Origin of the sequence: Rhodococcus sp. A14, from assembly GCF_011603105.1 — a bacterium.
Lineage (GTDB): Bacteria > Actinomycetota > Actinomycetes > Mycobacteriales > Mycobacteriaceae > Rhodococcus_F > Rhodococcus_F opacus.
Genome location: NZ_JAAOQS010000054.1, coordinates 1 through 56389 on the forward strand (window position 1 = coordinate 1; position 56389 = coordinate 56389).

At 68.2% G+C, this 56389-nt stretch carries 56 protein-coding genes and 1 pseudogene (1 of these 57 cut by a window edge); 25 read left to right on the top strand and 32 right to left on the bottom strand.

The window, feature by feature from the left end; translation table 11 throughout:
- The 8 genes from G9373_RS25230 to iolC all read right to left on the bottom strand — a co-directional run.
- Positions 1 to 280, bottom strand: a 280-nt coding sequence (locus G9373_RS25230) for an aldehyde dehydrogenase family protein (protein ID WP_167117307.1), incomplete at its 3' end; no start/stop codon positions are given.
- An 11-nt stretch (positions 281 to 291) separates the two neighbouring features.
- Complete coding sequence (locus tag G9373_RS25235) at positions 292 to 1164, bottom strand: sugar phosphate isomerase/epimerase family protein (RefSeq protein WP_054247724.1); 873 nt, start codon at positions 1162 to 1164, stop codon at positions 292 to 294.
- Positions 1165 to 1169: 5 nt separating this feature from the next.
- The gene (locus G9373_RS25240) at positions 1170 to 2237 is read right to left on the bottom strand and encodes a Gfo/Idh/MocA family oxidoreductase (protein WP_054247723.1); all 1068 of its coding nucleotides are present in this window, start codon (positions 2235 to 2237) and stop codon (positions 1170 to 1172) included.
- Between the two features lie 26 nt (positions 2238 to 2263).
- The gene (locus G9373_RS25245) at positions 2264 to 3169 is read right to left on the bottom strand and encodes a sugar phosphate isomerase/epimerase (RefSeq protein WP_054247722.1); all 906 of its coding nucleotides are present in this window, start codon (positions 3167 to 3169) and stop codon (positions 2264 to 2266) included.
- A gap of 33 nt (positions 3170 to 3202) precedes the next feature.
- Complete coding sequence (gene iolD / locus G9373_RS25250; protein WP_167117310.1) at positions 3203 to 5161, bottom strand: 3D-(3,5/4)-trihydroxycyclohexane-1,2-dione acylhydrolase (decyclizing); 1959 nt, start codon at positions 5159 to 5161, stop codon at positions 3203 to 3205.
- The gene (iolB, locus tag G9373_RS25255; RefSeq protein ID WP_005562839.1) at positions 5158 to 6054 is read right to left on the bottom strand and encodes a 5-deoxy-glucuronate isomerase; all 897 of its coding nucleotides are present in this window, start codon (positions 6052 to 6054) and stop codon (positions 5158 to 5160) included. The genes iolD and iolB overlap by 4 nt, the downstream gene beginning before the upstream one ends.
- Positions 6055 to 6075: 21 nt before the next feature.
- A complete protein-coding gene (locus G9373_RS25260; RefSeq protein WP_005562841.1) occupies positions 6076 to 6975 on the bottom strand; it encodes a hypothetical protein in 900 nt (299 codons plus the stop codon).
- Complete coding sequence (gene iolC / locus G9373_RS25265; protein WP_005562843.1) at positions 6968 to 7957, bottom strand: 5-dehydro-2-deoxygluconokinase; 990 nt, start codon at positions 7955 to 7957, stop codon at positions 6968 to 6970. The genes G9373_RS25260 and iolC overlap by 8 nt, the downstream gene beginning before the upstream one ends.
- 202 nt (positions 7958 to 8159) lie before the next feature.
- Between iolC and G9373_RS25270 the strand changes: the two genes are divergently transcribed.
- From G9373_RS25270 to G9373_RS25290, 5 genes are all read left to right on the top strand, one after another.
- Positions 8160 to 8897: a GntR family transcriptional regulator gene (locus G9373_RS25270; RefSeq protein WP_005261331.1), complete on the top strand. Its 738-nt coding sequence runs from the start codon at positions 8160 to 8162 to the stop codon at positions 8895 to 8897.
- A gap of 31 nt (positions 8898 to 8928) precedes the next feature.
- Entirely contained in the window at positions 8929 to 10290 is a 1362-nt protein-coding gene (locus G9373_RS25275) for an MFS transporter (protein ID WP_167117340.1), read from the top strand.
- Between the two features lie 188 nt (positions 10291 to 10478).
- Positions 10479 to 11477, top strand: coding sequence for a substrate-binding domain-containing protein (locus G9373_RS25280; RefSeq protein ID WP_005261329.1), 999 nt, complete (start codon positions 10479 to 10481; stop codon positions 11475 to 11477).
- Between the two features lie 145 nt (positions 11478 to 11622).
- Positions 11623 to 12681, top strand: coding sequence for an ABC transporter permease (locus G9373_RS25285; protein WP_005261328.1), 1059 nt, complete (start codon positions 11623 to 11625; stop codon positions 12679 to 12681).
- A gap of 4 nt (positions 12682 to 12685) precedes the next feature.
- Entirely contained in the window at positions 12686 to 13501 is an 816-nt protein-coding gene (locus G9373_RS25290; RefSeq protein ID WP_005261327.1) for an ATP-binding cassette domain-containing protein, read from the top strand.
- Positions 13502 to 13560: 59 nt separating this feature from the next.
- On the opposite strand, the gene G9373_RS25295 is transcribed toward G9373_RS25290, so the two are convergent.
- Both G9373_RS25295 and G9373_RS25300 read right to left on the bottom strand, forming a co-directional pair.
- Positions 13561 to 14961, bottom strand: coding sequence for an MFS transporter (locus tag G9373_RS25295; protein ID WP_005562847.1), 1401 nt, complete (start codon positions 14959 to 14961; stop codon positions 13561 to 13563).
- Between the two features lie 122 nt (positions 14962 to 15083).
- Complete coding sequence (locus tag G9373_RS25300; RefSeq protein WP_005562849.1) at positions 15084 to 15761, bottom strand: TetR family transcriptional regulator; 678 nt, start codon at positions 15759 to 15761, stop codon at positions 15084 to 15086.
- A gap of 110 nt (positions 15762 to 15871) precedes the next feature.
- Here G9373_RS25300 and G9373_RS25305 point away from each other — a divergent pair, with 110 nt between their 5' ends.
- Positions 15872 to 16786: a shikimate dehydrogenase gene (locus G9373_RS25305; RefSeq protein WP_005562852.1), complete on the top strand. Its 915-nt coding sequence runs from the start codon at positions 15872 to 15874 to the stop codon at positions 16784 to 16786.
- A gap of 92 nt (positions 16787 to 16878) precedes the next feature.
- Complete coding sequence (locus tag G9373_RS25310; protein WP_054247726.1) at positions 16879 to 17370, top strand: metallophosphoesterase; 492 nt, start codon at positions 16879 to 16881, stop codon at positions 17368 to 17370.
- Positions 17371 to 17479: 109 nt separating this feature from the next.
- On the opposite strand, the gene G9373_RS25315 is transcribed toward G9373_RS25310, so the two are convergent.
- From G9373_RS25315 to pcaH, 6 genes are read right to left on the bottom strand one after another with little or no spacing between them, the layout of a single operon-like run.
- Entirely contained in the window at positions 17480 to 18691 is a 1212-nt protein-coding gene (locus G9373_RS25315) for an acetyl-CoA C-acetyltransferase (RefSeq protein WP_054247720.1), read from the bottom strand.
- A gap of 36 nt (positions 18692 to 18727) precedes the next feature.
- Positions 18728 to 19525 carry an IclR family transcriptional regulator gene (locus G9373_RS25320; protein WP_005261320.1) on the bottom strand — a complete coding sequence of 266 codons (798 nt, stop codon included), beginning with the start codon at positions 19523 to 19525 and terminating at the stop codon, positions 18728 to 18730.
- Complete coding sequence (gene pcaD, locus G9373_RS25325; protein ID WP_005261319.1) at positions 19522 to 20724, bottom strand: 3-oxoadipate enol-lactonase; 1203 nt, start codon at positions 20722 to 20724, stop codon at positions 19522 to 19524. The genes G9373_RS25320 and pcaD overlap by 4 nt, the downstream gene beginning before the upstream one ends.
- Positions 20721 to 22073: a 3-carboxy-cis,cis-muconate cycloisomerase gene (pcaB, locus tag G9373_RS25330; RefSeq protein ID WP_054247719.1), complete on the bottom strand. Its 1353-nt coding sequence runs from the start codon at positions 22071 to 22073 to the stop codon at positions 20721 to 20723. Before pcaB ends, pcaD begins: the two co-directional genes overlap by 4 nt.
- 28 nt (positions 22074 to 22101) lie before the next feature.
- Complete coding sequence (gene pcaG / locus G9373_RS25335) at positions 22102 to 22743, bottom strand: protocatechuate 3,4-dioxygenase subunit alpha (RefSeq protein ID WP_005261317.1); 642 nt, start codon at positions 22741 to 22743, stop codon at positions 22102 to 22104.
- Positions 22743 to 23456: a protocatechuate 3,4-dioxygenase subunit beta gene (gene pcaH, locus G9373_RS25340; RefSeq protein ID WP_005570064.1), complete on the bottom strand. Its 714-nt coding sequence runs from the start codon at positions 23454 to 23456 to the stop codon at positions 22743 to 22745. Before pcaH ends, pcaG begins: the two co-directional genes overlap by 1 nt.
- Positions 23457 to 23608: 152 nt before the next feature.
- On the opposite strand from pcaH, the gene G9373_RS25345 reads away from it, so the two are divergent.
- Positions 23609 to 24358: a CoA transferase subunit A gene (locus G9373_RS25345; protein ID WP_005248111.1), complete on the top strand. Its 750-nt coding sequence runs from the start codon at positions 23609 to 23611 to the stop codon at positions 24356 to 24358.
- Positions 24355 to 24996 (top strand): 3-oxoacid CoA-transferase subunit B, encoded by a 642-nt coding sequence (locus G9373_RS25350; protein WP_005570063.1) that lies wholly within the window; start codon positions 24355 to 24357, stop codon positions 24994 to 24996. Before G9373_RS25345 ends, G9373_RS25350 begins: the two co-directional genes overlap by 4 nt.
- A 10-nt stretch (positions 24997 to 25006) precedes the next feature.
- Here the strand turns inward: G9373_RS25350 and G9373_RS25355 are convergent.
- Positions 25007 to 25123, bottom strand: a pseudogene (locus G9373_RS25355) (formate dehydrogenase accessory sulfurtransferase FdhD); the annotation flags it as partial.
- A 193-nt stretch (positions 25124 to 25316) separates the two neighbouring features.
- Here G9373_RS25355 and G9373_RS25360 point away from each other — a divergent pair.
- Genes G9373_RS25360 through G9373_RS25370 form a run of 3 tightly spaced genes read left to right on the top strand, consistent with a single transcriptional unit; the run spans position 25317 to position 29105 of the window.
- On the top strand, positions 25317 to 25943 hold the full coding sequence (locus G9373_RS25360) for a GNAT family N-acetyltransferase (RefSeq protein WP_043791586.1): 627 nt from the start codon (positions 25317 to 25319) through the stop codon (positions 25941 to 25943).
- A 57-nt stretch (positions 25944 to 26000) separates the two neighbouring features.
- Positions 26001 to 27008: an iron-siderophore ABC transporter substrate-binding protein gene (locus G9373_RS25365; protein WP_167117313.1), complete on the top strand. Its 1008-nt coding sequence runs from the start codon at positions 26001 to 26003 to the stop codon at positions 27006 to 27008.
- Positions 27009 to 27056: 48 nt separating this feature from the next.
- Positions 27057 to 29105 (top strand): prolyl oligopeptidase family serine peptidase, encoded by a 2049-nt coding sequence (locus G9373_RS25370; RefSeq protein ID WP_167117316.1) that lies wholly within the window; start codon positions 27057 to 27059, stop codon positions 29103 to 29105.
- Positions 29106 to 29135: 30 nt separating this feature from the next.
- Here G9373_RS25370 and G9373_RS25375 read toward each other — a convergent pair whose 3' ends face one another.
- From G9373_RS25375 to G9373_RS25385, 3 genes are all read right to left on the bottom strand, one after another.
- A complete protein-coding gene (locus G9373_RS25375; RefSeq protein ID WP_005567603.1) occupies positions 29136 to 29396 on the bottom strand; it encodes a WhiB family transcriptional regulator in 261 nt (86 codons plus the stop codon).
- A gap of 63 nt (positions 29397 to 29459) precedes the next feature.
- Positions 29460 to 30011, bottom strand: a complete 552-nt coding sequence (locus G9373_RS25380; RefSeq protein WP_005567601.1) for an HNH endonuclease — start codon at positions 30009 to 30011, stop codon at positions 29460 to 29462.
- A 63-nt stretch (positions 30012 to 30074) separates the two neighbouring features.
- Complete coding sequence (locus G9373_RS25385; protein WP_155756001.1) at positions 30075 to 30215, bottom strand: hypothetical protein; 141 nt, start codon at positions 30213 to 30215, stop codon at positions 30075 to 30077.
- Between the two features lie 214 nt (positions 30216 to 30429).
- On the opposite strand from G9373_RS25385, the gene mihF reads away from it, so the two are divergent.
- Both mihF and G9373_RS25395 read left to right on the top strand, forming a co-directional pair.
- Complete coding sequence (gene mihF, locus G9373_RS25390) at positions 30430 to 30741, top strand: integration host factor, actinobacterial type (protein ID WP_005248100.1); 312 nt, start codon at positions 30430 to 30432, stop codon at positions 30739 to 30741.
- Positions 30742 to 30894: 153 nt separating this feature from the next.
- Positions 30895 to 31356: an SRPBCC family protein gene (locus G9373_RS25395; RefSeq protein WP_167117320.1), complete on the top strand. Its 462-nt coding sequence runs from the start codon at positions 30895 to 30897 to the stop codon at positions 31354 to 31356.
- 112 nt (positions 31357 to 31468) lie between these two features.
- On the opposite strand, the gene G9373_RS25400 is transcribed toward G9373_RS25395, so the two are convergent.
- From G9373_RS25400 to G9373_RS25415, 4 genes are read right to left on the bottom strand one after another with little or no spacing between them, the layout of a single operon-like run.
- Entirely contained in the window at positions 31469 to 32746 is a 1278-nt protein-coding gene (locus tag G9373_RS25400) for a D-amino acid dehydrogenase (RefSeq protein WP_167117323.1), read from the bottom strand.
- On the bottom strand, positions 32743 to 33153 hold the full coding sequence (locus tag G9373_RS25405) for a RidA family protein (RefSeq protein WP_167117326.1): 411 nt from the start codon (positions 33151 to 33153) through the stop codon (positions 32743 to 32745). Before G9373_RS25405 ends, G9373_RS25400 begins: the two co-directional genes overlap by 4 nt.
- On the bottom strand, positions 33146 to 33295 hold the full coding sequence (locus tag G9373_RS25410; protein ID WP_005567593.1) for a hypothetical protein: 150 nt from the start codon (positions 33293 to 33295) through the stop codon (positions 33146 to 33148). Before G9373_RS25410 ends, G9373_RS25405 begins: the two co-directional genes overlap by 8 nt.
- Positions 33292 to 34716 carry a sodium:solute symporter family protein gene (locus G9373_RS25415; protein ID WP_167117329.1) on the bottom strand — a complete coding sequence of 475 codons (1425 nt, stop codon included), beginning with the start codon at positions 34714 to 34716 and terminating at the stop codon, positions 33292 to 33294. Before G9373_RS25415 ends, G9373_RS25410 begins: the two co-directional genes overlap by 4 nt.
- Before the next feature lie 141 nt (positions 34717 to 34857).
- Here G9373_RS25415 and G9373_RS25420 point away from each other — a divergent pair, with 141 nt between their 5' ends.
- From G9373_RS25420 to proB, 11 genes are all read left to right on the top strand, one after another.
- Positions 34858 to 36018, top strand: a complete 1161-nt coding sequence (locus G9373_RS25420; RefSeq protein ID WP_206032608.1) for a sugar diacid recognition domain-containing protein — start codon at positions 34858 to 34860, stop codon at positions 36016 to 36018.
- A 138-nt stretch (positions 36019 to 36156) separates the two neighbouring features.
- A complete protein-coding gene (locus G9373_RS46670; RefSeq protein WP_231137662.1) occupies positions 36157 to 36309 on the top strand; it encodes a hypothetical protein in 153 nt (50 codons plus the stop codon).
- A 55-nt stretch (positions 36310 to 36364) separates the two neighbouring features.
- Positions 36365 to 39073, top strand: a complete 2709-nt coding sequence (locus G9373_RS25430; RefSeq protein ID WP_120660651.1) for a valine--tRNA ligase — start codon at positions 36365 to 36367, stop codon at positions 39071 to 39073.
- The gene (locus G9373_RS25435) at positions 39070 to 40497 is read left to right on the top strand and encodes a folylpolyglutamate synthase/dihydrofolate synthase family protein (protein WP_005261300.1); all 1428 of its coding nucleotides are present in this window, start codon (positions 39070 to 39072) and stop codon (positions 40495 to 40497) included. The genes G9373_RS25430 and G9373_RS25435 overlap by 4 nt, the downstream gene beginning before the upstream one ends.
- Positions 40494 to 40904 (top strand): DUF4233 domain-containing protein, encoded by a 411-nt coding sequence (locus G9373_RS25440; RefSeq protein ID WP_005248087.1) that lies wholly within the window; start codon positions 40494 to 40496, stop codon positions 40902 to 40904. Before G9373_RS25435 ends, G9373_RS25440 begins: the two co-directional genes overlap by 4 nt.
- A gap of 18 nt (positions 40905 to 40922) precedes the next feature.
- A complete protein-coding gene (gene ndk, locus G9373_RS25445; protein WP_005248085.1) occupies positions 40923 to 41342 on the top strand; it encodes a nucleoside-diphosphate kinase in 420 nt (139 codons plus the stop codon).
- Between the two features lie 457 nt (positions 41343 to 41799).
- Positions 41800 to 45195: a translation initiation factor IF-2 N-terminal domain-containing protein gene (locus G9373_RS25450; RefSeq protein WP_167117332.1), complete on the top strand. Its 3396-nt coding sequence runs from the start codon at positions 41800 to 41802 to the stop codon at positions 45193 to 45195.
- 206 nt (positions 45196 to 45401) lie between these two features.
- Positions 45402 to 45713, top strand: a complete 312-nt coding sequence (rplU, locus tag G9373_RS25455; protein WP_005248081.1) for a 50S ribosomal protein L21 — start codon at positions 45402 to 45404, stop codon at positions 45711 to 45713.
- Between the two features lie 42 nt (positions 45714 to 45755).
- The gene (gene rpmA / locus G9373_RS25460) at positions 45756 to 46019 is read left to right on the top strand and encodes a 50S ribosomal protein L27 (RefSeq protein ID WP_005248077.1); all 264 of its coding nucleotides are present in this window, start codon (positions 45756 to 45758) and stop codon (positions 46017 to 46019) included.
- A gap of 143 nt (positions 46020 to 46162) precedes the next feature.
- Entirely contained in the window at positions 46163 to 47623 is a 1461-nt protein-coding gene (gene obgE, locus G9373_RS25465; protein ID WP_005572497.1) for a GTPase ObgE, read from the top strand.
- Positions 47620 to 48720, top strand: coding sequence for a glutamate 5-kinase (gene proB / locus G9373_RS25470; protein ID WP_133984479.1), 1101 nt, complete (start codon positions 47620 to 47622; stop codon positions 48718 to 48720). Before obgE ends, proB begins: the two co-directional genes overlap by 4 nt.
- A 3-nt stretch (positions 48721 to 48723) precedes the next feature.
- On the opposite strand, the gene G9373_RS25475 is transcribed toward proB, so the two are convergent.
- From G9373_RS25475 to G9373_RS25510, 8 genes are all read right to left on the bottom strand, one after another.
- The gene (locus tag G9373_RS25475; protein WP_167117334.1) at positions 48724 to 49551 is read right to left on the bottom strand and encodes an NAD-dependent protein deacetylase; all 828 of its coding nucleotides are present in this window, start codon (positions 49549 to 49551) and stop codon (positions 48724 to 48726) included.
- Between the two features lie 21 nt (positions 49552 to 49572).
- Positions 49573 to 50508 (bottom strand): D-isomer specific 2-hydroxyacid dehydrogenase family protein, encoded by a 936-nt coding sequence (locus tag G9373_RS25480; protein ID WP_005575166.1) that lies wholly within the window; start codon positions 50506 to 50508, stop codon positions 49573 to 49575.
- A 10-nt stretch (positions 50509 to 50518) separates the two neighbouring features.
- Positions 50519 to 50917 carry an ectoine synthase gene (locus G9373_RS25485; RefSeq protein WP_005261294.1) on the bottom strand — a complete coding sequence of 133 codons (399 nt, stop codon included), beginning with the start codon at positions 50915 to 50917 and terminating at the stop codon, positions 50519 to 50521.
- Positions 50918 to 50936: 19 nt separating this feature from the next.
- Positions 50937 to 52199 carry a diaminobutyrate--2-oxoglutarate transaminase gene (ectB, locus tag G9373_RS25490; protein ID WP_005575164.1) on the bottom strand — a complete coding sequence of 421 codons (1263 nt, stop codon included), beginning with the start codon at positions 52197 to 52199 and terminating at the stop codon, positions 50937 to 50939.
- A gap of 27 nt (positions 52200 to 52226) precedes the next feature.
- Positions 52227 to 52739 carry a diaminobutyrate acetyltransferase gene (gene ectA / locus G9373_RS25495; protein WP_005575162.1) on the bottom strand — a complete coding sequence of 171 codons (513 nt, stop codon included), beginning with the start codon at positions 52737 to 52739 and terminating at the stop codon, positions 52227 to 52229.
- A 151-nt stretch (positions 52740 to 52890) separates the two neighbouring features.
- Positions 52891 to 54990 carry a RecQ family ATP-dependent DNA helicase gene (locus G9373_RS25500; RefSeq protein ID WP_005575160.1) on the bottom strand — a complete coding sequence of 700 codons (2100 nt, stop codon included), beginning with the start codon at positions 54988 to 54990 and terminating at the stop codon, positions 52891 to 52893.
- 56 nt (positions 54991 to 55046) lie between these two features.
- Complete coding sequence (locus G9373_RS25505; protein WP_065491744.1) at positions 55047 to 55913, bottom strand: ribokinase; 867 nt, start codon at positions 55911 to 55913, stop codon at positions 55047 to 55049.
- Positions 55914 to 55922: 9 nt separating this feature from the next.
- On the bottom strand, positions 55923 to 56389 hold the final stretch of the coding sequence (locus G9373_RS25510) for an MFS transporter (protein WP_005561353.1). 1003 nt of this gene lie beyond the right edge of the window; the window shows 467 of its 1470 coding nt (coding positions 1004–1470); its start codon lies beyond the right edge, outside the window; it ends in the stop codon at positions 55923 to 55925.

Below are 56389 nucleotides of genomic sequence, written 5' to 3' on the forward strand. Positions count from 1 at the left end.
CGGTGATGATCTCGGCCAACTCGCCTTTGCGGGCGTTGAGCAGTTCCCGGAAGTTGAAGATCACCTGGGTGCGCTTGGCGAGGGAGGTGTCGCGCCAGGCGGGGAACGCGGCGGCGGCGGCGTCGATGACGGCGCGGGCGTCCTCGACGCCGGCGAGGGCGACCTGACCGGTGACGGCACCGGTCGCCGGGTTGGTGACCGGGGCGGTGTTGCCGCTGGTACCGGCGAAACCCTTGCCGTCGGACCAGTGTGGGATTTCGCGAGTGATGTTGGTGCTCATGTGTTGTCCTTTCACCGCGTGCGCGCGATGTAATCCTTCATGGTCTTCAGTTGGTAGCGGGAGACGTCGTGAGCGTTCTCGTCTTCGGCGAAAACGCTGGACACCATCACGGTGTCGGGTTTGTCGTAGAAGCCGAGTTCGCCGAGCCCGCCGAAGAATTCGTCCCAGTCGAGGTCGCCGTCACCGATCTTGAGGTGCTGGTGCACACGCACCGGGTTGCCGGGCGGGTTGGTGATGTACCGCAGTCCGTGGGAGCGGTGGTGATCCATCGTGTCCGCGACGTGGACGAGCCGCAGCATGTCGCCGGCCGCCCGCATGATCTCGAGCATGCCGGCGCCCATGTGGTACGAGTGGCACGCGACGTACACCAGTCCGAAGTTCTTCGAGTTGATGCCGCGGATCATCCGGATGGCGTCCAGACCGTTCTCCACGAAATCGTCGGGGTGCGGGTCGATGCGTACGTCGATGCCTTCACGCTCGATGATGGGGACGAGTTCCTCCATCGACCGGTAGAAGGCGCGCTCCGACTCCTCCGCCTTCTCCGGGCGACCGCTGAACTCGGTGTTCATCACGTTCACACCGAGGTCGACGGAGATCTGAATGGCGCGCTTCCAGTACCGCACCGCCGCCTCGCGGGCGTCCTCGTCCGGGCCGGACCACCGCAGGACCGGCAACACGGAGGCGATTCCGACGCCCGCGTCGCTGCAGGACTTGCGGAACTGCCGGACCAGCTCGTCGTCGGCCTTCGGGTGGTTGAAGAACGGAATCATGTCGCGATGCGGGGTGAGCTGCAGGTGTTCGAAGCCGAGTTCGGCAACCACGGCCGGCAGTTCGAGGAGCGAGTAGTCGTGGTGGAACGGGGTGGGATCGAGTGCAATCTTCATCGTGATCAGGCTCCCGGAATGGAGGAACGGTCGACCATGTCGACGGCCACGCGCTCGCCGGTCTCGAGCGACTGCACGCCGGCGGCGCACACGGCGGCGGCGGCATAGCCGTCCCACGCGCCGGGTCCGTCGACGTAGCTGCCGGTCTCCGCGCCCGTGCGGGCGGCGTTCACCCAGCGCTGGATCTCGACGTCGTAGGCCTGGCCGAAGCGTTCCTTGAACGACGGGGTGATCTCCCCGCCCCACGCTCCGGCGCCCGAGCGGCCGTCGCCCGCGCCGGTGCCGTACTTGCGGACGAGCCCGACATCGAGCCCGATGAACGCCGAACCCTTCTCGGCGACGATCTCGGTGCGAACCTCGTAGGCGACACCGGTGGTCACGAAGACCTCGACGTCCACGTGGCGACCGGACTCGGTGGTGAAGAACGCGATCTGAGGATCCTGAAGTCCTTCGGGCGCACCGGGGTTCGCGGCGGGCCGGAGGATCTGTACCGAGGTGATCTCCTCGTCGAACAGGAATCGGGTGACGTCCACCTCGTGGACCAGCGAGTCCTTGACGATCATCGAGCTGTCGAAGCTCGGCGGCACGGCGGGGTTGCGGTGCACGCAGTGGGCGAGGAGCACCTGCCCGAACACGCCGTCGTCGATGAGCGACTTCAGCTGCTCGTACTCGTGGTCGAAACGTCGCATGAAGCCGACCTGGATCAGCTTCTTACCGAGCTCGGCTTCGCGCTTGACGATCTCGAGGGACGTGGCGACGTCGGTGGTCAGCGGCTTCTCGCACATCACCGGCTTGCCGTGCTCGAGGCAGGCGAGGAGCTGCTTCTCGTGCGTCGGGCCGGGGGTGGCCAGGACGACGGCGTCGACACCCGGGTCGGCGATCGCGTCGAGCGGGTCGCCGATCACCCGGCAGCCGGGGATCCCGGCCGCGATCTGCTCGGCCTTCTCGATGAAGTAATCGTTGACGACGGCGACCGTGGCGCCCTTGATGCGTTCGGTGATGCGTGCGACGTGGTCGGCGCCCATCATTCCGACACCCAGGACGGCGATGCGCAGGTCGTTGCTTCCGGACATAGCTGACTAGCTCCTGACGTGATCGGTTAGACGAACTTGACGGACGGGATCCCGCAGGACCCCAGGTACTTACGGGTGCGCTGGGCGATCGGCAACGGAACGTCCACGGCGCAGGGGTAGAGATCCTGCTCGACGATCGCGAACACGTCGATGTCGAGCTTCTCGATCGCGGCGAGCAGCGGCGGCAGGTCGGGAATGCCGAGCGGCGGCTCGATCATCGCGCCGAGCTTGACGGCCTCGCCGAAAGGCAGGTCCTCGGCCTCGACCTTGGCGCGGACCTCGGGATCGACCTGCTTGAGGTGCAGGTAGCCGATCCGCTCGGGGGCGCGCTCGATGATCGCGAGGTTGTCGCCGCCGCAGTAGCTGATGTGGCCGGTGTCGAGGCACAGGTTCACGTACTCGCTGTCGGTGCCGTCGAGGAAGCGGTACACATTCTCCTCGGTGTCGACGTGGCTGTCCGCGTGCGGGTGGTACTGCGCCTTCACTCCGTACTGCTCGAACATCTTCTTGCCCAGCTCGTTCATGCCGCCGGTCTTCTTCTTCCACTGCTCCGCGGTGAGATTGCGGTCCTCGAGCACCTCGCCGCTGCTCGGGTCGCGCCACATCTCCGGGATCACGACCACATGCTTGCCGCCGACGGCGGCGGTCAGCTTCGCGACGTCCTCGATCTGGGTCCACACGGCATCCCAGGAGCCGTCCTGGTGGAGGTGCTCGAACACGGTGCCGGCCGACAGCTTCAGATTGTGGGCCGCGAGTTCGTCACGGAGTTGCTGCGGGTCGGTGGGCAGGTAGCCGTACGGCCCCAGCTCGATCCACTCGTAACCGGATGCGGAGACCTCGTCGAGGAACCGACCGTACGGGGTCTGCTGGGGGTCTTCGGGGAACCAGACGCCCCAGGAGTCGGGGGCGGATCCGACGCGAATGACGCTCATCGGAATTCCTTTCGAGAAAGTGTGTCGGAGGGGTCAGTTGCCGGACGGGCGAAGGAACGGACGCTGGATCTTCTTCCACTGCGCGTACGTCTCGTAGGCGGCCCGGGTGGAGTCGAGCGTGCTGGTCGCGCTGACCGGCACGTCCCACCAGGATTCGCTGTCCGGGGCCGCGATGCGGGGGTCCGTCTCGACGTGGATGACGGTGGTGTTGTCGCTGGCCTTCGCCAGCTTGACCGCGTCGGCGAACTCGGAGGCCGTGTTCGCGCGGATCACGTCGGCGCCGAGGCTGGCGGCGTTGGCCGCCAGATCGACGGGCAGGATGTCGCCGTCGAGCCGGCCGGAGTCGCCGCGGTAGCGGTAGTCGGTGCCGAACCGCTGAGAGCCCAGCGACTCCGACAGCGACCCGATGGACGCGAACCCGTGATTCTGCACGAGGACCACGATGACCTTCACGTTCTCCTGCACGGCCGTGACGAGTTCGGTGGCCATCATCAGGTACGAGCCGTCACCGACCATGATGAACACGTCGCGGTCGGGGCAGGCCATCTTGGCGCCGATGCCGCCGGCAATCTCGTAGCCCATGCACGAGAAGCCGTACTCGACGTGGTAGCCCTTGGGGTCGCGGGTACGCCACAGCTTGTGCAGGTCGCCGGGCATGGAGCCGGCGGCGCACACGACGACGTCCCGCGGATCCGACAGCGTGTTGGCGAGACCGATGACCTGGTTCTGGTTCAAGCCGAGCGAGTCGTCGTCGATCTTGTAGACCGCGTCGACCGTGGACTCCCAGTGGTCCGCGAGTTCGGTTGTACGCGAGCGGTACTCGCCGGAAACCTGGTAGTCGCGCAGTGCCACGGCGAGTGCCTCGAGCGCCTCGCGGGCGTCTGCGACGACGCTGACGCCGCCTTGCTTCACCGAGTCGATCGACGCGACGTTGATGTTGACGAACCGCACGTCGGGGTTGTTGAACGCGGTCCGCGACGCCGTGGTGAAGTCGCTGTAGCGGGTGCCGATGCCGATGATCACATCGGCCTCGGTGGCGAGCGCGTTGGCCGCCGTGGTGCCGGTCGAGCCGATCGCGCCGACCGACTGCGGGTGGTCGTAGGGCAGTGAACCCTTGCCGGCCTGACTCTGACCGACCGGAATTCCGGTCGCCTCGGCGAACGAGGCCAGTGTCTCGGTGGCGCCCGAGTAGATCAGGCCACCGCCCGCGACGATCAGCGGCTTCTTCGCCGTCCGGATCACGTCCGCGGCCCGCTCGATCACCGACTTCTCGGGGAGCGGCCGGGCCAGGTGCCACGTGCGCTCCGCGAACAGCGACTCCGGCCAGTCGAAAGCCTCCGCCTGCACGTCCTGCGGAATGGCGACGGTGGCCGCACCCGTCTCGACGGGGTCGGTCAGCACGCGCATCGCGCAGAGCAGCGCCGAAGGCAACTGCTCCGGCCGCCACACCCGGTCGAAGTAGCGCGACAGCGGTTTGAACGCGTCGTTGACGGTGACGTCGCCGCTCGAGGGCAGTTCGAGTTCCTGCAGCACCGGTGCGCTCGCGCGGGTGGCGAACGTGTCGGCGGGCAGGAGCAGGACGGGCAGCCGGTTGATGGTGGCGAGCGCCGCGCCGGTCAGCATGTTGGTCGAGCCGGGGCCGACGCTGGCCGACACCGCCCACGTCTGCAGGCGATCCTTCTGGCGTGCGTACGCGACCGCGCTGTGCACCATCGCCTGCTCGTTACGCCCGAGGACGTACGGCAGTTCGGATTCGGTCCCGGCTTCGACCGCGTCGATCTCGGCCTGCAGCAGTGCCTGACCGAGTCCGGCGACGTTGCCGTGGCCGAAGATGCCGAAGCATCCGGCGAAGAACTTGGTGCGTTCGCCGTCCCGCTCGACGTACTGGTTGGCGAGGAATCGGATGGTTGCCTGAGCCACCGTGAGGTGGACGGTGCCCTCGGCGTTGGGGTTCTTGCTCGCCGACATCGGCGCGGTGGACACCACGGTCATGCTCCTTCGGACGGTGCGTGGAGGGGGAGGCGGGGATCGACGGTCTGGTGTTCCCAGCTGCCGCGCAGCCAGGTGTGGGCCGGGTCGTCGCAGATGTTCCAGGCGCGGTCTTCGCCGGGCCCGGCCATGACGTTCAGGTAGTACATGTGATGTCCGGGGGCGGCGATCGACGGTCCGTGATAGCCGTGCGGCACGAGCACCACATCACCGGAGCGCACCTCCTCGAGCACCTCGATGGGCCGCTCGGGAGTGCCGTACACGCGATGGTAGCCGAATCCGGTTCCGCCGAAATCCACTGCGGTGGAATTTGCTTCGGCGATTTCGAAGTAGTAGATCTCCTCGAGCTGCGACTCGACGTCGCGGTTCTCGTCGTGCTTGTGGCTCGGGTACGACGACCAGTTGCCGCCGGGAGTGACGACCTCGCACGCGATGATCGAATCGGCCTCGAAGCGATCGGCGGTGCCGAAGTTGTGCACCTGGCGGCTGCAGTTGCCCGCGCCGCGCAGTTCGACGGAGATGTCGGCTGCCGGGACGTACCGGAACGGGAACTTCTGCCGCGCGCGGGCCCCGCACAGGGCGAATCGTCCACCGGTCGCGCTCGTCACCGTGTAGGCCGAATCCCGGCCCACGTAGGCGAAGTCGCTCGGTCCGTCGAACACGGATCGCCGCCCGGTGAGGGCGAACTCGGTGCCCTCGCTCGACACCGCCGCGGACCCGGCCAGTGGCACGACGATGATCTCGTCGTCACCGGACGCGAGTTCGGCCGAGCCACCGGGGGCCAGGGTGAGCACCCGCAGACTCGATTCGGTCCAGCCCGCCGATTCGGGGGTGACCTCGAGGTCGAACGGCCCGGTGGCCGCGGAACCGATCGGCACGTAGTACTTGCTGTTCATCGTGGGCCTCTCCGGTGTGCGTCAGTGAACGAGGGATACGGCGGTGTCGACCGCGGCGGCGACGTCCTCGTCCCGCGGGTACAGCAGGGTGCGTCCGACGATCAGGCCGCGGACCGACGGCAGCGCGAGGGCCTTGGCCCAGCTCGCGAACGTTTCCTCGGGGGCTGTCTGCGGGTCTCCGCCGAGCAGTAGCGTCGGAAGCGTCGTCGCGTCCATGACGCGTTCCATCTCGTCGACCACCGGAAGCTTCATCCAGGTGTACGCGGACGTGGAGCCCAGGCCCTGGCTGATATGGATCGACTTGATCACGGCGTCGGCGCCGAGATCGTTCTTGACCTTGCCGTCGACCCGTCGCGACAGGAACGGTTCCACCATGGCCATCAGTCCGGCCTCGGCGAGCGAATCGACCGCCTGGGCGCACGCGGTGAGGGTGGAGAGCGTTCCGGGATCGTTGAGATCGATGCGGCACAGCATCTTTCCGCCGTTCATGCCTGCCTTCGCGGTGCCGGCCGCGGTGTAGCCGGTCATCCGGTCGTCGAGTTCGAAACTGGCGCCGGCCAGGCCGCCGCGGTTCATCGACGAGATGACCACCTTGTCGTCGAGCGCGCCGAGCAGCACCAGATCGTCGAGGATGTCGGCGGTGGCGAGCACACCGTCCACGCCGGGGTTGCGCAGGGCGGTGCGGAGGCGGTCGAGGAGGTCGGTGCGACTGTTCATCGCGGTCGGACGGTCGCCGACCGAGAGCGCGCCGCGGGCGGGATGGTCGGCGGCGACGATCATGAGCCGGCCGTTACCGCGCATCGTGGGCCGGGTGATCCGGGTCGCCCAGGCGCGGTCTATGGCGCCCGGGTCGTTCGCGCGTACGTCGGTGACGTCGGCATACGACGTGCAGGCTGCGCGGTGAGCGAGAGTTTCAGACATTGACAGCCTCCGAAGTGGTGGAATCGGCGAGCGCCCGGACCTCGTCGGCCGTCGGCATCGCGGTGGAGCATTCGAGGCGGGAGGCGACGATCGCCCCCGCGGCGTTGGCGTAGCGCAGGATCTTCTCGAGCGGCCACCCCGCGAGCAGGCCGTGGCACAGCGTGCCGCCGAAGCTGTCGCCGGCACCGAGCCCGTTGACAACCTGGACGTCGTTCGGGGGCACTGTGATGCTCTGGGTGCGTGTCTTCCCGAGGACCCCTTTGGGGCCCTGTTTGACGATGGCCAGTTCGACGCCGAGATCGAGCAGGGCGTCCGCGGCCTTGTGTGCGTTGGTCTCGCCGACCGCGATCTCGCATTCCTCACGGTTGCCGACCGCGACGGTGACGTGCTGGAGGGCCCGCTGCACCTGAGCGGTGGCGTCGGCGGGGGAGGACCAGAACATCGGGCGGTAGTCGAGATCGAGGACGGTGTGGGTGCGGCGTCCGCGGGCCTCCCAGGCTGCGAAATGCGCGCTGCGGCTGGGCTCTTCGGACAGCCCGGTGACGGTCGACCAGTACAGCTTCGCGTCGCGGACCGCGTCGAGATCGATGTCCGCCGGCGTCACCTGCAGGTCCGGGGCGACAGGTTTGCGGTAGAAGTACAGCGGAAAGTCGTCCGGCGGGAAGATCTCACAGAACGTAACGGGAGTCGGGTGCTCGGTGTCGATGCCGACGTAGCGGTTCTCGACGCCGAGGTCGGTGAGTGCCGTGCGGACGAAGCGTCCGAACGGGTCGTTGCCGACGCCCGAGATGAGCGCGCTGCGGCAGCCGAGGCGGGCGGCGGCGACGGTGACGTTGGCCGCGCTTCCGCCGAGGAACTTGCCGAACGTCTCGACGTGTTCGAGTCCGACTCCGGTCTGCAATGGGTAGATGTCCACACCGCAGCGCCCGATGGCGAGGACGTCCAATCCGTTCCGGTTGGTATGCGTCTGGATGGTGGTCAAGGCTGACTCCCGAATAGGTCGTTGTGGGTGGTCTGCGCAGGGCGCCGAGGTCTGATTGAAACTGTGCTCCACCTCACCGACTCCTGTCAAGACTTTGTCCTGACATTATTACTTGAAGTCAATCTGGTGTTAGTGTTCGCATACACTGCCGGAAAGATCGGCGACGGCGACGTCGCCCCGCGCACGAGGATCGGAGTTGTCCGTGGGTGCACCACTCGCAGTCGAGCTCGACAGGTCGAGCCCGGTTCCGCTGTATTTCCAGCTCGCGCAGACGATCGAGAACGCGATCATCGGCGGGGAACTCGCCCCCGGTGACCGCTTCGAGAACGAACTGGCGCTCGCCAAGCGGCTGAACCTGTCGCGCCCCACCACGCGCCGCGCCATCCAGGAGCTCGTCGACAAGGGGCTGCTCGTCCGCAAACGCGGGGTCGGAACCCAGGTGGTGCAGAGCGCGGTGCACCGGCCGGTCGAACTCACCAGCCTCTTCGACGACCTCGCGCGGGCGGGGCAGAGCCCGACCACCAAACTCCTCGACTACCAGGTGGCCGTGCCGGCCGAAGACGTCGCCGCCGAACTCAACCTGCAGCCCGGCGCCGAGGTCGCGTCCATCCGGCGCCTCCGCAGCACCAACGGCGAACCGCTGGCGCTGATGACCAACCACATCCCGGTGGACCTCGCGCCGGATCCCGAGGAACTGGAGGCGCACGGCCTCTACCACGCACTCCGGGCCCGCGGCGTGCACATCCGGCTGGCACGGCAGCGCATCGGCGCGAAAGCGGCGAGCAAGGCGGAGGCGTCGCTGCTCGACGAGAAGACCGGGGCGCCGCTGCTGACGATGAACCGGACCGCGTTCGACGACTCGGGAAGCGCCGTCGAGTTCGGCAGTCACTGCTACCGCGCGTCGCGGTACTACTTCGACACGACCGTTGTCGATCGCTAGAACCGCGCGCGCGACGTCGTTCCCCCGCGGAATGGCCCTGCTGGTGGCAGGTGCCCTGTTCATGGAAATTCTCGACGCCACCATCATCGCGCCCGCCGTCCCGCTGATCGCCGAGTCCTTCGGTGTCGACGCAGTCGACGTCAACATCGCGATCTCCGCCTACCTGGTGACGGTCGCCGTCCTCATTCCCGCGAGCGGGTGGGTGGCCGACCGGTTCGGGACGCGCCGGGTGTACGTGGCCGCCATCGCCGTGTTCACGCTGGCGTCCATCGGGTGCGCGGCGAGTGTGTCACTGCCGATGCTCGTCGCGATGCGGGTGCTGCAAGGAGTCGGCGGCGCGATGATGGTGCCGGTCGGGCGGCTCGCGGTGCTGCGGTCGAGCACGAAGAGCGACCTCGTCCGCGCGATAGCCCTGCTCACGTGGCCCGCGCTGGCAGCGCCCGTCATCGCGCCCCTGCTCGGCGGTGCGATCGCCACCGTCGGCTCGTGGCGATGGATCTTCGTCATCAACATTCCCATCGGCATTCTCGGAATCCTGCTGTCCCTGAAGCTGGTTCACGGGGTGGGCTCGCGGTCGACGAGCAGGCTGGACTGGCGGGGCCTCCTCGGGGTCGGAACAGGGATCGCGGCAGCCCTGATCGCGCTGGAGAGCATCCGCGTGACGGGCACGGACTGGCGGCGGGTCGCGATCGGGGGAGTGGTCGCGGTCGTTCTGCTGGCGTCCTCGGTGCGCCATCTCGCCCGCACACCCCACCCGCTCGTCGACTTCCGCGTGCTGCGCGTCCGGACGCTACGGACCACCGTCACCGGGGGTTCGCTCTACCGCCTGATCGTCACGGCAGTGCCGTTCCTGCTGCCGCTGCAGTTCCAACTCGGCTTCGGCTGGACGCCGTTCCTCGCGGGTCTGCTCGTCGCGGCGCTGTTCGCCGGCAACATTGCCATCAAGCCCTGTACGACGCCGCTGATGCGGCGCTTCGGGATCAGGCCGATCCTGCTGGTCAACGCCCTGCTGTCCGTCGGCTGCTTCGGGCTCCTCGCCGCCCTGAGCTCGTCGACCCCGATGCCGGTCATCGCGGGGGTCCTGTTCGTGAGCGGAGCCCTGCGCTCGGTCGGATTCACCGCGTACAACAGTCTCGCGTTCTCCGACGTCGATCGTGCCGACCTCACGCACGCGAACACCCTCAACGCCGCCGTGCAGGAACTGGCGGCCGGTCTCGGGATCGCGGTCGCAGCGCTCGCCCTCACCGCGTTCACGCCGTTGGCGACGTCGTCCGAGCACGGATTCGGGTCCGAATATTCCTGGACCTTCGTCCTTTTGGGGCTGCTGATGCTGTGCACGGTGGTCGACACCCTGCGTCTGCCGCGCGACGCCGGGGCAGCGGTCACGCGCTGAGCGCGCCCGCACCCGCCCACGCATCTGCTCGATTTCCGGGCCGTCTGCGGGACACCCGTGTCCGCTCATTTGATATGTGGTCCTAATGTCCAGACAAACTATTGACTTTCGGGTGTGACGCGTATTACATCTAAGGCACACGGCCGAGACGTCACCGGGCCGTTCGTCCCCCCCGAGAGGAAAAGCAGATGAACTTCCCCAACCGGCGTCGCGTGGCGGTACTGGCCTGCGCGAGTGCCCTGGTGATGAGCCTCGCGGCGTGCTCGAGCACCGGAGGCAAGCCGGACAGCAGTGGGTCCGGGATCGGCGCGGGCACCGCCGACACCCCGCGCATCACGATCGCAATGGTCACGCACGCGGCACCGGGCGACACGTTCTGGGACCTGATCCGCACGGGCGCGCAGGACGCCGCGGACAAGGACAACGTGGAACTGAAGTACTCCTCCGATCCGCAGGCCCCCAACCAGGCCAACCTCGTGCAGACGGCCATCGATTCCAAGGTCGACGGACTCGCGCTCACCCTCGCCACCCCCGAGGCGATGGCTCCCGCCGTCAAGAGCGCGCAGGAGGCAGGCATCCCGATCTCCGCGTTCAACGCCGGATACGGAGCCTGGAAGGACATGGGGGCAACCCAGTACTTCGGGCAGGACGAGACCATCGCCGGCCAGGCCGCGGGGAACCGGCTCAACGAGGACGGCGCCAAGCACGTCATCTGCGTCATCCAGCAGCAGGGCCAGATTCAGCTCGAATCCCGTTGCGCCGGCGCCAAGCAGACCTTCCGCGGCACGTTCGAGACACTCAACGTGAACGGGGAGGACATGCCGTCGGTGAACTCGACGATCGCCGCCAAGCTCCAGCAGGACCCGTCCATCGACGGTGTGCTCGCGCTCGGCGCCCCGATCGCCCTGACCGCCGTGCAATCGGTCGGTAACGCGGGCAGCCCGGCCAAGGTCTACACGTTCGACACCAACGCGGCACTCGTCGATGCCATCTCCGACGGCAGCGTGCAGTGGGCCATCGACCAGCAGCCGTACCTCCAGGGCTACCTGGCCATCGATTCGCTGTGGCTCTACCTGAACAACGGCAACGTCATCGGCGGCGGCGGGCCCACGCTGACCGGGCCGTCGTTCATCGACAAGTCCAACATCGACAAGGTCGCCGAGTACGCCAAGGCCGGCACCCGCTGATCGGCGGCCGATCACATGTCAGGGCACACGATCCGGACCCCGGTGGGTCCATCTCATGCACACACCATCACCGTCACCATCGACCCGGCCGCACGGCCGGCCGGCACTGCACAACGCTGAGATCCACCGGCGCGGAGAGGAAATCATGTCCACACAGCAAGATCTGGACCTTGCCAGTCACAAGGTCGTCCACGACGAGCGGGTGAAAGAACAAAAACGCCTGCAGCGTCTGCTGGTCCGCCCCGAGATCGGTTCCCTGTTCGGTGCGATCGCCATCTTCGTCTTCTTCATGGTCGTCGCACCCCCGTTCCGCAGCCCCGAAGCGTTGGCCACGGTGCTCTACGCCTCGTCGACGATCGGGATCATGGCGTGCGCGGTCGCACTGCTGATGATCGGCGGGGAATTCGACCTCTCCGCCGGCGTCGCCGTCACCACCAGCTCCCTCGCGGCGTCGATGATCGCCTACAACCTGCACCTGAACCTGTGGGCCGGCGCCGCCCTCGCCCTGGTCGTCTCGCTGGCGGTCGGGTTCTTCAACGGGTACCTGGTGATGAAGACGAAGATCCCCAGCTTCCTGATCACGCTGAGCTCGTTCTTGATGCTCACCGGTATCAACCTGGCGGTCACCAAACTCGTCACCGGCCAGGTCGCCACCCCCAGCGTGTCCGACATGCAGGGTTTCGACTCGGCGAAGAAGGTGTTCGCGTCCTCGTTCGAGATCGGCGGGGTGTCGGTGCGGATCACCGTGGTGTGGTGGCTGCTGTTCACCGCGATCGCCACCTGGGTGCTGTTCAAGACCCGGATCGGGAACTGGATCTTCGCCGTCGGCGGCAACCAGGACTCCGCCCGCGCGATCGGCGTCCCGGTCACCAAGGTCAAGATCGGGTTGTTCATGACCGTCGGGTTCGCCGCCTGGTTCGTCGGGATGCACCTGCTGTTCTCGTTCAACACCGTCCAGTCCGGGCAGGGTATCGGCAACGAGTTCCTCTACATCATCGCCGCGGTCATCGGCGGCTGCCTGCTCACCGGCGGGTACGGCACCGCGATCGGCGCCGCGATCGGCGCGTTCATCTTCGGCATGACGAACCAGGGCATCGTCTACGCCGGCTGGAACCCGGACTGGTTCAAGTTCTTCCTCGGCGCGATGCTGCTGTTCGCGGTCATCGCCAACAATGCCTTCCGCAACTACGCCGCCAAGAGGTGACCGCATGAGTACCATCGAACAGATGCCCGTCGATACCGAACCCGGTGGTGGCGACAAGATCCCGCTGATCGAGCTCAAACACGTCGGCAAGCGGTACGGCAACATCATCGCCCTGCAGGACATCAACCTGCGGGTGCGGGCCGGGGAGGTCACCGGTGTCCTCGGCGACAACGGAGCCGGCAAATCCACCCTGATCAAGATCATCGCCGGCCTGCACCAGCAGAGTGAGGGTGAGTTGCTCGTCGACGGCGAGGCCATCACCTTCGGCTCACCGAAGGAAGCGCTCTCCAAGGGCATCGCCACGGTCTACCAGGATCTGGCGGTGGTGTCGCTGATGCCGGTGTGGCGCAACTTCTTCCTCGGCCAGGAACTGCGGAAGGGACCGCTGAGGTCCCTCGACGCGAACGGGATGCGTGCCACCACGATGTCCGAGTTGTCGAAGATGGGCATCGAGTTGCCCGATGTCGACGCCCCCATCGGCTCGCTGTCCGGCGGTCAACGCCAGTGCGTCGCGATCGCCCGGGCGATCTTCTTCGGCGCCCGCGTCCTGATCCTCGACGAGCCCACCGCCGCCCTCGGCGTCAAGCAGTCCGGGATGGTGCTGCGCTACATCTCCGCCGCCAAGGAACAGGGCTTCGGAGTCGTGTTCATCACCCACAACCCGCACCACGCCTACATGGTCGGCGACCACTTCGTCCTCCTCAACCGCGGCCGCCAGAAACTGGACTGCACGTTCGACGAGATCAGCCTCGAAGAACTCACCCAGCAGATGGCCGGCGGCGACGAACTCGAAGCACTCACCCACGAACTGCGGCGTTAGGCACCGACACGACGATGCGCCCGGCACACGTGCCGGGCGCATCGTTCGTTTCGAGTGGATCAGACCTTCGCGTTCGCTTTCGCCTTCGTGAGCGCGACATCCTCCTTGTCGAGGTCGATCAGGGGAGTGCGGGAGTTCTCCTTGGCGGTGGAGGCAGAAGCCGCGGCGATGAGCGCGCAGACGGCGGTGAAGATCGCCACCGGCACCCAGTTCTTCGGGTCGGCGCCGCGCAGTGCCTGGGCGATGGTCGGAGCGAATCCGGCGAGAGCGAAACCGAGCTGCGTGCCGATCGCCATACCGGAGTAGCGAACCCGCGACGAGAACATCTCGGCGTAGAACGCCGGCCAGATGGCGTTGGTCCCGGCGTAGACGCCACCCATCAGCAGGATGCCGGCGAGGAAGATCATCGCCACGTTGCCGGTGCCGATCGCGGCGAAGTACAGGAAGATTCCGGCGGCCGAACCGATCGCGCCACCGATGAACACCGGCTTGCGGCCGATCCGGTCGGACAGCATGCCGAGCAGCGGCTGCGAGACCAGGGCCACCGCGTTGGCGGCGATCGCGACCCACAGCATGGTCGTGCGGCTCATCCCGATCTCGGGGGTGGTGGCGTAGGCGAGGCCGAACACGGAGAACACGGTGCTGACGACGGCGATGAACGCGCAGAAGACCACACGGAGAACGTCACGCCAGTGCGTGCGGAAGAGGTCGACGACGGGCAGCGGGGCGGGCGTCTCGTCCAGTGCTTCCTTGTTGGCGATGAAGATCTCGGGCTCTTCGAGCTTGCGACGCACGATGTAGGCGACGACGAGGACGAGGAGGCTGCACCAGAACGGGACGCGCCAGCCCCAGCTGTAGAGGGTCTCGTCGGGCAGCGCCGCGACGGGGATGAACGCGAGGCTCGCGACGATGAAGCCGGCCTGGGTACCGGTGAGCGTCCAGCTGCAGAAGAAGCCGCGACGGTGGGCGGGGGAGTGCTCGAGGGTGAGTGAGCCCGCACCCGACTGTTCGCCGGCCGCGGAGACGCCCTGGCAGATGCGCAGGAGCACCAGTAGCACCGGGCCGACCATTCCGGCCTGCTCGGACGACGGCAGACAGCCGATCAGGAACGTGACGACGCCCATGAGAACCAGGCAGAACATCATCACCTTCTTGCGTCCGGCCCGGTCGCCGAAGTGTCCGACGAACACGGCGCCGATCGGACGCGCGATGTAGGAGATGCCGAAGGTGGCCAGCGACAGCAGCAGCGGATTCTTCGATCCCTCGAAGAACACGTGCGGGAAGACCAGCGCAGCAGCCGAGGCGAAGATGTAGAAGTCGTAGTACTCGAGCAGGCTGCCGAAGAAGGCGGCCTTCGCGGCCTTCTTCGCGTTGGTGGGATCAGCGTTGGGGTCGACGGAGGAGCGGCCTTTGCCGTCACCGTTTCGACCGGAGACGCCGGTGCCGTAGTCGATGGTCATCGATACTCCTGGGGAGCGAGGAAAGTGAACACGGGCGGCTCGGAAGAGCAGGTGTTCGTAGGTCGTAGAAGCAAGGTAACCCCGGTCACAGCCTCGAGTCAATAATGGTCGAAATGGTTAGTTCATAATTTCCCGGGCTGCTGCAGGTACGCCAGGACGACGTCGCCGATCATTGCGCGCAGGTGGGGGCGGTTCTCCGCGCCGGTGAGATCCCAGTCGAACAGCGCCTTGAACGTGTACCGATTCGCCACCCGGAAGACGCAGTACGAGCTGATGAGCATGTGGATGTCGAGCGCCGTCGTGTCGGTGCGGAAGATGCCCGCCTCCTGTCCTCGCTGGAGGATCCGCTCGAGCGTGCGAATCGCCGGAGCCTGCGTCTCGGGGAGCCCCTCGGCCTGGACGAGGTTGGCGCCGCGATTCGTGTTCTCGATCGCGACGAGACGGATGAAGTCCGGGTGGGCCTCGTGATGGTCGAACGTCAGCTCGGCGAGCGCGCGGATCGCCTCGGTCGGCTCGAGGTGGTCGACGTCGAGCTGGGACTCCTCGTAGCGGATCTCCTCGTAGGCCCGCTGCAGTACTGCCCGGTACAGCCCCTCCTTGTCGCCGAAGTAGTAGTAGAGCATCCGCTTCGTGGTGGCGGTCTTCGCCGCGATCTCGTCGATGCGGGCCCCGGTCAGGCCCTTGTCGGCGAATTCCGTCATCGCCACCCGCAGGATGTTCTCCCGGGTCTTCTCGGGGTTACGGGTCCGTTTGACCGTTTCCTTCTCGGAGGTCGCGCCCGTCGTCTCGCTTCGTGTCATCGGTGAAACTCCTGCCTGTGCTGTCTTCCGCGCGGTATGGAGGTATGCTACCGTGACATAACTCACTAGATAGTTAATTAGCTCCCAGTCCTCTCCCGGAAGTGATCGCCATGACCTCTCGTGACCTCGATGCCCCCACCGCTCGCCCGTCGTACCTGTGCGGTCTGATCGGCACCGGGATCTCGAAATCGCTGACCCCGCCGCTCCACGAGGCCGAGGGTCGCGTGCAGGGCGTCGGGTACGTCTACCGGATCCTCGACCTCGACACGTTGGGCGTGGGCGTCGAGGGACTGCCGCAGCTCCTCTCGGCCGCCAAACTCCTCGGGTTCAACGGGCTCAACATCACGCACCCGTGCAAGCAGGCCGTCATTCCGCTGCTCGACGACCTCTCCGACGACGCGCGCAAGCTCGGCGCGGTCAACACGGTCCACATCGACGGCGGGCGCCTGATCGGCCACAACACCGACTGGTCCGGATTCGCGCGCAACATGGACGAGGGTCTCGAAGGCGCGCCCATGAACCGCGTCGTGCAACTCGGGGCCGGCGGCGCCGGCGCGGCCGTCGCCTATGCCGCGCTGACCCGGGGTGTCGGACACTTCACGATCATCGACGCCGACGCCGCGCGCTCGAAGGATCTGCGCGATTCGCTCGCCGAACTGTTCCCGGACCGGGAAATCGCTGCCGGCGACCTCTCCGCCGTTCCCGCCGCCGTCGGTGCGGCCCAGGGCCTCATCCACGCGACGCCGATCGGCATGGCGGCCCACCCCGGCATGGCACTCGACGCCGCGCTGCTGCGCCCCGACCTGTGGGTCGCGGACGTCGTCTACCGTCCCGCCGAAACCGAACTCCTCCGCCGCGCCCGCGAGATCGGCGCCCGGACTCTCAGCGGAATCGGCATGACCATCGGTCAGGCCGTCGACTCCTTCCGGATCTTCACCGGCCTCGAGCCGGACGCCCAGCGGATGCGTGAGCACATGGGTCTGCTGTTGCAGGCAGAGGACGCCGCCGCGCTCGCCGGCGCGTAAAGCACCTGCACCCCATTTCTGCACCCGCACCGCTTTTCGCGAAAACGGGTGCGGATGCAGAGAAAGGGTGCGGATTCGCGCAGACTGTGACCGTGAGGTTATTGCTGCTGGCCGACACCCATGTCCCGAAGCGGGCACGAGACCTGCCCGCCCGGGTGTGGGACGAGGTCGACCGCGCCGACGTGGTGATCCACGCCGGCGACTGGGTCGATCTCCCCACTTTCGAGGCCTTGCAGGCGCGATCGGCGCGGCTCGTGGCGTGCTGGGGCAACAACGACGGCGACGAACTGCGCGCCCTGATGCCCGAGCGGGCGGACGTGAGCCTGGCCGGGGTGCGCATCACCGTCGTGCACGAGACCGGGGCCTCCGCCGGCAGGGAGAAACGGATGTCGGCCGCCTACCCGGACACCGACGTCCTGATCTTCGGGCACAGCCACATTCCCTGGGACACCACCACGGAAACCGGACTGCGACTGCTGAACCCGGGATCACCGACGGATCGGCGACGGCAGCCGCACTGCACGTACATGACCGCCACCGTCCGCGACGGTGAACTCGGCGACGTCGAATTACACCGGCTGTGACGAGCCCGACTGCTCCGTGGCAGCCGTGGACGTCCATTCTCGGCCCAGAATGGGCATCGGCGGGCAGGCACGAAGCCTGCCCGCCGATGCGTGCATTCGAGGCGCTGGATCAGACCCGCTCGAACACCGCGGCCAGTCCCTGGCCGCCGCCGATGCACATGGTCTCGAGCCCGTAGCGGGATTCGCGACGGTCCATCTCCCGCAGGAGGGTGGCGAGAATGCGGCCGCCGGTGGCGCCGACGGGGTGTCCGAGGGAGATGCCGGATCCGTTGGGGTTGAGGCGTTCGTCGGTAGGGTCGAGGTCCCAGCTGCGGAGGACGGCGAGGGTCTGTGCGGCGAAGGCCTCGTTCAGTTCGATGACCCCCATGTCGGACAGCGACAGTCCGAGCTGACCGAGGGCCTTCTCCGTGGCGGGCACCGGGCCGATGCCCATGGTGCGCGGCGGGACGCCGGCCACGGCCCAGGACGCCATGCGAGCGAGGGGCTTCAGTCCGAGTTCCTTCGCCTTCTCGGCGGTCGTCACGATGCACACGGCGGCACCGTCGTTCTGCCCGCTGGCGTTGCCTGCGGTGACGGTGGAGGCGGAGTCGATCTTGGAGCGGATGGCGCGGAGCTTCGACAGCGACTCCACCGTGGTGTCGGCGCGGGGGTGCTCGTCCTTGTCGACGACGAGCGGGTCCGACTTGCGTTGCGGCACCGTCACTCCGACGATTTCCTCGGCGAAGCGTCCCGATTCCTGTGCGGCGACGGCACGCTGGTGCGACTGCACGGCGAGCGCGTCCTGGTCCTCACGGCTGATGTCGAACTCGGCGCGCAGGTTCTCGGCAGTCTCGATCATGCCGCCGGGCACGGGGAAGTTCGCACCGCCGGCGGTGACGCGGGCGCGGGCGAGCCGGTCCGCGAGTTGCACCCCTTCGCCCTTGACGCCCCAGCGGATGTTCGGGTTGGTGTAGAACTCGGCCTGGCTCATGGATTCGGCGCCACCGGCGAGGACGAGGTCGTTGCCGCCGGACGCCACCTGGAGCACTGCGGTGATGACGGCTTGCAGACCGGATCCGCAGCGGCGATCCACCTGCATGCCGGGGACGTCGATGCCGAGTCCGGCGTCGAGGGCCGCGATCCGGCCGATGGCCGGGGCTTCCCCGCCCGGGGACGCCTGGCCCAGGATGACGTCGTCGATCTGGCTGCCCTCGATGCCGGTGCGTTCGACGAGCGCCGTGATGACGGTGGCCGCGAGGCTCTGAGGGGTGATGTCCTTGAACATTCCGCCGAAGCGCCCGACCGGCGTTCGCAGGGGCTCGCAGATGACGACGTCACGCATGGAAAGACCTTTCATGAAGTTTCCTCGGGCACTGCGTCAGCGATTGACGGTGGCGAGGTCCTGTTCGATGTCGGTTGCGGTGACCCGCAGCGACGGGATGAGATCGGAATGCAGATCCTCGAGGCTGTATCGCGCGGCCGGAGTGGAGATGTTCACCGCGGCGACGGTCAGCCCGGAGGCGTTGCGGATCGGGGCGGCCATCGACCGCAGGCCTGCCTCGAGTTCCTGGTCGAGAACGCAGATACCGTCCGCGCGGACCGCGAGAATCGCAGCCTTCAGGTCGTCGCGGGCCGTGATCGTGCGTTCGGTGAGCCGCTGGATGTCGAGCTTCTCGAGGTAGGCGTCGAGTTCGTCGTCGGGCAGTCCCGCCAGCAGGACCCGGCCCATCGAGGTGGCGTACGCGGGGAGCCGGGTACCGATGGTGATGCCCACCGTCATGATCCGGCTGACGGGCACCCGGGCGACGTAGACGATGTCGGCACCGTCGAGGATCGACACCGACGACGACTCGTGGACCTTGTGGCTCAGCCTCTCGAGGTGCGGCTGCGCGACCTCCGGCAGCGACAGGCTCGACAGGTAGCTGTATCCGAGTTCGAGCACCCGCGGGGTGAGCCAGAACGCGGAACCGTCCGTGGCCACGTAGCCGAGCTCGACGAGGGTGAGCAGAAATCGGCGTGCGGTGGCACGGGTCAGGTCGGTGGCGCGGGCGACGTCACTGAGCGTGCGCCGCTGATTCCGGTTGTCGAAGCAGCGGATCACGGCGAGGCCCCGGGCCAGCGACTGCACGTAGTCGGGGGACGGGAGGATCTTCTCCGTCGGTTCGGTAGCGGTCATGTCTGCGAATTCTCCTCCGTGGCCCCGGTGTCGGTGGAGGACAGGTCGGCGAGGGCCTGTTTGCCGAGCGCGAACCCGAGATTGCTGTTGGGCACTCCGGCGTAGACGGCGGTGTGCAGGAGCACCTCGCCGATGGTGTCGGCGTCGACACCCGCGCGGAGGGCGGCGCGGATGTGCATGTCGAGTTCGTGCTCGTTTCCGACCGCGGTGAGGACGGCGATCGTGAGCAGCCGCCGCAACTCGTGGTCCAGCCCGGGGCGCGACCAGATGTCGCCCCACGCGGTGCGGGTGATGAAGTCCTGGAACGGTGCCGTGAAGTCGGTGGTTCCCGCCACGGAGCGATCCACGTGCGCGTCGCCGAGAACCGAGCGGCGCACCGTCATTCCCTGTGCGTGCGCGGCGCGACGTCCGCGCGCGTACCCGCCGCCGGCGATGTGTTCGCGCAGCAGCGCCGTGACGGCGCCTGCCTGCTCGAGGTTCGCGACGTGGGCGGCGGGGGAGAGTACCTCGAACCGGGCACCGGTGATGCCGTCCGCGAGGATCTGCATGACCGACGGCGGGGTGGACGGATCCTCCTCACCCGCGATCACCAGCGTCGGCGCGCTGATGCGGGACAGGTCGGCGGTGAAATCCCAGTCCGCGAGGGCGTCGCAGCACGCGGCGTATCCCTCGGGGGACGTCGACGCGATCATCTCGCGGTAGTGCCGGACGAATTCCGGATCACGCTTGGCGAGCCCCTCGCTGAACCACCGGGCGACAACGGCGTCCGCGAGCGACTCCGGACCGTCGGTGCGCGATGCCGCTGCCCGCTCGGTCCAAGCCTGCGGTTCACCGAATTTCGCGGCGGTGCACAGCAGCGACAGCGACAGCACCCGGCGCGGAGTGTGCGCGCCGAGCCACTGGGCGATCGCACCGCCCATGGACAGTCCGACGAAGTGGGCGGCGTCCACGCCGAGCGAGTCGAGCAGGGCGAGAACGTCCTCGGACAGGTCGCGGACGGAGTACGGGCCGTCCGGTGCCGGCGACTCGCCGTGGCCGCGTTGATCGACGGCGACCACCCGGCATTCGTCGGACAGCGCCGCGATTTGCGGGTCCCACATGGACCGGTTGGAACCGAGCGATCCGAGCAGGACCACGACGGGGGCGTCCGCCGCGCCGTTTCGGGGTCCGGAGATTTCGTGTGCGAGTGCGACTGTCATCGCGTTCCTTCCCGGCCGCGGGCCACTGTCTCCAGTGCGCGGTCGACGATGTCGTGGGCGTGGCCGAGGTATCCGGCGGGGTCGAGCAGGGCGCGGATCTCGTCCGCCTGCAGGTATTCGAGGAGCCCCGGATCCTCGTCGAGAGGGCTTCCGGTCTCGCACGCGGCGGTCACGAGGTCGCGCGCGTTGTCGGTGCGGGCGGACAGGGCGCCGGTGACTCGTTCCGCGAGGAGCAGGCCGCCGGTGATGTCGAGGTTGCGGGCCATCGCATCGGGGTGGACGTTCAGTCCGCCGAGCGAGTCGGCGATGCGCGCGACGGCTCCGCCGGTGAGGCGCAGCAGGTCCGTGAGCGTTTCCCACTCGGCGTGCCAGGCACCCGCGGCGCGCTGCTGCTCGTGATCCATCGAGCCGAGGATCGTCGCGACGAGTCCCGGGGTGCGGCGAGCCGCGGCACGGGCCGCGATCGCGGCGACCGGATTGCGCTTGTGCGGCATGGCCGACGAACCGCCGGGTGACCCTTCGCTGACCTCACCGACCTCGGTGGACGACAGGAACACGATGTCGGTGGCGATCTTGGACACCGCGCCCGCGGCCGTTCCGAGCGCCGACGCGAGCAGTGCGATGCGGGTGCGATCGGTGTGCCAGGGCACGTCCTGACGTGCCAGCCCGAGTTCGTCGGCGAGCACGTCGGCGACGTCGAGGCCGTGCGGGTAGAGCGCAGCGGACGTGCCGGCCGCACCTCCCAGTTGCACGGGGAGGCCGTCCAGTGCGTCGAACAGCGCGCGAGAAGCCCTGTGCAACGCCGTCATCCACCCGGCGGCGAGCACGCCGAACGTGGTGGGGAGGGCCTGCTGGCCGAGTGTGCGGCCGGCGGTCGGGGTGTCGCGCTGGGCCCGTGCGAGCGCCTCGGCGCACAGCACCGCCTCGTCGAGGGACGCCAGGATGTGCGCCCCCGACCGGCGGCACAGCAGCATCAGGGCGGTGTCGAGAATGTCCTGACTCGTGGCGCCCTTGTGCACATGGCTTCCGGGCGCTCCGAGATCGGCGGCAGCGACCTCGCCGCGGAGCAGTTTCACCAGCGGGATCACGGGATTACCCCCCGCTGCGGCCGCCTCGCCGAGGGCGCCCACATCCACGGATCCCTCGGCGACGACGCGCGCGAACACCGACGAAATGGCGTCGGCGGACGCGGCGGGGATGACGTCGCATTTCGCTTCCGCCCGGGCCAGTGCGGCCTCGACCTCGACCATCGCGGTGACCCACGCCCGGTCCGAGAGCAGTGCCGACAACTCGCCGGCACCGAACGTCGGATCGAACAGGGCACCCCGGGAAGGCTCCGGAGAGTTCACGCGCGACACCTTTCTGGGTTGTGAACGGTTACAGGGCGAAGAACGGGGTTTCCCGTCCTTCTGTGTTCTGCACGTGGATCGTCAGGTGGTATCCGCGATCCGTCTTCTCCGCGATCAGCTTGGGGCGATCTGCTTCCGGGACGGCGGAGAGCACGGGGTCCGATGCGTGCGCGTCCGTGTCCTCGGGGAAGTAGAGCCGCGTGTACAGCCGCTCGAGCATGCCGCGGGCGAACAGTCCGACGTTGATGTGCGGAGCCTCGACGGCGCCGTCCTCGGCGGGAAGTGCGCCCGGCTTGACCGTGTGCACCACGATAGTGCCGCTCTCGTCGGCGAACACGCGTGCCAGGCTGCGGAATCCGGCGGGGGTCGCCTCGGCGGCACCGCGGGGATCGGTCGGGCTGTTGAACCGGCCGGCCGCATCCGCCTGCCAGGTTTCGATCATCGCGTCGCCGATGGGCTGTCCGGCGCCGTCGATGACGTTGAAGGACACGTCGATTCGTCCCGGCGCATCCTCGGGGACGGCCTCGCCGCTGTTCTCCCACGTGGGGAACAGGCCGATGTGGACGTACGGGCCGACGGTCTGGGACGGGGTGACGCCGAACGGCACCTCGTCCTGGCTCTTGGCGAAGACCGGGTAGCGGGGGGCGTCGGGGTTCTGGGTGTCGATCATCAGTGGCCCTCCGGGTCCTCGAACGGGGTGGCGTCCTGACCGCGCAGGACGATGTCGAACTTGAATCCGACGGCCCAGTTGTCGCGGGTGTGGTCGTAGTCGAACGTGCTGATCATCCGCTCGCGGGCGGCTTCGGGTACGGAGTTGTAGATCGGGTCCTGGAAGAAGAACGGATCGTCCGGGAAGTACATCTGCGTGACCAGCCGCTGGGTGAACGCCTGACCGAACAGGGAGAAGTGGATGTGCGCGGGCCGCCACGCGTTGTGGTGGTTGCCCCACGGGTAGGCGCCGGGCTTGATGGTCGTGAACTCGTAGTGGCCGTGCTTGTCGGTCAGGCAGCGGGCGACACCGTTGAAGTGGGGGTCGAGCGGGGCCGGCCAGGAGTCCATCTTGTGGCGGTAGCGGCCTCCGGCGTTGGCCTGCCACACCTCGATGAGGGTGTCGGGGATGGGTTTGCCCGCACTGTCGAGGACGCGGCCGTGGACGATGATGCGCTGTCCCTGGGCCTCGCCGCCGTTGGCGTGGGTCATGTCGTTCTCGCCCTTGGCGATGTCGGCGTCGCCGAAGACCGGACCGGTGATCTCGCCGAGTCGCTGCGGGACCAGGATCAGGTCGTTCTTGGGGCTGCGCAGCCGAGTCGTCTTGTACTCGGGGAACAGCAGCGGGGCATTCGCTTCGTGCCCGGCGTGGTGGTGGGCTGGCAGATGCAGCATGGAAAAAGATCCTCACGTTCTCGATGTGAACAGTCGGCCGCTATTCGCACATAGTAGTCGCGTTCTGTGATGGGGCCAACAGGCAGGGCGTAATTTGTTCGCAATGTGGATGGGTGTTCACTACTCGAACATTTTGCGGTAGCCTGGGTCACATGGTCAACAAAGTCTTCGCAACGGCGGCCGAGGCCGTTGCCGATGTCCCCGACGGAGCGTCCCTCGCGGTGGGCGGCTTCGGCCTCGTCGGTATCCCCTCGGTCCTCATCGACGCCCTCCTCGCACAAGGTGCCACCGACCTCGAGACGGTCAGCAACAACTGCGGCACCGACGGTTTCGGTCTGGGTCTGCTCCTCGAGCAGCACCGGATCCGGCGCACGATCAGCTCGTACGTCGGCGCCAACAAGGAATTCGCGCGGCAGTACCTCAGCGGGGAGCTCGAGGTCGAGCTCACTCCGCAGGGCACGCTGGCCGAGCGCATGCGCGCCGGGGGAGCGGGCATCCCCGCCTTCTACACCCCCGCCGGTGTCGGGACGCAGGTCGCCGACGGCGGTCTGCCGATCCGCTACGACGGCCAGGGCGGCATCGCGGTGGCGAGCAAGCCCAAGGAGACCCGCGAGTTCGACGGGGAGGCCTTCGTCCTCGAACGCGCCATCCGAACCGACTTCGCGCTGGTCCACGCGTGGAAGGGTGACCGCCTCGGCAACCTCGTGTACCGGGAGACGGCCCGAAACTTCAACCCGGACGCCGCCGGCGCCGGTCGCATCACCATCGCGCAGGTCGAGTACCTCGTCGAGCCCGGCGAGATCGACCCCGCCGAGGTGCACACCCCCGGCATCTTCGTCCAGCGTGTGGTCGAGGTCGGCAAGCAGGAAACGGGAATCGAGAACAGGACGGTGCGGGCATGAGCTGGACGCGTGACGAGATGGCGGCCCGGGTCGCGGCCGAGCTAGAGGATGGGCAGTATGTGAACCTCGGCATCGGAATGCCCACCCTGATCCCCGGTCACATCCCGGCCGGCAAGGACGTCATCCTGCACTCGGAGAACGGCATCCTCGGCGTCGGGCCGTACCCGACCGACGACGAGGTCGATCCCGAACTGATCAACGCGGGCAAGGAGACCATCACCGTGGTCCCCGGCGGCGCGTTCTTCTCCTCCTCCGACTCCTTCTCGATGATCCGCGGCGGCAGCGTGGACGTGGCCGTTCTCGGCGCCATGCAGGTCAGCAGCCACGGCGACCTGTCCAACTGGATGGTCCCGGGCGCCATGGTCAAGGGCATGGGCGGCGCGATGGACCTCGTCCACGGCGCGGGCAAGGTCATCGTGATGATGGATCACGTCACCAAGAAGGGTGAGCACAAGATCCTCGAGGAATGCACGCTGCCGTACACCGGCAAGCGCTGCGTGCAGAAGATCGTCACCGATCTCGCCGTCATCGACGTCACCCCCGATGGCCTGCGGCTCGTCGAGACCGCTCCCGGCCACAGCGTCGAGGACGTCCAGGCGGCCACCGGCGCGAAGCTCCTCGTCGACGCCACCGTCTAGAAGGGCCCGCTCAGGCCCCGGTCTTCACGCGCTGGGCTCCGGCATAGACGCTCATCGACTCCCCGCGGAGGAAGCCGACGAGCGTCCTGCCGGATTCCAGTGCCAGGTCGACGGCCAGCGAAACCGGTCTGCGTGTCGTTCCGTGCTCGGTGCTGCGGACGACCGGGCGTGTGCGCGGTGACGCGCCCCATCACCTGCCGCCGGATTCGGGCGGACTGCATGTGGACGAGGGGCGGGTCATGAGTCCACAGCGGCCCCGAACCGGGCACGACGGCCAGTCGTTCCGGCGCGCCGCCGCGGTGTGCCCGTACCCTCTGGGCATGGGTGTGAGCGTGCGTGCTGCGACCGGATCCGACATCCCCGAACTGTCGCGCGTCCTGGCCGACGCGTTCTTCGACGACCCCGTGATGGTGTGGATGTGGCCGGATCCCGACCGCCGGCGGCGCGGCCTGCCGAGACTGTTCGCGGTGGAGATCCGCCATCACCATCTCGCCGGGGGCGGAGCCGAATTGGCCGAGGACGACGACGGCGTGGTTCGTGGGGCCGCCATGTGGGATCCGCCCGGTGGCTGGAAGCAGTCCACGTTGTCGTCGCTCCGCAGCCTGCCGGGGCTGGTCCGCGCGTTCGGCTCCCGGCTGGGCGTCGGGGCCGCGGTGAGCGGAACCGTCGAGGACGCACACCCGGTCGATCCCGTGCACTGGTATCTGGCGACGATCGGAACGTCGAGCGCGGGACGGGGCGGCGGCTACGGGAAGGCGCTGTTGCGGTCGCGGCTGGACCGTTGTGACGCCGAGGGGCTCCCGGCGTATCTGGAGTCCAGCAAGGAAGACAACATCTCCTACTACCAGCGATTCGGCTTCGACGTCACCGGCGAGATCCGGATCCCGGACGGCGGGCCCACGGTGTGGGCGATGTGGCGGGAACCAGTCCGCGACCCCTTAGGCTAAGCTCGGCAAGCCTTACCTAAGTGGATCGTAGTACTTGGTAGACGAGAGGGTCGCCGCATGAACATGGGTCAACAGAGGATCGGCCTGAGCCGACGCGGATTCCTCGTGGGCACCGGGGGAGCGCTGCTCGCGTTCGCCGCGGCCTGCAGCAGCTCGGACGGCGACGGCTCCGGCAGCGAGCCGTCGGGCCCCGTCATCGCCCACAAGTACGGCGAAACCCAGGTGCCGACCGACCCGCAGCGCATCGTCAGTGTGGGCTACAACGACCAGGACGCGATCCTCGCGCTCGGCGGCACGCTGGCCGGCACGTTCGACTGGTACGGCGACTACCCCTACGGCGTGTGGCCGTGGGCGCAGGACCTCCTCGGTGACGCGCAGCCCGAGATCGTGGGCACGGCGTCCACCAACATCGACTTCGAGAAGGTCGCGGCCGTCGCCCCGGACCTGGTGGTCGGCACCTACTCCGGCCTCACCCAGGCCCAGTACGACAAGCTGAGCGCCATCGCGCCGACGGTGGCGCAGCCCGCAGACTTCGCCGACTACGGTGTTCCGTGGCAGGACCAGACGAGGATCCTCGGCGACGCGCTCGGCAAGAAGGACAAGGCGGCCGAGCTCGTATCCTCCGTCGAGACGCAATTCGACGACGTCCGGGCCGCCAACCCGGCGTTCGCGGGAAAGACCGTCCTCGTCGGCGCGCTCAAGGGTCCGGGGCAGTTCGGTGTGTACGGCCCGGAGGACCCGAAGGTCCGCTTCTTCACCGAACTCGGCTTCGTGAATCCCCCTGTGACGGAGCAGATCACCGGCAACTTCGCCGAGATCAGCACGGAGCAGCTGTCGCTCGCGAACGTCGACCTCCTCGTCTGGTACGCGGGCGTCGGCTACGGCGACAAGCTGCGCGCGGAACTCGACAAGACGCCGATCTATCAGGAACTCGACGTGGTGAAGGCCGGACGCACGATCACGCTCGAGGACGCCGCCGCCGAGGCGATGGCGTGGAGCACCGTATTGAGCCTGCCGTACGCATTGAACGAGATCCCGCCGCGGGTCGCGCCCCTGCTCGCCTGAGACGCGGATGTCCGACGGTGTGGGCCCGGTTCGTGATACCAACGACTCGTGACCGCGATTCCTGAACTCCACGCCGGAACTCCTTTCGACGACCTCGACGACTACCTCGCGCTCGGCCGCATCGGAAGCCTCGCGCTGTCCGCGGACGGGCGAAGGCTCGTCGTGGCGCAGTCGACGCTCGGCGAGAAGGCGACGAAGTACGTCACCGCCCTGTGGGAGATCGATCCCACCGGCGAGTTCGCGGCGCGCCGGCTCACCCGTGGCCGCAGCGGGGAGTCCAACCCGACGTTCACCAGCGACGGCGATCTCCTCTTCACGTCCTCCCGTCCGACGCAGGACGAGGACGACCTTCCCGACGACCTGTGGCGACTGCCCGCGCGGGGCGGCGAGGCGGTGGTCGTCGCGCGCCGAGGCGGCGGCATCACCGGGGTGCGCGCCGCACGGTGCGCGCCGCGTTTCGTCGTGACCACCGGGGTTCTGGGGAGATCCGGCGAGTCCGCCGACGACGAGCGGGTGCGCACCGAGCGCAAGGAGAAGAAGGTCTCGGCGATCCTGCACACGGGCTACCCGATCCGCTATTGGGACCACGATCTCGGTCCCGACGTGCCCCACCTCCTGTCCGCCCCACTGGACGCGCTCGCGGAGAACGGGCAGGAGCCGGAGCTGACCGACCTCACCCCGATGCCGGGTCCGGCACTGCGGGAGGCCAACTACGCGCTGAGCGACGACGGCGCGTTCGTCGTGACGTCGTGGACGGTTCCCGGTCCGCTCGCGTCGATCCGGAACATCCTGGTGCGCGTCGACACCGAGACGGGGGCGCGCACGGTCCTCGTCGACGACGCCGACGCCGATCTGTCGGACCCGGTGATCTCCCCGGACGGACGGCACGTCGTATTCACGCGGGAATCGCATGCGACCCCCGACTCCGCGCCCCGATTCACGCTGCACCGCTACAGCTTCGACAGTGGCACCGTCACCGAGGTGGCGCCCGGGTGGGATCGGTGGGCCACGTCCGTGGTCTGGCTGTCCGACGGTTCTGGGCTCCTCGTCACCGCCGACGACCGTGGGCGCGCACCGATCTTCCTGCTCCGTGACGGCGCGGACCCCACGCGGGTGACGACCGACGACTGCGCGTACACCGACCTGCAGGTGGCCCCCGACGGGTCGACGGTGTTCGCGCTGAGGGCGTCGTACGCGGCGCCGCCGCACCCGGTGCGCATCGACATCACCACCGGTGCCGTGTCACTGCTGAAGGCGCCCGCCGACCTCCCCGAGCTGCCGGGCGCGCTCACGGAGGTCGAGACGGTCGCCGCCGACGGCGCGGCGCTGCGCGCCTGGCTCGCGGTGCCGACCGGCGCCTCCGCCCACGCGCCGGTGCCTCTCGCGCTGTGGGTGCACGGCGGCCCCCTGGGTTCGTGGAACACCTGGTCGTGGCGATGGAACCCGTGGCTCCTGGTCGCGCGGGGATACGCCGTGCTGCTGCCGGATCCGGCGTTGTCCACCGGCTACGGGCAGGAGTTCGTCGAGCGGGGCTGGGGTAAGTGGGGCAAGGCCCCGTTCACCGATCTCATGGCGATCACCGACGCCGCGGTGGCACTGCCGGAGATCGACGAGAAGCGCACCGCGGCGATGGGCGGATCGTTCGGCGGTTACATGGCCAACTGGATCGCCGGACACACCGACCGGTTCAAGGCGATCGTCACCCACGCCAGCCTCTGGGCGCTGGACCAGTTCGGCCCCACCACCGACGCCGCCTGGTACTGGCAGCGGGAGATGACGCCCGAGATGGCGGTGGAGAATTCGCCTCACCTGTACGTCGCGGACATCGTCACTCCGATGCTGGTCATTCACGGCGACAAGGACTTTCGCGTACCGATCGGCGAGGGGTTGCGGCTGTGGTTCGAGCTGCTGTCCGAGTCGGGGTTGCCCGCGGACGACGACGGTCGCACCGAACACCGCTTCCTCTACTTCCCGGACGAGAACCACTGGATCCTCACCCCGCAGAACGCGAAGGTCTGGTACCAGGTGGTGCTGTCGTTCCTCTCCGAGCACGTGCGGGGCGAGGACGTCGCGCTGCCCGAGATCCTGGGCCGGTAGCCGGCGGGCCGGGGCCGCGCCCAGGCGGATTCACGTCCGCTTCTCGCGGCCCCGATCGAATTCCTTGCCACCCCACACGCCGGTCTGACCGGTGGCCCTGGCGAACAGCTCACAGCGCATCCGCAGTGGGCAGTGATGACAGACGTCGCGGGCGTACGCGAAATCCTCCGTCGGGAACGGGAACCACCGGTCCGGCTCGGGGTCGGCGCGGCACGCGGCGTCAACCCAGCCCGTGGGGTCGTCGGAGGCAGGCAGCAGGGTGGACAGGGTCGTGTCCAGGACGTCGGTCATCGGGAAATCTCCCCTTCCCGGGAGAAGGTCGGTCGGGTGGCGGCGGGTGCGGGGATCTCGCGGCTAGACCGCCGCGAGATCCCTCCAGATCTGCCGCTGCGCCTTTTCGATGTGCCGGGGCGCCTTCGGCTCCCAGAGGAGCGGCATTCCCGCCTCCTCCGGTGTGCGGTCGGCCTTCCTCTGGTTGCAGGGGATGCAGCAGGCCACGAGGTTGGCCCACGTGTTCGGGCCGCCGCGGCTCCTCGGCAGCACGTGGTCGATGGTCGTCGCGACCGGCTCGGCGCAGTAGCCGCACCGATTGCGGTCGCGCCGGAACACGCCCGCGAACGTCGCGCGGCTGCTGTCGGTCACCAGCACGGAATGCGGGACGTGGACGTAGCGCAGCAGACGAATGGTCCGCGGCAGGCTGATCTCGACGTGCTGCGAGCGAATCGGGAACGGCGGCTCCCGATCCGCGACCGTCTCGGCCGCACCGACACTGATCAGCACGACGGCGCGCTCCGCGGGGATCCCGCAGAGGGCCTCGTACGTGACATTGAGGACCAGCACATCCGCGCGCGACCAACTGCGGGCGTCGAGGGTGCTGCCGGGCGGGTTACGGGAGAAGTGCCTCACGGGAGATCTCGGTTCTGTCGTCGGTTCGCGGCGGTGGGGGCACGCCGGGCAACGGAAGTCGAGTCAGGCGTGCCGGGTGGAGCGGTAAGTCTTCGGGGCGGGCATGATCCCGCATTCGCCTTGCCGGCCGGCGGGGAAGGAGGAGGCGGCGCCCGTGCGTGACGGCTGCAACCGGGGTGCGTGGGCTGCGGGCAGTGCGCGCATCGCTACGTCCTTCCTGAACTCGACGTGTGAACCGAACAGAACACGTCGAGCATGACACAGCGCGCCGCCCGCGTCCTGGCATTTTCCGCGTCGTCGGACCCGTGAGCCGGGGCGTGTCGAATCGGACAGGACGCGCGACACGTCCGATGGATGCGGTGAAGTAGCGGTTCTCTCGCTACGGTGTTCGATACGTACCCCGAATGAAGGAGACATCGTGGCACTTCCCCAGCTCACTGACGAACAGCGGGCAGCAGCTCTCGAGAAGGCCGCCGCCGCTCGTAAGGCACGCGCAGAGCTCAAGGACAAGCTCAAGTCCGGTGACATCACCCTCAAGCAGGTCCTTTCCAAGGCAGATGTCGACGACATCATCGGAAAGACCAAGGTCAGCGCCATTCTGGAAGCCCTGCCGAAGATCGGCAAGGTGAAGGCCCAGGAGATCATGGCCAACCTGGAGATCGCTCCGACCCGCCGCCTCCGTGGCCTCGGCGACCGTCAGCGCGACGCCCTGCTGGCGCACTTCAGCTGACACGTTCCCCGGGTGCCCGCCCCATCGCCTTCAGGCGACGGGCGGGCGCCCGGACGCGTCTTTCCTGCCCCCACCCCCGCTAGTGCAACCAGAAGGTTGCGCAAGTAGCCGCCGATATGCAACCGTAAGGTAGCACATTGTCGAGAGGTGAGGATGATCATGAGCGTTCCGGACGCATCCCAGGACAGGATCGAGCGCGAGATCCAGATCGACGCCCCCATCGAGCGGGTGTTCCGGCTGGTGAGTGAACCCGGCTGGTTCATCGGCGACGGCGAACCCGGCAAGACGACCACCACACGCGAAGGCGACGTCTTCGTCGTGGACTTTCCCCCGTACGGGCGCTTCCCGATACTTCCCGTCAAGTCCGACGCACCGCACTACGTCTCGTTCCGTGGGGGAGACGATCCCGCGCAGCCGCTCGTGGAGGGCACGTCCACCCTGGTCGAGTTCTTCCTGTCGGAGCGGGGCGGCGGCACGCTCCTCCGCGTCGTCGAGACCGGATTCGCCGCCCTGTACCCGAATGCCGAGCGCCGCGCGGCCGCCTACGACGGCAATATCGAGGGCTGGGAAATGCAACTCGCGTTCGCCAAGCGTCACGCCGAACGCGGCGAATAGAGCATCTGTCGTGTCGACCTCGCTGACCGCAGTCGGGGGTTGCGGTCAGCGAGGTCGGTGCGCCGCCGTTTCCGGAGGCACGCTCGGATAGTCGTCGGGTCAGTGCACTTCGTTACGCGCCTCGTCCGCTCGGATGCCGGCGCGACGAAATCGGGGAGTACGGACTCGGGTCGATGTCCGGTCGCCGTTCGTCCACGAGATCCGCGAGGATGCGGGCCGAGCCGACCGCCATGGTCCAGCCGACGTGACCGTGACCGGTGTTGAAGTACAGGTTGTCGTGACGCCCCAGCCCGATCATCGGCGGGCCGTCGGGCGTCATCGGGCGAAGGCCCGTCCGGTATCTGGCCGTGTCCCAGTCCACCGCGCCGGGGAACAGTTCGTTCCCGGCGTCCACGATGCCCGCGTAGTCGGCGGGCGAGTGACTGCGGTCGTACCCGACGAATTCCGCGGTGGCCGACATTCTCAGCTCGTCACCGAACCGCGACCAGGCGACGAGTGTCTTCTCGTCGATGCCGCCGACCACCGGCGCGCGTTCGGGGTCCTTGACGGTCGCGGTCAGCGTGTATCCCTTGGCCGGGTAGACGGGCAGTCGCAGACCGACACTCCTCGCGACGAGAGCACTCGCGGCCCCGGCGGCGAGGACGAAGGCATCCGCGCGGATGTGGCCCCGATCGGTGTCGGCCGACGTGATGGCCGCACCGTCGGACTCGAGGGCCACGACGGACGTGCCCAGGTGGAACCGGACCCCCAGCCGACCGCATTCCTCGGCGAGCCCCACCGAGAATCGGTGCGGGTCGCCGGTGCCGTCGGTGCGGTCGTGGATCGCACCGGCGAACGTGGCCGTCCCGTGCCGGAGGGCGGGCTCCGCGGCCGCGATCTCCTCGGGTCCCAGCACGTCCTGCAGCTGTCCGTGGTCGCGGAGCAGCTGCGAGTTCACCTGCGCTTGCTCGAGTTCCGCTTCCTCCCGGTACAGGTACAGCACGCCGTTCCGTGTCTGGCAGTACTCCAGGTTCTCGCGGGCGGTGAGTTCGTCCATCAGCTGCTGGCTGTACCGGGCCAGGCGGAGCTTCGCGAGAGTGTTCGACCGCGCCCGGGAGGCCGTGCACTCGCGGAGGAATCGCACACCCCACCGGGCGAGTTCGGCGTCCGCCCGGGGACGGACGCGGATCGAGGTCGACGCGCCGAGCAACGATCGGACCAGCATGGTGGGAGCCGTCGGCGACGCCCACGCGTAGGAGTGACCGGGGGCGATCAGTCCGGCGGTGCTCGCGCTGGTGTCGGACGCGACCTCGCTGCGCCGGTCGTACACATGAACCTCGTGTCCGCGTTCGGCGAGAGCGTGGGCGGTCGCGACTCCCACGACCCCTGCTCCGAGTACTGCCACCTTCATTCCGCTTCCTTTCCTTCGGTCGATCCCCGGCCCGTGACGGCGACGGCCTGTATCTCCACGAGCAGCTGCGGGTCCAGCAGGGCCGCGACCACGGTGGCCCTGGCCGGGCGGTGGTCGGCGGCGAACCAGCGCCTCCATTCCTCGTTGAAACGCGGGGCGTCGTCGGCGTTCGCGAGATACACCGTGGCCGAGGCGATGTCGTGCATGGTGGCGCCTGCCGCGGCGAGGACCCTGTCGAGTCGTGTGAGGGAGTGACGGGTCTGCTCCACCACGTCGGTGCCGACGACGTTGCCGGTGTCGTCGAACGAGACCTGGCCGGAGACGAACACGAGGTCGCCGACCCTGCGCGCCGACGGGTACGGGCTGGTGCCGGTGGTCACCCCGGGCACGTCCACGATGTCACCCATGGTCGGGCTCACCCGCTGTGGTGTCGCCGCGGTCGCCGCGCAGCACTTCCTTGACGTAGAAGCGCCAGCCGAGAAATCCGACCCAGAGGGTGACGGTGACGACGGCGGTGGGTACCCCGTAATAGAGGAGGGTGGGAATCATGCGAATTCTCCTTCGGTGACGCGGACAGCAGGCTGCTGTCGGCGCGGATAGCGGGACGAGGTGGCCATGGCGACCGTGACGAAGACGAGCAGGTTGGCGACGACGCCGGGCACCAGCCCGTCCAGTCCGAACGGAGCGTCGAGGCCCCACTGCCACACCGCGGTGACGATCGCGCCCGCCGTGATCGCCGACAGTGCCGCCGGAGCGGACCGCACGCCGAACAGCACGGCGCCGAACAACGGGACGATGACCGTCGGAGCCCACAGGGTGTAGCTGTAGAGAAGGGCGTCGACGATGGACGGGACGCTGAGGGCGAAGATGGTCGCTCCGGCACCGACGACGACGCTGGTGGCCCGCTCGACGGTGAGCCGCCTCGACGGTGGCAGCGCGGTGGGGCTGAGCGGCTGGTAGATGTCCTTGGTCAGGACGACGGCGGTGGAATTGAGGTAGGAACTGGCCGTCGACATCACGACCGCCATCAGCGCCGCCACCACCAATCCGAGAACGCCGACCGGCATCAGGTTCATCACCACGGTCGGAAGCGCCTGATCGCTTTCGATGTCCGGGTACAGGACGAGTGCGATCAACCCGAGAGACGCCGAGGTGAAGAAGAAGAAGAACGAGAAGAACCCGGCCAGTGCGTAGCCCTTACGGGCGTGCCGCGAGTCGGGGGTGGAGAACGTCCGCTGCGCGTACGGCGGGACCAGCGTCTCGCCGAGCAGTAGTGCCGCGAAGAGCGTGAGGAACTGTGCGGGGGAGTAGTCGCCCATGAACGAAAGATGCTCGGCGGGAACGTTGTCCAGGAGAGCCGACGGTCCGCCGACGGCGTCGAGCCCGATGAGGAGCGCCACCGGCAGGAGCACTCCGAGGAAGACGAACTGCAGCAGGTCGGTCTGGATCACCGCCCACGCCCCACCGAACGAGGAGTAGAGAATGACCACTCCCATCCCGATGATCACCGCGGGCACGGTGGGCACGTCGAGGGTGGCGTTGACGACGGTGCCGATGGCCAGGGCCTGGGCGCCGAGGATGCCGGCGCACAGGACGACGGACAGTACGCCGGTGACCAGTCTCGCAGGCCGGCCGTAGTGGGTCTCCATGATGTCGCCGAGGGTGTGGGCGCCGATGTAGTTCTTGAGTCTGGGCGCGACGAAGTAGCCGACGAGCACCGTCTGAACGCCGAACGCGCAGAAGGCGAACATGTACACGTATCCGTCACGCATGGCGGCGCCGGCGACGCCGAGCGATGCTCCGCCGCCGAGGAAGGCTGCGGCCAGGCTGCCGAAGAAGACCGGCCAGATGATCCGGTTGCCTGCCACGGCGAAATCGTCCGGCGACTTGACGCGTCGCATGGTTTGGACGCCGATCAGGACGAGTAGCAGGAAGTAGGCACCGAGAAGTATCCAGTCGAGGATTGCCATGTGAACTCCTAGTTGGGATGAACCCATCGTAGGAACGTCATGTGACCGTAGTCACTAGGCGAGTTGCCCTTGATCTACACTGAGATCGATACCCAATTGTGCGATGTGCACAACTCCCACAAGCGTTCGGAAGGGCAGTCGATGCTGAGTGAGGCTCTGGCGCAACAGATCGCGAACGAGATCACCGACGTCATCGGGTTCAACGTGCTCATCACGGATGCGGCCGGAACGGTGGTCGGCAGCGGGGACGAACGTCGCATCGGCCAGTTCCACGAGGCATCGATCGAGGTGATCCGTGCACGGCGCATGATCGCGCACTCGGCAGCGGACGTCCGCGACCTCGTCGGCAGTCTGCCCGGCGTCACCATTCCGCTCGTCATCGACGGTGACGTGGTGGGCACCATCGGGCTGTCCGGTTCACCCGAGCAGGTCGAACAGTTCGGGCTGGTGGTCAAGCGGCAGACCGAAATCCTGATGCAGGAGGCCTCGCGGATCGGTACCCGGCTGACCTACGAGCGGGCAGCGGAAGAATTGCTCCGCGACATCTGTGACTGGCATCGCTCCACGTTCACCGAGGCCCAGATCTCCCGGCGGGCAACGGGTCTGGGATACGACCTGCGCCGTCCCCGGGTCATGGTGCTGATCAGCTACGACAGTCACACCGACGACGCCGCCGTGGAGGGACGGCCCGTGTCCCTCGAGGTCCTGCGCGCCGTGCAGGACACCTTCGACTCCGCGACCGATCTGGTCGCACCGCTCGCCCGACAGGTCATCGCGGTCACCACCGTGGTGACCGCACCGATCCCGGCTGCGGATTCGGCTTTGACGGACCGGTGCCGGAAGTATGTGTCCCAGATCCGGGAACGAGGATGGGACACCCGCGTGGGGATCGGCTCGATCGCGCACGGGGTCGAGCACCTCAATCTGTCGTCCCAGGACGCGTACGACGCGCTCCGGCTCGGCGCGGTTCTCGACCCACGCGGCCAGGTCTACGACATCGACCGGTTCCGCCTCCATCAGGCCGTCTCGGTGATACCTGCGGAGACCCGTGACAGGCTGTCACGGGCCGTGCTCGGCGCGTTGGCCACCGACAACGACTGGCCGCAGTTGCAGGAGACGCTGATCGCCTGGGGGGAGTGCGGGTTCAACTCCAGCCGGGCGGCGAAGCGGCTGCACGTCCACCGCAATACCCTCGCCAACCGGCTCGACAAGATCGCCCGGCTCCTCGGTCGCCCGCTGGACGAACCGGGTCTGGGCATGACGCTCTACCTCGCCTGTGTGGTGGCGCGGCGGGCCGGCTGAGCCTTCAGCCGGCGTGTGGGTGAACACCACCGGCGCGCCGATCGCCGTGTCGCCGCCGATCGGCGGCATTCTCGATGCATACTCGACACTCTCGAGTGGTTGCTGCACTGGATGCGGCAGACGAACCGGAGGAATCCCTTGAACGACCACCACGTGCAGCTCTTCTCCGAGCTGCACACCACCGCAGGATCCCAGGCAGGCGGCGAGGACGCAGGCGAGGCGCTGCGCCCCGTCGACCCGGAGCATCGCACCGCCACCGAGGTGCACCGCGCGCTGTTCAGCGACCAGTAGCGAGGCGGACGGTAGCCCCGTCGTCGGTCGTCCGTGCGTTCATTAGACTCGACGGGTGACCAGTGCAGCTCCAGAAAATCCCCAGAACCGTGCCGATGCCCTCCCGAAGAGCTGGGACCCCAGTTCCGTCGAGGACGATCTGTATCAGGGCTGGGTAGACGCCGGTTACTTCCGCGCGGACCCTCACAGCGACAAGCCGGGCTACTCCATCGTCCTGCCGCCGCCCAATGTGACCGGCAGCCTGCACATGGGTCACGCGCTCGACCACACGTTGATGGACGCGCTGAGCCGCCGCAAGCGGATGCAGGGCTACGAGGTGCTGTGGCTGCCCGGCATGGACCACGCGGGCATCGCGACGCAGACCGTGGTCGAGAAGCAGCTCGCCGTCGACGGCAAGACGAAGGAAGACTTCGGCCGCGAGCTGTTCATCGACAAGGTGTGGGACTGGAAGCGCGAGTCCGGTGGCACCATCGGCGGCCAGATGCGCCGCATCGGTGACAGCGTCGACTGGAGCCGCGACCGGTTCACCATGGACGACGGGCTGTCCCGCGCCGTCCAGACCATCTTCAAGCGCATGTACGACGACGGCCTGATCTACCGGGCCGAGCGTCTCGTCAACTGGTCGCCAGTGCTGCAGACGGCGATCTCCGACATCGAGGTGAAGTTCGAGGACGTCGAGGGCGAGCTGGTCTCGCTGCGGTACGGCTCCCTGAGCGACGACGAGCCGCACGTCGTGGTCGCGACCACCCGTGTCGAGACGATGCTCGGCGACACCGCCGTGGCCGTCCACCCCGACGACGAGCGCTACAAGCACCTGATCGGAACGACGCTCGAGCACCCCTTCACCGGGCGCGACATCCCGATCATCGCGGACGAGTACGTCGATCCCGAGTTCGGCACCGGCGCCGTCAAGATCACGCCTGCGCACGACCCCAACGACTTCGAGATGGGCCTGCGGCACAACCTGCCCATGCCGACCATCATGGACAAGACCGGCAAGATCGCCGACACGGGAACGCAATTCGACGGTCTCGACCGCTTCGAGGCACGGGTCAAGGTGCGTGAGGCGCTCGCCGAGCAGGGTCGCGTGGTCGCGGAGAAGCGGCCCTACCTGCACAGTGTCGGACATTCCGAGCGCACCGGTGAGTCCATCGAGCCGCGCCTGTCGTTGCAGTGGTGGGTGAAGGTCGAGTCCCTCGCGAAGGCCGCCGGCGACGCGGTGCGCAACGGTGACACGGTCATTCACCCGGCCAGTCAGGAACCGCGATGGTTCGCCTGGGTCGACGACATGCACGACTGGTGCATCTCGCGTCAGCTGTGGTGGGGTCACCGGATCCCGATCTGGTACGGCCCCGACGGCGAGGTCGCATGCTTCGGACCGGACGAGACCGCGCCCGAGGGCTGGGTGCAGGATCCCGACGTCCTCGACACCTGGTTCTCCTCCGGGTTGTGGCCGTTCTCGACCATGGGCTGGCCCGAGAAGACGCCCGAGCTCGAGAAGTTCTATCCCACAAGTGTTCTCGTCACCGGTTACGACATCCTGTTCTTCTGGGTGGCGCGGATGATGATGTTCGGCACGTATGTGTCGGAGGACGACGCCATCACTGGGCGGGGCGAGCGAAGCGACGGGGTGTTCAGCGAAGGCAAGTCCGGACCGCAGATGCCGTTCCAGGACGTGTTCCTGCACGGCCTCGTCCGCGACCAGTTCGGCAAGAAGATGTCGAAGTCGCGGGGCAACGGCATCGACCCGCTCGACTGGGTCGACCGCTTCGGCGCCGATGCGCTCCGCTTCACGCTGGCCCGCGGCGCCAACCCCGGCAGCGACCTGTCCGTCGGCGAGGACCACGCGCAATCGTCGCGGAACTTCGCGACCAAACTGTTCAACGCGACCAAGTTCGCCCTCATGAACGGGGCCGCGCCGGCACCACTGCCCGGACGCGGCGAACTGACCGACGCCGACCGGTGGATCCTCGACCGCCTCGAGCAGGTGCGCGGGGAGGTCGACGCCGCATTCGACCGGTACGAGTTCAGCAAGGCGTGCGAGGCACTGTTCCACTTCGCGTGGGACGAGGTCTGCGACTGGTACCTCGAGCTGGCCAAGGTGCAGTTCGCCGAGAACGACACGGTCGCGGCGAACACGCGGGCCGTGCTCGGCAACGTCCTCGACGCCCTGTTGCGCCTGCTCCACCCGGTGATCCCGTTCGTCACGGAGACCCTGTGGAAGGCGCTCACCGAGAACGAATCCGTCGTCGTGGCGGAGTGGCCGCAGTCGAGCGAGACCGCCGCGGATGCGGTTGCGGCGCAGCGTGTCGAGGACATGCAGCGACTGGTGACCGAGGTGCGCCGATTCCGCAGCGACCAGGGGCTCAAGCCCTCGCAGCGGGTGCCCGCGCGGATCAGCGGCATCGCCGAGGCCGATCTGGACACGCAGCTCGCCGCGGTCACGTCGCTGGCGCGTCTGACGGACCCGGAGGACGGTTTCGCGGTGTCCGCGTCGGTGGAGGTGCGCTTGAGCAAGGCGACCGTCACCGTCGATCTCGACACGTCGGGCAACGTCGACCTGGGCGCCGAGAAGGCGCGGCTGGAGAAAGATCTCGCGGCCGCGCAGAAGGAACTCGCCGGAACCACCGCGAAGCTGTCCAACGAGGCGTTCCTGGCCAAGGCCCCCGACGCCGTCAAGGAGAAGATCCGTACGCGTCAGCAGATCGCGACGGAAGAAATCGAACGCATCACCAAGCGATTGAAGGAGCTGGAAGGCGCGTGACCTCGCCCGACTTCACGCCGGAGGAAGTCAGTCCTGTCGACCTCGCGGAGCTGACACTGGTCGAGGCGGAACTCGACAAGCGGTGGCCCGAGACGAAGATCGAGCCGTCCCTCACCCGGATCGCGGCCCTGATGGACGTGCTCGGTTCGCCGCAGCACGGCTATCCCGCCATCCACGTCACCGGCACCAACGGTAAGACGTCGGTGACGCGGATGATCGACGCGCTGCTCACGGCGCTGCACCGGCGCACCGGCCGCACCACCAGCCCGCACCTGCAGCTCGCCACCGAGCGCATCAGCATCGACGGGCGCCCGGTGTCGCCCCGCCGGTACGTCGACACGTACCGGGAGATCGAACCGTACGTGCAGATGATCGACCAGCAGTCGCAGGCGGCCGGCGGCCCGGCGATGAGCAAGTTCGAGGTGCTCACCGCGATGGCGTACGCCGCGTTCGCGGAGGCACCCGTCGACGTCGCCGTCGTCGAGGTGGGTCTCGGCGGGCGTTGGGACGCAACCAATGTCATCGACGGCGAGATCGCGGTGATCACCCCGATCAGCCTCGATCACGCCGAGTATCTCGGCGATGACCTGGCCGGGATCGCCGAGGAGAAGGCCGGCATCATCAAGAAGGGCCGCGAGGACGCGCTCGTGCCCCGCGACGCCGTCGCGATCCTCGCCGAGCAGACGCCGGAAGTGATGGAGGTGCTGCTCCGCCGGGCCGTCGAGGTGGATGCCGCGGTCGCGCGGGAGGGCTCCGAGTTCACGGTGCTGGCCCGGCAGATCGCGGTCGGCGGCCAGCAGCTCGAACTCCAGGGCCTCGGCGGGGTCTACACCGACATCTTCCTGCCCCTGCACGGGGAGCACCAGGCGCGTAACGCGTCGCTCGCGCTCGCGGCCGTGGAGGCGTTCTTCGGTGCGGGCCCGGAACGGCAGCTCGACCAGGAGGCCATCCGGGAGGCGTTCGCCTCGGTCGTCAATCCGGGCAGGCTCGAACGTGTGCGCAGCGCCCCGACCGTCTTCCTCGACGCCGCGCACAACCCGGACGGGGCTCGTGCGCTCGCCGCCGCCCTGACCGCCGAGTTCGACTTCCGCAAGCTGGTCGGCGTCGTCAGCGTGATGGGGGACAAGGACGTCGACGGCATCCTGTCGGCGCTGGAACCGGTGTTCGACGAGCTCGTCGTGACGAACAACGGTTCGGCGCGGGCCATGGACGTCGACGATCTCGCCAATCTCGCGGTCGCCAAGTTCGGCGACGAACGCGTCGTCGTGGCGCCCACACTCGCGGACGCGCTGGAAACGGCCATCGGACTGGCCGAGGAGGTCGCCGAGCCGGGTGAAGCAGTATCGGGGGCGGGCGTCGTGGTCACCGGATCCGTGGTGACCGCCGGTGCGGCCCGCACCCTCTTCGGAAAGGACCCAGCGTGAGCGAGCCAGACTCGAGTGCTTCGGAACCGGAGTTCGGGCCGCCGACCAAGGACCCGTGGAAGGGATTCCGCGGTGTGGTCGCGGGATCTCTGATTCTGGAAGCGATCGTGGTGCTTCTCGCCCTGCCGGTCGTCGCGACGGTCGGCGGCGGACTGACCTGGTGGTCCGGAACGTACCTCGTGGGGCTGGCGGTGCTCATGATCCTCGGGGCGGGCCTGCAGGGCCGCCCCTGGGCGATGAAGTACAACCTGTTGTTGCAGGTGGGGCTCCTGCTCGGGTTCTTCGTCCACGTGTCGATCGGCTCGGTCGGAGTGGTCTTCGCCATCCTGTGGGGATACCTTCTCTACTTCCGCCGGAATGTCCGCCAGCGAATGGAGCGGGGCCTGCTGCCGGGGCAGCGGGGCTGACCATTTAGGCTGTGCGCCGTGACTGAGCGCACCCTTGTACTGATCAAGCCCGATGCCGTTGCCCGCGGATATGTAGGAGAAATCCTCGGTCGTATCGAGCGGAAAGGTCTGACGATCTCCGCGCTCGACCTGCGCACCGCTCCCGGCGACATCGCAGCCGCCCACTACGCCGAGCACGAAGGCCGCCCGTTCTACCCGGGCCTGCTGGAATTCATCACGGGCGGCCCGCTCGTCGCGGCAGTGCTCGAAGGTCCGCGGGCGATCGCGGCGTTCCGTCAGCTCGCCGGCGGCACCGACCCCGTCGAGAAGGCCGTTCCGGGCACGATTCGCGGTGACTTCGGGCTCGAAGCCCAGGAGAACCTGGTGCACGGCTCCGACTCGGTCGAGTCCGCCGAGCGCGAGATCGCCCTCTGGTTCCCGCACCTCGCCGCCAACTGATCTACCTCTCCACCCACCCCTCGACCCACCGGCCTGCCCTCCGGGCCGGCGGCGCCCTCGCGTGCGGAACATGTTCCAGACCGATACGTGCGCCGCTGGCACGGACTGCGGCACACGTGTGGGATACTGAGGGTGGTCGGACCGCAATTTGTGCACCACGTGGCTTCGACCGGATGACACCACGGCTCGATGCCCTTCATCGCTGCCCCTGCGTCAACAGGAAATACCTGGGCGTTTCGGCACGCTGGATGATCAGGCGCTCGCGCCGCGGACGACGGCCATCCGCAAGGCACTACATGGGTGTGCAGTGAAAACGGACACTGCACGCGCTGTGTGGAGCGAGACCAGACAATCTCGCGCTCACATCTGGGGCGCGAGTACACACACTGCGCCCTCGCGTGGCCGCGTGACACCCCCAGACACGGGAGTGGACGCGCCCGGGGGCTGAGGAGACTACGTGGCCGATCAAGCGCCGCCCACAAATTCAGAGCCGAACGAATCGGCCACCGCCGGGAGCGCGGTTCCCGCTCTTCCGGAGAAGATTCGCGTTCACGCCCTCGCGAAGTTGCTGGGCGTGACGAGCAAGCAGGTTCTCGCCGAGGCTGCGGCCCTCGGAACCGAACTGCGCAGCGCGCAGTCGAGCCTGCAACGCGACGTCGCCGAGCGTGTGCACGCAGCTTTCACCGCTGCGCAGAACGCTCCCACCGAGCCACCCGCAGCGGCCGAACCGGCCGCGGAGACCCCGGCCGCCGAACCGGTCGCGGAAACCCCGGCCGCCGAACCGGCCGTCGAGGTCGCGCCGGAACCGGTCGCGGCTGCCGACGTCGAGGAAGCGGCGGTCGAGCAGACTCCCGCTCCGGCGGTTCCCGCCGAGGAAACTCCCGCCCAGGAACCCGTCGCGGAGGAGGCCGCGGTTTCCGAGCGCGACCTCGGACGTGGCCTGTTCACCACCGCGTCCTACCAGGTCGAGGCGCCCGCCGCCGAGCCCGCCGTGGAGACCCCGCCCGCCGTCTCGCAGGTCCCGCTCTTCCTGCAGCCCGACCTCGCGGCGGTCGAGACCCCGCCGCGTCGCCGCCGCAGTCGCCGGGACGCCGGGACCCCGGAACCCACCACCGAGCAGCCGCCCGTCGTCGAATCGCACGACGAGGTGCCCGAGACCGCGAAGGCCACGGACACCGGAACCGCCGAGACCGAGACGGACGAGTCCGACGTCGACGGCGACCAGCCGCGTCGTCGTCGCCGCGGCCGTCGCGGCCGTGGTCGCGGACGGGGCGAACAGCAGAACGAGCAGGACACCGACACCGACACCGAGGGTCCCGAGGCCGAGGAATCCGCGCGGGAATCCGCGCGCGAGGAGAAGGTCGCCGAGACACCGGCTCGGGAGCTCGAAGAGAAGCCGAAGAAGGAATCCGAGGAGAAGCCCGCTGAGGCCGAGCAGGCCGAGGCGGAGTCCGGTGACGAAGAGGCCGGTGAGGGCGACTCCGACGGGTCGAGCCGTCGCCGCCGTCGCCGTCGTCGTCGCAAGTCCGGTGGCGAGGGGGCGGGAGAGGCCACGTCCGAGGACGATCCGCCGAACACCGTCGTCCACGAGCGTGAACCTCGCAACAAGAGCCGCTCGAAGGACGAGGTCCAGGGCATCACCGGTTCGACGCGGCTCGAGGCGAAGCGTCAGCGTCGCCGTGACGGCCGGGATGCCGGCCGCCGGCGTCCGCCGATCCTCACGGAATCGGAGTTCCTGGCCCGCCGCGAGGCCGTCGACCGCGTGATGGTGGTGCGCGACCGCATCGCCACCGGGCAACCGCACGCGACGACGCAGGTCGCCGTGCTCGAGGACGGCGTCCTCGTCGAACACTTCGTGACCACGTCGGCGTCGGCATCGATGGTCGGCAACGTGTACCTCGGACGCGTCCAGAACGTGCTGCCCAGCATGGAAGCCGCGTTCATCGACATCGGCCGCGGCCGCAACGGCGTGCTGTACGCGGGTGAGGTCAACTGGGAGGCCGCCGGGCTCGGCGGCAACTCCCGCAAGATCGAGCAGGCTCTCAAGCCGGGCGATCAGGTGCTGGTTCAGGTCAGCAAGGACCCGGTCGGGCACAAGGGTGCGCGGCTGACCACGCAGATCAGTCTCGCGGGCCGCTTCCTGGTGTACGTGCCGGGCGGCACGTCCACCGGCATCAGCCGCAAACTCCCCGACACGGAGCGCAAGCGCCTCAAGGACATCCTGCGCGACATCGTGCCCTCGGACGCCGGAGTCATCATCCGGACCGCGTCGGAGGGTGTGAGCGAGGAGGAACTCGCTCGCGACGTGAAGCGCCTGCAGGACCAGTGGGCCGGGATCGAAGCGCAGGCCGCGAAGGCGGAATCCGGCAAGTCCGGTAACCCGCAGGCCCTGTACGAGGAGCCCGACCTTCTCGTGAAGGTCATCCGCGACCTGTTCAACGAGGACTTCTCCAAGCTCGTCATCGAGGGCGAGAAGGCCTGGTCGACGGTCGAGTCGTACATCAAGTCCGTGGCCCCCGATCTCATGCCGAGGCTCGAGCAGCACACGTCGGACAACGGTGTCGACGTCTTCGTGGCGCACCGCATCGACGAGCAGCTGGCGAAGGCGCTCGACCGCAAGGTCTGGTTGCCGTCCGGCGGCACGCTCGTGATCGACCGCACCGAGGCCATGACCGTGGTCGATGTCAACACCGGCAAGTTCACCGGTGCCGGCGGAAACCTCGAGGAGACCGTCACCCGGAACAACCTCGAGGCGGCCGAGGAGATCGTCCGGCAGATGCGCCTGCGCGACATCGGCGGCATGATCGTCGTCGACTTCATCGACATGGTGCTCGAATCGAACCGCGACCTCGTGCTGCGACGGCTGACGGAAGCCCTGGGCCGGGATCGCACCCGCCACCAGGTGTCCGAGGTCACGTCGCTCGGTCTGGTCCAGATGACGCGGAAGAAGTTGGGCACCGGACTGGTCGAGGCGTTCTCGACGACGTGTGAGCACTGCCACGGCCGGGGCATCCTCGTCCACGCCGAGCCGATCGAGGTGAAAGCCTCCGAGGACAACGGTGCGCGCGGCGGGTCGTCCCGCGGCGGCGACTCCGGTGGCTCCCGCAAGAAGCGGGGACGCGACAAGTCGTCCGGCGGGGAGACGTCGCAGCCTCCCGTGCACGAGGAGACCCCGACGGTGGACGCCACCGTCAAGCGGGCCCACCCGGTCGCTCTCGCGATGGCACACCACCATCACGAGGAGGAGGCCGCGCACGCACACAGCGGGCACGAGGCGGAATCCGCCGCGCAGCCCGCGGCGGCGGTTCCCGAGCCCGAGCAGCCGGTCGCCGTGGAGGCGGAGACGCCGGCGGCTGACCTGCCCGGCATCGAAGAAGCCATGGCCGAGGCCCCGGCAGCGGTCGCCGCGGAAGCCGTCGTGGCACCCGAGGCGGAGGAAGTCGTCGTCGAGGAAGCTGTCGTCGAGGAAGCCGTGGCCGAAGAGCCGGTCGTCGAACCTGCGCCGGCCGAAGAGGCTCCGGTCGCCGAGACCCCGGAACCCGTCGTGGAGCGCGAGCCCGAGCCCCAACCGGAGCCGGTGGCCCCGCCGCGGCGCAGGAGTCGTCGGGTGTCGAGGGCAGCGGCCGCGCCGGTGTCCGAAACCCCGAGCGCCGGGACCGTGTTCGTGATCCCGACATCGGAGACCGGCGCGGAGCACGCACCGGAGCCGGAACCGGCCATGTCGGCTTCGGCCGTGAGCGGACCGCCCGCGTCCTCGCCCGACGGCGCGGATGCGCAGGCAGCGCCGCGCAGGCCGCGGCGCCGCCGGGCGGCGGCACGTCCCGCCGGCCCGCCGGTGGACGCCGACAACTGACGAGGGAGCGCGGGAAGGCAATCGACGCCGGTTTGTACGGAACGGTTGCCTTCCTGTAACCTTGACCAGTCGCTACTCGGCGATGAAGGTCAGCTGTGCCCTCACCTGTGAAGGCTGCGCGATCTCGACCGAGCTAGCCGTCACACCAGACCAGTCGCGCACACTGTGGCGCGAGCAAGTTCGAAGAAGCAAGGGGTAGCCCTCCGATGGCAACGTACGCGATCGTCAAGACCGGCGGAAAGCAGTACAAGGTCGCTGTTGGTGACCTCGTCAAGGTCGAGAAGATCGAGGGTGAGCCCGGCACTGCTGTCTCGCTTGCTCCCGTTCTCGTCGTCGACGGATCCGATCTGACGACCGACGCCGACAAGCTGGCCAAGATCTCGGTCACGGGTGAGGTCGTCGAGCACACCAAGGGCCCGAAGATCCGGATCCACAAGTTCAAGAACAAGACCGGCTACCACAAGCGTCAGGGCCACAGGCAGAAGCTGACGGTCCTCAAGGTCACCGGCATCAAGTAGCTAGAGCTTCAGAGCTGATTTCACCCGAGGAGGGTCAAGAACATGGCACATAAGAAGGGTGCATCCAGCTCCCGTAACGGTCGCGATTCAAATGCTCAGCGACTCGGCGTGAAGCGTTTCGGCGGCCAGTCCGTCAGCGCCGGCGAGATCCTGGTGCGTCAGCGCGGAACCCACTTCCATCCCGGCGTCAACGTCGGTCGTGGCGGCGACGACACGCTCTTCGCGCTCTCTGCCGGTGCCGTCGAGTTCGGCACCAAGCGTGGACGCAAGACCGTGAACATCGTTCCGGCGGCGGCAGAGGCCTAGTCCTGCCGCGAGTATGCATCGTCCCGTGAGGGACGTTTCAAGCTCCCAATAGGGGCGGACCTGGGTCGAGATACCCGGTCCGCCCCTATTGTTTTTTTCAAGAGTGAGATCAACACAATTGGCTGAGGAAGGATCCGGCAGTCATGTCCCGATTCATTGACCGCGTCGTGCTGCACGTCAGCGCCGGAAAAGGCGGCAATGGCTGCGCCTCCGTACACCGGGAGAAGTTCAAACCACTCGGTGGCCCGGATGGCGGCAACGGCGGGCGTGGCGGTGACGTCGTGCTCGAGGTGGACGGCAACGTCCACACCCTCCTCGACTTCCATTTCCACCCCCACGCGAAGGCCACCAACGGCAAGCAGGGGATGGGGAGCAACCGTGACGGCGCCCAGGGCGACGACCTGATCCTGAAGGTCCCCGACGGCACCGTCGTCCTCGACGAGGACGGGCGTATCCTCGCCGACCTCATCGGTGTCGGCACCCGCTTCGAGGCCGCCCAGGGTGGCCGCGGCGGACTCGGCAACGCGGCCCTGTCGTCGAAGGCGCGCAAGGCGCCGGGCTTCGCGCTCCTCGGTGAGGACGGTGTCGAGCGGGAACTGGTCCTCGAACTGAAGTCCGTGGCCGATGTCGGGCTGGTCGGGTTCCCGTCGGCGGGTAAGTCCTCGCTCGTGTCCGTGCTGTCGGCGGCGAAGCCGAAGATCGCCGACTACCCGTTCACGACGCTCGTGCCGAACCTCGGTGTGGTGTCGAGCGGCGACACCACGTTCACGGTGGCCGACGTGCCCGGGTTGATCCCCGGCGCGAGCGACGGCCGCGGGCTCGGACTGGACTTCCTGCGCCACCTCGAGCGGTGCGCCGTGCTGGCCCACGTCGTCGACTGCGCGACGCTCGACCCGGGCCGCGACCCGATCTCCGACATCGACGCACTCGAGGCGGAACTCGCCGCGTACAAGGGCGCGCTGTCCGGCGACGCCGGGCTCGGTGACCTCGCGGACCGGCCCCGCATCGTGATCCTGAACAAGGCGGACGTGCCGGAGGCGGCCGAGCTGGCCGAGATGGTCACCCCCGATCTCGAGGCCCGCGGGTGGCCTGTCTTCACGATCTCGGCTGTCAGCCGAGAGGGATTGCGCCCGTTGACGTTCGCGCTGGCGAAGCTGGTTGCGGACTACCGTGAGGCGCACCCGAAGGCCGAGCCGAAGCGTCAGGTGATCCGCCCGGTGATCGCGAACGAAAACAGCTTCAGCGTCGTCGCCGACCCCGAGATCCCCGGTGGGTTCATCGTCCGCGGCACGCGGCCGGAGCGCTGGGTGCGGCAGACGCAGTTCGACAACGACGAGGCCGTGGGCTACCTCGCCGACCGCCTCGCGCGACTCGGCGTGGAGACCGAGCTCGTCAAGCAGGGTGCGGAGCCGGGAGCGTCCGTCACGATCGGCAACGTGAGCTTCGACTGGGAGCCCCAGACACCGGCCGGCGTCGATCTCACCCGCACCGGCCGCGGTACCGACCCGCGTCTGGATCAGGTCGAGCGCATCGGCGCGACCGAACGCAAGCACGCATCCAGGGTCCGTCGCGGTCTCGAAGGCCTCGACCCCGAAGACCAGTGAGCGCCACCCGGCGCACGATCGCGTCGGCGGGCAGCATTGTCGTGAAGATCGGATCGTCCGCGCTGACCAGTCTGGTCGGCGGGCTCGACGTCCGTCGCCTCGACGAGCTGGCCGATGCGATCGAGGCACGGATGCGTGCCGGTTCCGACGTGGTCGTCGTGTCGTCCGGGGCCGTGGGCGCGGGTCTGGCTCCGTTGGGGCTGACCAAGCGGCCGCGGGACCTGGCGACGAAGCAGGCCGCCGCGAGCGTCGGCCAGCTGGCGCTGGCCCACGCCTGGGGCACGTCGTTCGCCCGATACGGGCGCACCGTCGGGCAGGTGCTGCTCACCGCGGACGACATCGCCCGCCGCGCGCAGCACCGCAACGCGCAACGCACTCTCGACCGCCTGCGCGCGCTGCACGCGGTCGCGATCGTCAACGAGAACGACACCGTCGCGACGGCGGAGCTGCGCTTCGGCGACAACGACCGGCTCGCGGCGCTGGTCGCGCACCTGGTCGGCGCCGACGCGCTGGTCCTGCTGTCGGATGTCGACGGGCTGTACGACGGCGACCCCCGCAAGGGCAATGCGACGCTGATTCCCGAGGTGAACAGCCCGGAGGATCTCGACGGGGTGGTCGCAGGCTCGGGCGGCGCTCTCGGCACCGGCGGGATGGCGTCCAAGCTGTCGGCAGCGCGCCTCGCGGCCGATGCCGGCGTGCCCGTGCTGCTCGCCGCCGCCTCGGACGCAGGGCCAGCGCTACGGGACGCCGGGGTGGGGACGGCATTCGCGGCCCGGCCGTCCCGGTTGTCGGCGCGCAAGTTCTGGGTACGCCACGCCGCGGACGAGCAGGGGATCCTGCACATCGACGAGGGCGCTGTGCGTGCCGTCGTCACCAAACGGCGGTCGTTGCTGCCCGCGGGGATCAGCGCGGTGTCGGGGCGGTTCTACGGCGGCGACGTCGTGTCGCTCCTCGGCCCCGACGAGCGTCCCGTGGCCAGGGGTGTGGTGGCGTACGACTCCGCCGAGATCAGCGACATCCTGGGCAAGTCGACCCAGGAACTGCCCGCGGAGATGCAGCGCCCCGTCGTCCACGCGGACGATCTGGTGCCGCTCTGACGGTCACGCGGGCAGCGCGGAGGACGCGTCGAGCAGTGCGGTGAGTGCCTCCGAGCAACCGGCGTGGAGGGTGAGGGTGGCGAACTCGTCGCCGCGTGTCGTTCCCCTGTTGACGATGACGATGGGGATTCCGCGCTTGGCGGCGTGCCGGACGAACCGCAGTCCCGACATGACGGTGAGCGACGAGCCGGCCACCAGGAGCGCCTCGGCCTCGTCGACCACGTCGTAGGCGGCGGCGACCCTCGGTTTCGGGACGGATTCGCCGAAGTACACGATGTCGGGTTTGAGAAGTCCGCCGCACGCCTCGCAGTCGACCATCCGGAAATGCTCGGTGCTGGTGATCACCGCGTCGGCGTCCGGTGCGATCTCCACTCCATGTGCGGCAGCGACGGTTTCGGCGAAACCGGGGTTCGCACGCTCGAGCCGGTCGGCGAGCGTCGCCCGCGAGATCAGGGCGTCGCACGCCAGGCACCGGACTTGGGCGTACGTGCCGTGCAGGTCGATCACCCGGCGACTGCCGGCCTTGGTGTGCAGCAGGTCGACGTTCTGGGTGATGACGGCACGCGCGACACCGGCCCGTTCGAGCCCCGCCAGCGCGCGGTGGCCCGTGTTGGGCCGGGCGGCGTCCATGTGCCGCCAGCCGAGGTGGTTGCGCGCCCAGTAGTGGCGGCGGAAGTCGGAGTCCCCGGTGAACTGCTGGTACGTCATGGGATTGCGCGGCGGCGACTCCGGACCCCGGTAGTCGGGAATTCCGGAGTCGGTCGAGATGCCGGCGCCGGTGATCACACACAGGCGCCGGCCACCGAGTACGTCGATCAGTCGGGCGAACACGCACTCCAGGGTAGCGCCGGCTCAGTACCCGACGACAGGATCGATCAGAGCGGTGAGATTCTCACCTGCGACGAAGCGGGCGACGTTCAGCGCCACGTGCTCGGCGAACGCCGGGGGCCGGACCGCAGGCGGGTTGGAATCGTGGGGGGTGATGATCACGTTGGGCAGATCCCACAGCGGGTGGCCGTCGGGAAGCGGCTCGGGATCGGTGACGTCGAGTCCCGCACCGCCGATCGTTTTGTCCCGCAGCGCTTTCACCAGTGCGTTGGTGTGCACGAGCGAGCCGCGCGCGACGTTGATCACCCACGCGGTCGGCTTCATCTGCGCGAACTCCGCCGCCCCGACCAGATGGTGCGTGGCGTCGGTGGCGGGAGCCCCGATCACGAAGTGGTCCGCGCGGGCCCACACCTCGCCGAGACGGGTGGTGGGGAGCGTCTCGATCGCGCCCGGCACCGGGCTTCCGGAGCGATTCACCGCGATGACGTCGGCCCCGACACCCGCGAGCATCGGGATCAGTGCCCGGCCGATTCCGCCGGCACCCACGATCGCGACCGTGGTGCCCCGCAGGGTGCCGATCTTCGAGAAGAACTCCTGCTGACGCCAGGTCTTCGCCTCGAGGTGCTCCGGTAGTGCCCGCACCCCGGCCAGCAGCAGCGTCAGAGCGTGCTCGGCGACGGTGGCGGCGAACGCGCCCGCCGCCGACGTCCACAGCACGGTGGTGTCAGGTCTGATCACCTTCGCGGCGAACCACTCCTCGACACCCGCGGAGTTCAACTGCACCCAGCGGATGTTCTCGGGAAGCGGGTCCGGGAACCCGATCGGACCCGCGGTCCAGACCAGGGCGTCCGCGGACTCGAAGGGTGCCACACGGGCGCCGCCCCGGCGCACCGCATCCTCGAGGAGCGGGTCCGGGGCGGGTCCGATGGCTATAGCTGGAACAGCAGCGTCGTCGGCCATGGGGTCGAACTTACGCGGGAACCTCGACCAACGGGTAGACACCGTTTTCGTCGTGGACCTCACGCCCGGTGACGGGCGGGTTGAACACGCACAGCATGCGCATTTCGGTGTCGGGCTCGACACGGTGACGCTCGTGACCGTTGAGCAGGTACATCGAACCGGGGCCGAGTTCGTAGACCTTGTCGTTGTCGAGGTCGATCAACTTGCCGGTTCCCTCGACGAGCCAGACGGCCTCGACGTGGTTGGCGTAATGGAACTCGTTGACCGAGCCCGCCTTGATCGTGGTCTCGTGGAACGAGAAGCCCACTTTGTCGCCGCCGAGGATGATGCGCTTGCTGCGCCAGTTTCCGTCCTCGCTGGTGATGTCGCGCTCGGTGTCGGTGATTTCTGCGGTGGTGCGAACGATCATGTGAGTGTCAGTCCTCTCTCTAGCTGCAAACCTTGCCGGTGGCGTCGGCGAGAATCGCGAGTCCGTGGTCCAGTTCCTCGTCGGTGATGGTGAGCGCCGGCAGGAGCTTGACCACCTCGTCCGACGGTCCGGAGGTCTCCGCGAGCAGGCCCTCGTCGAAGGCGAGCTTGCAGACCTTGCCCGCGTTCTCCGGCTCGTCGAACACGAGGCCCTGGACGAGGCCGCGACCGCGGGTGGAGATGGAGCCCTCGAACTGGTTCGCCAGATCGGTGAACGCCTGGTGGATCTTCTCGCCCTTTTTCAGCGTCGACTGGTGAAGGGTGTCGTCGGACCAGTAGTGGTCCAGCGCCACCTTCGACGTGACGAACGCCGGGTTGTTGCCGCGGAACGTGCCGTTGTGCTCGCCCGGTCCCCACACGTCGAGCTCACGCTTGAACAGCGTCAGCGCCATCGGCAGGCCGTAACCACCGATCGACTTCGACAGGCAGACGATGTCCGGGGTGATGCCGGCGATCTCGAAGGAGAAGAACGGCCCGGTGCGTCCGCAGCCCATCTGGACGTCGTCGACGATCAGCAGGATCTCGCGCTCGGCGCACAGGTCCGCGAGGGCGCGCAGCCACTCGGCGCGGGCGACGTTGACGCCGCCCTCACCCTGCACGGTCTCGACGATCACGGCGGCCGGACGGTTCAGGCCACTACCCGAGTCGTCGAGCACGCGGCGGAACCAGTGGAAGTCCTCGGTGACTCCGTCGAAGTAGTTGTCGAACGGCATCGGGGTGGCGTGCACCAGCGGGATTCCGGCGCCGGCGCGCTTCATCGAGTTACCGGTGACAGACAGGGCGCCGAGCGTCATTCCGTGGAAAGCGTTGGTGAAGTTGATGATCGACGAACGACCCGTCACCTTGCGCGCCAGTTTCAGTGCGGCCTCGACCGTGTTGGTGCCGGTGGGTCCGGGGAACTGGACCTTGTAGTCGAGACCGCGGGGTTTCAGGATCTTGTCCTGGAACGTCTGGAGCAGGTCGCGTTTGGCCACGGTCGACATGTCGAGACCGTGCGTGATGCCGTCGCTGACGATGTAGTCGACGAGCGCCGACTTCAGGACCGGGTTGTTGTGGCCGTAGTTCAGCGAACCGGCACCGGCGAAGAAGTCGAGGTAGTCGCGACCGTTCTCGTCGCGGATCCACGATCCGGACGCCGACTCGAAGACGGCGGGCCAGCCGCGGCTGTAGCTGCGAACCTCGGATTCGAGGTTGTCGAAAATGTTCGTATCGAAGTTAGTCATGTTGCTGCATTCCTCCGGGGCATGCTCTTAGCCGATCGTGTACAGATCTTCGGCTTCGTGTCCATCGGGAAAATCGTTTGGGGAGAACAGTTCTTGCTTGTTGATCGCCGTGTCTCGGCGACGCGCCAATGCTGTGAACAGCGCGATCGAGGCCTCGTTGTCGGGGCTGATCGTCGTTTCAAGATGGGTAATCCCTTCGGGTGCAAGTCGGTCGAGCAGCGCGCTCAGCATGCGACCTGCAATTCCCTTGCCGCGCTGGTCTGCGTCTACGGCTACTTGCCAGACGAACAGCGTCGCTGGGGCTTCGGGGCGGATGAACCCTGATACGAAACCCACGACGCGCTCGTCAACGACTGCGACGACCGACGAGCGGCTGAAATCTCTACACCACAACAGGTATGCGTAGCTCGAATTGAGATCGAGCACTTCCGTGTTCCTGGCGATCTCCCAGAGCCGGACTCCGTCAGTGATCTCTGGACTTCTGAACAACACCGCGTCCGGCGCGGTGGTCGGGATGGCACTCTTCTGAACAGGCGTCATTGGAAATTCGAACCTAACAACCATCCCCTTCGATTTCACGTGCCTCGCGAAATTGGACAGTTCAGGTGGCGGAGCCTTGCAGGTGAGACGTGCAAAGTGATGCTCATCACATTATGTAACTTTTGGGTGAATCGCAAGCGACACACTTCGCCTATTTGAGACTCGCGAGCGCGAAGGGGAGGACCGACGCGGCACCCGCCGCGCGCAGCGTCCTGGCGGCCATCGTGAGGGTCCAGCCGGTGTCCGTGAGGGTGTCGACGAGCAGCACCGGACCGGCGCCGTCGGGAAGGCCGGGGACCTCCCAGGCGTCGACGAGCCCGGCCACCCGGTAGGCGGAGTTGGCCGCGGACACCGGCGGATGCTCCGGGCGCAGCCGCAGAACTCCCAGGTCGGTGAGGCGTCCGACGGCGGCGAGTTGCCCCGCGATCGAGGCCGACAGGAGAGGATGGGTGGCGGATTCGACGGCCATGACAGCGGTGGGCCGCTCGGTCCAGTCCCAGGAGGCCAGCACCTGGATGCAGGCCTTCAGGACGGCGTCGGGGGCGGGCCCGTCCGGTTCGTCGAGCAGGGAACGCAGCCGCTGACCCCAGCCCAGGTCGGACAGCCGGCCCAGGACGCGCCCCGGTTCGGGGCCATCCGTGATCTTCCCGGACAGCGTCACGCCGAGCTTCGCGAGGCCCGTGGGCCACTGTTTACGGGGCGCCAGGTCCACGCCTGGGCGCTCGAGGCGCGTTCTGGTCTGTTGCACCGCCTCGGCGTCCACGGTCGCGTCGTGGCGCACTCCGGTGCAGTTGTCGCACCGCCCGCACTCCGAGGCGCCCGCCGCCAGACCCGGATCGTCGAGCTGCTCGCGCAGGAACGCCATCCGGCACGTGGTGATCCGCTGGTAGTCGATCATCGCCTGCTGCTCGGACTCGCGGGCGCGTTCGAGGCGTTCGTACCGGTCGGCGTCGTACGTCCAGGGCTCCCCGGTGCCCACCCAGCCGCCACGCACCCGGCGTACGGCACCGTCCACGTCGAGGACCTTCAGGACCATCTCGAGCCGGGTGCGGCCCAGCTCCACCAGCGGCTCGAGCGCCTGCGTGGACTGCGGCCGCTCGGTGTCGAGGACCTCGATCACCCGCCGCACCACGTGCTCCCGGGGGAACGCCACCGAGGCGAAATAACTCCAGATCTGCCTGTCCTCGGATCCGGGCAGCAGGATGACCTCGGCGCGGTCGGTGGACCGTCCGGCACGCCCGACCTGCTGGTAGTAGGAGATGGGGGACGACGGCGCACCGAGGTGCACGACGAACCCCAGGTCGGGCTTGTCGAACCCCATGCCGAGCGCGGACGTCGCCACGAGGGCCTTGACCCGGTTGCCGAGCAGGTCCTGCTCGAGGGTCTCGCGCTCGGCGGCGTCGGTTTGCCCGGTGTATGCGGCGACCGTGTGGCCCTGCTCGGACAGCAGGCTCGCCAGATCCCGGGCCGCCGACACGGTGAGTGCGTAGATGATGCCCGAGCCGGGCAGGCTGTCGAGCTTCTGGGCGAGCCACGCGGCCCGGGCGGTGGCCTCCGGAATCTGCACGACCGACAGGTGCAGCGACTCGCGTTCGAGGCCGCCGCGGAGGACGAGGGTTTCGGCGCCACCCACCCCGAGCTGCGTGGAGACGTCGGAGACGACGCGGTCGTTCGCCGTGGCCGTGGTGGCCAGGACGGGGATTCCCTCGCCCAGTTCGGCGATCAGCGTGCGGATCCGCCGATAGTCGGGACGGAAGTCGTGACCCCAGTCCGACACGCAGTGCGCCTCGTCGACCACGACGAGGCCCGCGTCGGCGGCGAGGGAGGGGAGCACCTGGTCGCGGAAGTCGGGATTGTTGAGACGCTCGGGGCTGACCAGCAACACGTCGAGTTCGTTGTCCGCGACCCGGGCGTGGATGTCGTCCCACTCGGTGACGTTGCCGGAATTGATGGTGGCGGCGCGCACGCCCGCCCGCTCGGCGGAGGCCACCTGGTTCCGCATGAGGGCCAGGAGCGGCGACACGATGACCGTGGGGCCGTGCCCGTGCGCCCGCAGGAGCTTCGCCGCGATGAAGTAGACCGCCGACTTGCCCCAGCCCGTCCGTTGGACGACCAGCGCCCGTCTGCGGCCCACCACGAGCGCCTCGATCGCCGTCCACTGGTCGTCGCGGAGGGTGGCGTGCTCGCCTGCCAGCTCGCGGAGCAGCCGTTCGGCCTCGTCACGTAGTGCGGGTTCGGTGGCGGTCGTCATGCCCCCATGGTGCCCGACACGGGTGACACGGAGGATCCGGGCGGCGGCAGGAGCGCTCAGCCGGGCAGTGCCGCCTCGATCTCGGCCAGGGTCGGTGACGACGTGGACGCGCCTCGGCGGGTGGTGGCGAGCGCGCCCGCCGTGCATGCGAACGGGACGGCGGCCGCGGGCCCGCGCCGCCACGAGATGGCCAGGGCGCCGGCGAACGCGTCGCCCGCCCCGGTCGTGTCGACGACCTCGACCTCGGGGGAGTCGGCGTGGATCGCGGTGCCGTCGCTGCCCGCGTAGTCCGCGCCGGACGACCCCCGCGTGGTCACGACGTGGGCGACGGCGCCGATGACCTCGGCGCCGAGTTGCCCGGCCTCGGTCTGATTGACGAGGAGTACGTCGACCAGCTCGACGAGTTCAGGCGGAAGTGTCTGCGCCGGTGAGGGATTCAACATCACGACGGTACCGTGTGCCGCGGCGTGCGCCGCCGCGGCCAGCACGGTGCCCAGAGGTATCTCGAGTTGGCAGAGCAGGACGTCGGCGTCCGCGACGGCCGCGAGTTCGGCCGTCGTCAGGTCCACCACGGTGCTGTTGGCGCCCGCAACCACGACGATGCTGTTCTCACCGGCGGCGTCGACGGTGATCGCCGCGATCCCGCTCGGCCCGTCCACTTCGCGCAGGTACCGCGTGTCGACCTCGGCGTCCACCAGGGCCTGCCGCAGGTCGAGAGCGAACACGTCGGAGCCGACGGCGCCGATGAACGTCACGGCGCCACCGGCCCGCGCCGCGGCGATCGCCTGATTGGCGCCCTTGCCACCGGGGGTGGCGGCAAAGGCGTTGCCCAGGATCGTCTCTCCCGGCGCGGGCAACCGCTCGGCCGCCGTCAGCAGGTCCATGTTGATGCTGCCGACCACGGCGACCCTGGGAGCGGACATATCCCGAGACTAACCCGCGTCGGCGGCTGCCGTCTCCTGTGCGGGTGTCGCGGACGCGTCGCCCTTGGTGCGGCGGAGACGCTTCAGGATGCGGCGGGCCTCGGCGTCCGTGGCCACGGCGGGCGGCGAACCCTCCAGCGGCTTCCGGGCGGTCTCGGAGATGAGCAGAACCGCGATACCGCCGATGACGGCCGCGACCATCATGTACATCGGCGCGACGAGGTCACTGCCCGTCGCGTCCTGCAGCGCCGTGAGGACGAGGGGGGTGGTGCCACCGAAGATCGACACCGCGAGGTTGTATCCGATCGCCAGCCCGCCGTAGCGGATTCCGGTGGGGAACAGCGCGGGAAGGACCGACGGGAAGACGCCGACGAACAGCAGCAGCAGCCCGCCGAGCATCGCGAGGCCGACGAAGACGGTGAAGTAGTGCCCGACACCGATCAGCAGGTACGCGGGCAGCGACAGCGCGAAGAATC

What these genes read in the sequence shown, in the direction of transcription:
- G9373_RS25235 (WP_054247724.1), bottom strand. Translation starts at nt 1,164, where the DNA reads ATGAAGATTGCACTCGATCCCACCCCGTTCCACCACGACTACTCGCTC.
- G9373_RS25240 (WP_054247723.1), bottom strand. Translation starts at nt 2,237, where the DNA reads ATGTCCGGAAGCAACGACCTGCGCATCGCCGTCCTGGGTGTCGGAATG.
- G9373_RS25245 (WP_054247722.1), bottom strand. Translation starts at nt 3,169, where the DNA reads ATGAGCGTCATTCGCGTCGGATCCGCCCCCGACTCCTGGGGCGTCTGG.
- iolD (WP_167117310.1), bottom strand. Translation starts at nt 5,161, where the DNA reads ATGACCGTGGTGTCCACCGCGCCGATGTCGGCGAGCAAGAACCCCAAC.
- iolB (WP_005562839.1), bottom strand. Translation starts at nt 6,054, where the DNA reads ATGAACAGCAAGTACTACGTGCCGATCGGTTCCGCGGCCACCGGGCCG.
- G9373_RS25260 (WP_005562841.1), bottom strand. Translation starts at nt 6,975, where the DNA reads ATGTCTGAAACTCTCGCTCACCGCGCAGCCTGCACGTCGTATGCCGAC.
- G9373_RS25275 (WP_167117340.1), top strand. Translation starts at nt 8,929, where the DNA reads ATGGCCCTGCTGGTGGCAGGTGCCCTGTTCATGGAAATTCTCGACGCC.
- G9373_RS25280 (WP_005261329.1), top strand. Translation starts at nt 10,479, where the DNA reads ATGAACTTCCCCAACCGGCGTCGCGTGGCGGTACTGGCCTGCGCGAGT.
- G9373_RS25285 (WP_005261328.1), top strand. Translation starts at nt 11,623, where the DNA reads ATGTCCACACAGCAAGATCTGGACCTTGCCAGTCACAAGGTCGTCCAC.
- G9373_RS25290 (WP_005261327.1), top strand. Translation starts at nt 12,686, where the DNA reads ATGAGTACCATCGAACAGATGCCCGTCGATACCGAACCCGGTGGTGGC.
- G9373_RS25295 (WP_005562847.1), bottom strand. Translation starts at nt 14,961, where the DNA reads ATGACCATCGACTACGGCACCGGCGTCTCCGGTCGAAACGGTGACGGC.
- G9373_RS25300 (WP_005562849.1), bottom strand. Translation starts at nt 15,761, where the DNA reads ATGACACGAAGCGAGACGACGGGCGCGACCTCCGAGAAGGAAACGGTC.
- G9373_RS25305 (WP_005562852.1), top strand. Translation starts at nt 15,872, where the DNA reads ATGACCTCTCGTGACCTCGATGCCCCCACCGCTCGCCCGTCGTACCTG.
- G9373_RS25315 (WP_054247720.1), bottom strand. Translation starts at nt 18,691, where the DNA reads ATGCGTGACGTCGTCATCTGCGAGCCCCTGCGAACGCCGGTCGGGCGC.
- G9373_RS25320 (WP_005261320.1), bottom strand. Translation starts at nt 19,525, where the DNA reads ATGACCGCTACCGAACCGACGGAGAAGATCCTCCCGTCCCCCGACTAC.
- pcaD (WP_005261319.1), bottom strand. Translation starts at nt 20,724, where the DNA reads ATGACAGTCGCACTCGCACACGAAATCTCCGGACCCCGAAACGGCGCG.
- pcaG (WP_005261317.1), bottom strand. Translation starts at nt 22,743, where the DNA reads ATGATCGACACCCAGAACCCCGACGCCCCCCGCTACCCGGTCTTCGCC.
- pcaH (WP_005570064.1), bottom strand. Translation starts at nt 23,456, where the DNA reads ATGCTGCATCTGCCAGCCCACCACCACGCCGGGCACGAAGCGAATGCC.
- G9373_RS25345 (WP_005248111.1), top strand. Translation starts at nt 23,609, where the DNA reads ATGGTCAACAAAGTCTTCGCAACGGCGGCCGAGGCCGTTGCCGATGTC.
- G9373_RS25350 (WP_005570063.1), top strand. Translation starts at nt 24,355, where the DNA reads ATGAGCTGGACGCGTGACGAGATGGCGGCCCGGGTCGCGGCCGAGCTA.
- G9373_RS25360 (WP_043791586.1), top strand. Translation starts at nt 25,317, where the DNA reads ATGGGTGTGAGCGTGCGTGCTGCGACCGGATCCGACATCCCCGAACTG.
- G9373_RS25365 (WP_167117313.1), top strand. Translation starts at nt 26,001, where the DNA reads ATGAACATGGGTCAACAGAGGATCGGCCTGAGCCGACGCGGATTCCTC.
- G9373_RS25375 (WP_005567603.1), bottom strand. Translation starts at nt 29,396, where the DNA reads ATGACCGACGTCCTGGACACGACCCTGTCCACCCTGCTGCCTGCCTCC.
- G9373_RS25385 (WP_155756001.1), bottom strand. Translation starts at nt 30,215, where the DNA reads ATGCGCGCACTGCCCGCAGCCCACGCACCCCGGTTGCAGCCGTCACGC.
- G9373_RS25395 (WP_167117320.1), top strand. Translation starts at nt 30,895, where the DNA reads ATGATCATGAGCGTTCCGGACGCATCCCAGGACAGGATCGAGCGCGAG.
- G9373_RS25400 (WP_167117323.1), bottom strand. Translation starts at nt 32,746, where the DNA reads ATGAAGGTGGCAGTACTCGGAGCAGGGGTCGTGGGAGTCGCGACCGCC.
- G9373_RS25405 (WP_167117326.1), bottom strand. Translation starts at nt 33,153, where the DNA reads ATGGGTGACATCGTGGACGTGCCCGGGGTGACCACCGGCACCAGCCCG.
- G9373_RS25410 (WP_005567593.1), bottom strand. Translation starts at nt 33,295, where the DNA reads ATGATTCCCACCCTCCTCTATTACGGGGTACCCACCGCCGTCGTCACC.
- G9373_RS25415 (WP_167117329.1), bottom strand. Translation starts at nt 34,716, where the DNA reads ATGGCAATCCTCGACTGGATACTTCTCGGTGCCTACTTCCTGCTACTC.
- G9373_RS25420 (WP_206032608.1), top strand. Translation starts at nt 34,858, where the DNA reads ATGCTGAGTGAGGCTCTGGCGCAACAGATCGCGAACGAGATCACCGAC.
- rplU (WP_005248081.1), top strand. Translation starts at nt 45,402, where the DNA reads ATGGCAACGTACGCGATCGTCAAGACCGGCGGAAAGCAGTACAAGGTC.
- rpmA (WP_005248077.1), top strand. Translation starts at nt 45,756, where the DNA reads ATGGCACATAAGAAGGGTGCATCCAGCTCCCGTAACGGTCGCGATTCA.
- obgE (WP_005572497.1), top strand. Translation starts at nt 46,163, where the DNA reads ATGTCCCGATTCATTGACCGCGTCGTGCTGCACGTCAGCGCCGGAAAA.
- G9373_RS25480 (WP_005575166.1), bottom strand. Translation starts at nt 50,508, where the DNA reads ATGGCCGACGACGCTGCTGTTCCAGCTATAGCCATCGGACCCGCCCCG.
- G9373_RS25485 (WP_005261294.1), bottom strand. Translation starts at nt 50,917, where the DNA reads ATGATCGTTCGCACCACCGCAGAAATCACCGACACCGAGCGCGACATC.
- ectB (WP_005575164.1), bottom strand. Translation starts at nt 52,199, where the DNA reads ATGACTAACTTCGATACGAACATTTTCGACAACCTCGAATCCGAGGTT.
- ectA (WP_005575162.1), bottom strand. Translation starts at nt 52,739, where the DNA reads ATGACGCCTGTTCAGAAGAGTGCCATCCCGACCACCGCGCCGGACGCG.
- G9373_RS25500 (WP_005575160.1), bottom strand. Translation starts at nt 54,990, where the DNA reads ATGACGACCGCCACCGAACCCGCACTACGTGACGAGGCCGAACGGCTG.
- G9373_RS25505 (WP_065491744.1), bottom strand. Translation starts at nt 55,913, where the DNA reads ATGTCCGCTCCCAGGGTCGCCGTGGTCGGCAGCATCAACATGGACCTG.